At 68.9% G+C, this 56,303-nt stretch carries 52 protein-coding genes, 3 tRNA genes and 1 other RNA gene (2 of these 56 running past the window's edge); 21 read left to right on the plus strand and 35 right to left on the minus strand.

The features are described from left to right. The 5 genes from ACIQLK_RS09955 to dut form a co-directional block, all read right to left on the minus strand. Positions 1-1,883, minus strand: the 5' portion of a protein-coding gene (locus ACIQLK_RS09955) for an aconitate hydratase (RefSeq protein WP_400364589.1). 982 nt of this gene lie to the left of the window's left edge; only the first 1,883 of its 2,865 coding nucleotides appear in the window; the start codon lies at positions 1,881-1,883; its stop codon lies beyond the left edge, outside the window. Between the two features lie 149 nt (positions 1,884-2,032). Next, positions 2,033-2,674 (minus strand): LON peptidase substrate-binding domain-containing protein, encoded by a 642-nt coding sequence (locus ACIQLK_RS09960; protein ID WP_400364591.1) that lies wholly within the window; start codon positions 2,672-2,674, stop codon positions 2,033-2,035. A gap of 42 nt (positions 2,675-2,716) precedes the next feature. After that, the gene (locus ACIQLK_RS09965; protein WP_400364592.1) at positions 2,717-3,493 is read right to left on the minus strand and encodes a DUF3159 domain-containing protein; all 777 of its coding nucleotides are present in this window, start codon (positions 3,491-3,493) and stop codon (positions 2,717-2,719) included. Beyond that, positions 3,490-4,074: a DUF3710 domain-containing protein gene (locus tag ACIQLK_RS09970; protein ID WP_400364593.1), complete on the minus strand. Its 585-nt coding sequence runs from the start codon at positions 4,072-4,074 to the stop codon at positions 3,490-3,492. The genes ACIQLK_RS09965 and ACIQLK_RS09970 overlap by 4 nt, the downstream gene beginning before the upstream one ends. Continuing rightward, on the minus strand, positions 4,071-4,520 hold the full coding sequence (dut, locus tag ACIQLK_RS09975) for a dUTP diphosphatase (protein WP_400364594.1): 450 nt from the start codon (positions 4,518-4,520) through the stop codon (positions 4,071-4,073). The genes ACIQLK_RS09970 and dut overlap by 4 nt, the downstream gene beginning before the upstream one ends. Positions 4,521-4,532: 12 nt before the next feature. On the opposite strand from dut, the gene ACIQLK_RS09980 reads away from it, so the two are divergent. After that, the gene (locus tag ACIQLK_RS09980; RefSeq protein WP_400364595.1) at positions 4,533-5,003 is read left to right on the plus strand and encodes a DUF3093 domain-containing protein; all 471 of its coding nucleotides are present in this window, start codon (positions 4,533-4,535) and stop codon (positions 5,001-5,003) included. 12 nt (positions 5,004-5,015) lie between these two features. Here the strand turns inward: ACIQLK_RS09980 and ACIQLK_RS09985 are convergent, their stop codons facing one another. Further along, entirely contained in the window at positions 5,016-5,309 is a 294-nt protein-coding gene (locus ACIQLK_RS09985; protein WP_018186686.1) for a DUF4193 domain-containing protein, read from the minus strand. A gap of 218 nt (positions 5,310-5,527) precedes the next feature. On the opposite strand from ACIQLK_RS09985, the gene sepH reads away from it, so the two are divergent. Further along, positions 5,528-6,556 (plus strand): septation protein SepH, encoded by a 1,029-nt coding sequence (gene sepH / locus ACIQLK_RS09990; protein ID WP_400364597.1) that lies wholly within the window; start codon positions 5,528-5,530, stop codon positions 6,554-6,556. Between the two features lie 2 nt (positions 6,557-6,558). On the opposite strand, the gene ACIQLK_RS09995 is transcribed toward sepH, so the two are convergent. Further along, entirely contained in the window at positions 6,559-7,671 is a 1,113-nt protein-coding gene (locus ACIQLK_RS09995) for an alkaline phosphatase family protein (RefSeq protein WP_400364921.1), read from the minus strand. Positions 7,672-7,765: 94 nt separating this feature from the next. On the opposite strand from ACIQLK_RS09995, the gene ACIQLK_RS10000 reads away from it, so the two are divergent. After that, positions 7,766-10,219, plus strand: coding sequence for a DNA topoisomerase (ATP-hydrolyzing) subunit A (locus tag ACIQLK_RS10000; RefSeq protein WP_400364599.1), 2,454 nt, complete (start codon positions 7,766-7,768; stop codon positions 10,217-10,219). A gap of 6 nt (positions 10,220-10,225) precedes the next feature. Here the strand turns inward: ACIQLK_RS10000 and ACIQLK_RS10005 are convergent, their stop codons facing one another. Further along, complete coding sequence (locus ACIQLK_RS10005; RefSeq protein ID WP_400364601.1) at positions 10,226-10,474, minus strand: DUF4287 domain-containing protein; 249 nt, start codon at positions 10,472-10,474, stop codon at positions 10,226-10,228. A 25-nt stretch (positions 10,475-10,499) separates the two neighbouring features. Then, the gene (locus ACIQLK_RS10010; protein ID WP_400364603.1) at positions 10,500-12,572 is read right to left on the minus strand and encodes a type IIA DNA topoisomerase subunit B; all 2,073 of its coding nucleotides are present in this window, start codon (positions 12,570-12,572) and stop codon (positions 10,500-10,502) included. A 193-nt stretch (positions 12,573-12,765) separates the two neighbouring features. Here ACIQLK_RS10010 and ACIQLK_RS10015 point away from each other — a divergent pair, with 193 nt between their 5' ends. Then, entirely contained in the window at positions 12,766-12,987 is a 222-nt protein-coding gene (locus tag ACIQLK_RS10015) for a hypothetical protein (RefSeq protein ID WP_091353368.1), read from the plus strand. 65 nt (positions 12,988-13,052) lie between these two features. Here the strand turns inward: ACIQLK_RS10015 and ACIQLK_RS10020 are convergent, their stop codons facing one another. The 5 genes from ACIQLK_RS10020 to ACIQLK_RS10040 all read right to left on the minus strand — a co-directional run bounded on the left by ACIQLK_RS10020 (position 13,053) and on the right by ACIQLK_RS10040 (position 18,306). Further along, entirely contained in the window at positions 13,053-14,066 is a 1,014-nt protein-coding gene (locus ACIQLK_RS10020; RefSeq protein ID WP_400364605.1) for a sugar-transfer associated ATP-grasp domain-containing protein, read from the minus strand. A gap of 24 nt (positions 14,067-14,090) precedes the next feature. After that, positions 14,091-15,113 (minus strand): sugar-transfer associated ATP-grasp domain-containing protein, encoded by a 1,023-nt coding sequence (locus ACIQLK_RS10025; protein WP_400364606.1) that lies wholly within the window; start codon positions 15,111-15,113, stop codon positions 14,091-14,093. A gap of 2 nt (positions 15,114-15,115) precedes the next feature. Continuing rightward, positions 15,116-15,820: a coenzyme F420-0:L-glutamate ligase gene (locus ACIQLK_RS10030; protein ID WP_400364608.1), complete on the minus strand. Its 705-nt coding sequence runs from the start codon at positions 15,818-15,820 to the stop codon at positions 15,116-15,118. After that, complete coding sequence (locus ACIQLK_RS10035) at positions 15,817-17,151, minus strand: RNA polymerase sigma factor (RefSeq protein ID WP_400364610.1); 1,335 nt, start codon at positions 17,149-17,151, stop codon at positions 15,817-15,819. The genes ACIQLK_RS10030 and ACIQLK_RS10035 overlap by 4 nt, the downstream gene beginning before the upstream one ends. A gap of 225 nt (positions 17,152-17,376) precedes the next feature. Then, the gene (locus ACIQLK_RS10040) at positions 17,377-18,306 is read right to left on the minus strand and encodes a proteasome assembly chaperone family protein (RefSeq protein ID WP_400364612.1); all 930 of its coding nucleotides are present in this window, start codon (positions 18,304-18,306) and stop codon (positions 17,377-17,379) included. Between the two features lie 86 nt (positions 18,307-18,392). Here ACIQLK_RS10040 and ACIQLK_RS10045 point away from each other — a divergent pair, with 86 nt between their 5' ends. From ACIQLK_RS10045 to sucB, 3 genes are all read left to right on the plus strand, one after another. Continuing rightward, positions 18,393-19,865, plus strand: coding sequence for a leucyl aminopeptidase (locus ACIQLK_RS10045; protein ID WP_400364614.1), 1,473 nt, complete (start codon positions 18,393-18,395; stop codon positions 19,863-19,865). Beyond that, a complete protein-coding gene (lpdA, locus tag ACIQLK_RS10050) occupies positions 19,862-21,232 on the plus strand; it encodes a dihydrolipoyl dehydrogenase (protein WP_400364615.1) in 1,371 nt (456 codons plus the stop codon). Before ACIQLK_RS10045 ends, lpdA begins: the two co-directional genes overlap by 4 nt. A 63-nt stretch (positions 21,233-21,295) precedes the next feature. Then, positions 21,296-23,056, plus strand: a complete 1,761-nt coding sequence (gene sucB / locus ACIQLK_RS10055) for a 2-oxoglutarate dehydrogenase, E2 component, dihydrolipoamide succinyltransferase (RefSeq protein WP_400364616.1) — start codon at positions 21,296-21,298, stop codon at positions 23,054-23,056. Between the two features lie 18 nt (positions 23,057-23,074). Here sucB and ACIQLK_RS10060 read toward each other — a convergent pair whose 3' ends face one another. After that, entirely contained in the window at positions 23,075-24,382 is a 1,308-nt protein-coding gene (locus ACIQLK_RS10060) for a hypothetical protein (protein ID WP_400364618.1), read from the minus strand. Between the two features lie 116 nt (positions 24,383-24,498). Here ACIQLK_RS10060 and ACIQLK_RS10065 point away from each other — a divergent pair, with 116 nt between their 5' ends. Further along, positions 24,499-25,209: a DUF4191 domain-containing protein gene (locus tag ACIQLK_RS10065; protein ID WP_400364619.1), complete on the plus strand. Its 711-nt coding sequence runs from the start codon at positions 24,499-24,501 to the stop codon at positions 25,207-25,209. 6 nt (positions 25,210-25,215) lie between these two features. Here the strand turns inward: ACIQLK_RS10065 and ACIQLK_RS10070 are convergent, their stop codons facing one another. Further along, a complete protein-coding gene (locus ACIQLK_RS10070) occupies positions 25,216-25,644 on the minus strand; it encodes an RDD family protein (protein ID WP_400364620.1) in 429 nt (142 codons plus the stop codon). Positions 25,645-25,775: 131 nt separating this feature from the next. Here ACIQLK_RS10070 and glnA (ACIQLK_RS10075) point away from each other — a divergent pair, with 131 nt between their 5' ends. Beyond that, positions 25,776-27,200, plus strand: a complete 1,425-nt coding sequence (gene glnA, locus ACIQLK_RS10075) for a type I glutamate--ammonia ligase (RefSeq protein ID WP_400364621.1) — start codon at positions 25,776-25,778, stop codon at positions 27,198-27,200. A gap of 57 nt (positions 27,201-27,257) precedes the next feature. On the opposite strand, the gene ACIQLK_RS10080 is transcribed toward glnA (ACIQLK_RS10075), so the two are convergent. The 7 genes from ACIQLK_RS10080 to ACIQLK_RS10110 all read right to left on the minus strand — a co-directional run bounded on the left by ACIQLK_RS10080 (position 27,258) and on the right by ACIQLK_RS10110 (position 34,438). Next, on the minus strand, positions 27,258-27,644 hold the full coding sequence (locus ACIQLK_RS10080) for a GntR family transcriptional regulator (protein ID WP_400364623.1): 387 nt from the start codon (positions 27,642-27,644) through the stop codon (positions 27,258-27,260). Positions 27,645-27,686: 42 nt separating this feature from the next. Next, positions 27,687-28,613: a glutaminase A gene (glsA, locus tag ACIQLK_RS10085; protein ID WP_400364624.1), complete on the minus strand. Its 927-nt coding sequence runs from the start codon at positions 28,611-28,613 to the stop codon at positions 27,687-27,689. Continuing rightward, a complete protein-coding gene (locus ACIQLK_RS10090; RefSeq protein ID WP_400364625.1) occupies positions 28,610-28,864 on the minus strand; it encodes a hypothetical protein in 255 nt (84 codons plus the stop codon). The genes glsA and ACIQLK_RS10090 overlap by 4 nt, the downstream gene beginning before the upstream one ends. Before the next feature lie 49 nt (positions 28,865-28,913). Beyond that, positions 28,914-29,822 (minus strand): DUF808 domain-containing protein, encoded by a 909-nt coding sequence (locus ACIQLK_RS10095; protein ID WP_400364626.1) that lies wholly within the window; start codon positions 29,820-29,822, stop codon positions 28,914-28,916. A gap of 31 nt (positions 29,823-29,853) precedes the next feature. Next, entirely contained in the window at positions 29,854-32,835 is a 2,982-nt protein-coding gene (locus ACIQLK_RS10100; protein WP_400364627.1) for a bifunctional [glutamine synthetase] adenylyltransferase/[glutamine synthetase]-adenylyl-L-tyrosine phosphorylase, read from the minus strand. A 4-nt stretch (positions 32,836-32,839) separates the two neighbouring features. Then, positions 32,840-34,177, minus strand: coding sequence for a type I glutamate--ammonia ligase (gene glnA / locus ACIQLK_RS10105; RefSeq protein ID WP_064002148.1), 1,338 nt, complete (start codon positions 34,175-34,177; stop codon positions 32,840-32,842). Between the two features lie 78 nt (positions 34,178-34,255). Next, positions 34,256-34,438 carry an SPOR domain-containing protein gene (locus ACIQLK_RS10110; protein ID WP_400364629.1) on the minus strand — a complete coding sequence of 61 codons (183 nt, stop codon included), beginning with the start codon at positions 34,436-34,438 and terminating at the stop codon, positions 34,256-34,258. Between the two features lie 91 nt (positions 34,439-34,529). Between ACIQLK_RS10110 and ppgK the strand changes: the two genes are divergently transcribed. After that, on the plus strand, positions 34,530-35,351 hold the full coding sequence (gene ppgK / locus ACIQLK_RS10115; protein ID WP_400364631.1) for a polyphosphate--glucose phosphotransferase: 822 nt from the start codon (positions 34,530-34,532) through the stop codon (positions 35,349-35,351). A gap of 21 nt (positions 35,352-35,372) precedes the next feature. Here the strand turns inward: ppgK and rnpB are convergent. From rnpB to ACIQLK_RS10130, 3 genes are all read right to left on the minus strand, one after another. Further along, positions 35,373-35,733: RNase P RNA component class A (gene rnpB, locus ACIQLK_RS10120), an RNA gene on the minus strand. A 31-nt stretch (positions 35,734-35,764) separates the two neighbouring features. After that, the gene (locus ACIQLK_RS10125) at positions 35,765-37,528 is read right to left on the minus strand and encodes a bifunctional 3'-5' exonuclease/DNA polymerase (RefSeq protein ID WP_400364632.1); all 1,764 of its coding nucleotides are present in this window, start codon (positions 37,526-37,528) and stop codon (positions 35,765-35,767) included. Next, entirely contained in the window at positions 37,486-38,217 is a 732-nt protein-coding gene (locus ACIQLK_RS10130) for a zinc ribbon domain-containing protein (protein WP_400364634.1), read from the minus strand. The genes ACIQLK_RS10125 and ACIQLK_RS10130 overlap by 43 nt, the downstream gene beginning before the upstream one ends. Positions 38,218-38,324: 107 nt before the next feature. On the opposite strand from ACIQLK_RS10130, the gene ACIQLK_RS10135 reads away from it, so the two are divergent. Further along, positions 38,325-39,824, plus strand: a complete 1,500-nt coding sequence (locus ACIQLK_RS10135; RefSeq protein WP_400364636.1) for an amino acid permease — start codon at positions 38,325-38,327, stop codon at positions 39,822-39,824. A 20-nt stretch (positions 39,825-39,844) separates the two neighbouring features. On the opposite strand, the gene ACIQLK_RS10140 is transcribed toward ACIQLK_RS10135, so the two are convergent. After that, positions 39,845-39,920, minus strand: a tRNA-Val gene (locus tag ACIQLK_RS10140). A 150-nt stretch (positions 39,921-40,070) separates the two neighbouring features. On the opposite strand from ACIQLK_RS10140, the gene aceE reads away from it, so the two are divergent. The 6 genes from aceE to ACIQLK_RS10170 all read left to right on the plus strand — a co-directional run bounded on the left by aceE (position 40,071) and on the right by ACIQLK_RS10170 (position 47,618). Further along, positions 40,071-42,797: a pyruvate dehydrogenase (acetyl-transferring), homodimeric type gene (gene aceE / locus ACIQLK_RS10145; protein ID WP_400364638.1), complete on the plus strand. Its 2,727-nt coding sequence runs from the start codon at positions 40,071-40,073 to the stop codon at positions 42,795-42,797. Between the two features lie 8 nt (positions 42,798-42,805). After that, entirely contained in the window at positions 42,806-44,008 is a 1,203-nt protein-coding gene (locus ACIQLK_RS10150) for a PucR family transcriptional regulator (RefSeq protein ID WP_400364639.1), read from the plus strand. Between the two features lie 87 nt (positions 44,009-44,095). Beyond that, on the plus strand, positions 44,096-45,013 hold the full coding sequence (locus ACIQLK_RS10155) for an ACP S-malonyltransferase (RefSeq protein WP_400364641.1): 918 nt from the start codon (positions 44,096-44,098) through the stop codon (positions 45,011-45,013). Next, complete coding sequence (locus ACIQLK_RS10160; RefSeq protein ID WP_400364642.1) at positions 45,010-46,011, plus strand: beta-ketoacyl-ACP synthase III; 1,002 nt, start codon at positions 45,010-45,012, stop codon at positions 46,009-46,011. The genes ACIQLK_RS10155 and ACIQLK_RS10160 overlap by 4 nt, the downstream gene beginning before the upstream one ends. A 69-nt stretch (positions 46,012-46,080) precedes the next feature. Then, positions 46,081-46,329: an acyl carrier protein gene (locus tag ACIQLK_RS10165; protein ID WP_124293295.1), complete on the plus strand. Its 249-nt coding sequence runs from the start codon at positions 46,081-46,083 to the stop codon at positions 46,327-46,329. A gap of 50 nt (positions 46,330-46,379) precedes the next feature. After that, positions 46,380-47,618, plus strand: a complete 1,239-nt coding sequence (locus tag ACIQLK_RS10170) for a beta-ketoacyl-[acyl-carrier-protein] synthase family protein (RefSeq protein ID WP_400364644.1) — start codon at positions 46,380-46,382, stop codon at positions 47,616-47,618. Between the two features lie 185 nt (positions 47,619-47,803). Here ACIQLK_RS10170 and ACIQLK_RS10175 read toward each other — a convergent pair whose 3' ends face one another. Then, a complete protein-coding gene (locus ACIQLK_RS10175) occupies positions 47,804-48,307 on the minus strand; it encodes a DUF3145 domain-containing protein (RefSeq protein ID WP_065570645.1) in 504 nt (167 codons plus the stop codon). A gap of 200 nt (positions 48,308-48,507) precedes the next feature. Between ACIQLK_RS10175 and ACIQLK_RS10180 the strand changes: the two genes are divergently transcribed. After that, on the plus strand, positions 48,508-48,642 hold the full coding sequence (locus ACIQLK_RS10180; RefSeq protein ID WP_400364647.1) for a hypothetical protein: 135 nt from the start codon (positions 48,508-48,510) through the stop codon (positions 48,640-48,642). A gap of 16 nt (positions 48,643-48,658) precedes the next feature. Here the strand turns inward: ACIQLK_RS10180 and ACIQLK_RS10185 are convergent. Next, positions 48,659-48,732: transfer RNA gene (locus ACIQLK_RS10185), tRNA-Ile, on the minus strand. 14 nt (positions 48,733-48,746) lie between these two features. Beyond that, positions 48,747-49,823, minus strand: coding sequence for a DMT family transporter (locus ACIQLK_RS10190; RefSeq protein WP_400364649.1), 1,077 nt, complete (start codon positions 49,821-49,823; stop codon positions 48,747-48,749). 41 nt (positions 49,824-49,864) lie between these two features. Between ACIQLK_RS10190 and def the strand changes: the two genes are divergently transcribed. Continuing rightward, positions 49,865-50,431 (plus strand): peptide deformylase, encoded by a 567-nt coding sequence (def, locus tag ACIQLK_RS10195; RefSeq protein WP_400364651.1) that lies wholly within the window; start codon positions 49,865-49,867, stop codon positions 50,429-50,431. Between the two features lie 10 nt (positions 50,432-50,441). Beyond that, positions 50,442-50,831, plus strand: coding sequence for an ester cyclase (locus tag ACIQLK_RS10200; RefSeq protein WP_400364652.1), 390 nt, complete (start codon positions 50,442-50,444; stop codon positions 50,829-50,831). A 3-nt stretch (positions 50,832-50,834) separates the two neighbouring features. Here ACIQLK_RS10200 and ACIQLK_RS10205 read toward each other — a convergent pair whose 3' ends face one another. Beyond that, positions 50,835-51,614, minus strand: a complete 780-nt coding sequence (locus ACIQLK_RS10205; RefSeq protein WP_400364654.1) for a DUF4328 domain-containing protein — start codon at positions 51,612-51,614, stop codon at positions 50,835-50,837. 72 nt (positions 51,615-51,686) lie between these two features. Here ACIQLK_RS10205 and ACIQLK_RS10210 point away from each other — a divergent pair, with 72 nt between their 5' ends. Beyond that, positions 51,687-52,097, plus strand: a complete 411-nt coding sequence (locus tag ACIQLK_RS10210; RefSeq protein ID WP_400364656.1) for a hypothetical protein — start codon at positions 51,687-51,689, stop codon at positions 52,095-52,097. A 41-nt stretch (positions 52,098-52,138) separates the two neighbouring features. Here ACIQLK_RS10210 and ACIQLK_RS10215 read toward each other — a convergent pair. The 4 genes from ACIQLK_RS10215 to ACIQLK_RS10230 all read right to left on the minus strand — a co-directional run. Continuing rightward, positions 52,139-52,214, minus strand: a tRNA-Asn gene (locus tag ACIQLK_RS10215). A gap of 61 nt (positions 52,215-52,275) precedes the next feature. Further along, the gene (locus tag ACIQLK_RS10220; protein ID WP_400364657.1) at positions 52,276-53,043 is read right to left on the minus strand and encodes an ATP-binding cassette domain-containing protein; all 768 of its coding nucleotides are present in this window, start codon (positions 53,041-53,043) and stop codon (positions 52,276-52,278) included. Between the two features lie 161 nt (positions 53,044-53,204). Then, positions 53,205-55,055, minus strand: coding sequence for a DNA primase (gene dnaG, locus ACIQLK_RS10225; protein WP_400364659.1), 1,851 nt, complete (start codon positions 55,053-55,055; stop codon positions 53,205-53,207). Then, positions 55,055-56,303, minus strand: the 3' portion of a protein-coding gene (locus tag ACIQLK_RS10230) for a deoxyguanosinetriphosphate triphosphohydrolase (protein ID WP_400364661.1). Its footprint extends 131 nt past the window's final position; the window shows 1,249 of its 1,380 coding nt (coding positions 132-1,380); its start codon lies beyond the right edge, outside the window; it ends in the stop codon at positions 55,055-55,057. Before ACIQLK_RS10230 ends, dnaG begins: the two co-directional genes overlap by 1 nt.

Raw genomic sequence — 56,303 nt, forward strand, 5'->3', positions numbered from 1 at the left:
TCGTTGCCGTCCGCGTCCTTGCCGAGAGCGTCGGTCTCGAAGTCGAAGTTCATGGAACCCGCGAGGGCGTACGCGACGACCAGTGGCGGCGAGGCCAGGTAGTTCATCTTCACGTCGGGGCTGATGCGGCCCTCGAAGTTGCGGTTGCCCGAGAGGACGGCGGTGACGGCGAGGTCGTTCTCGTTGATCGCCGCCGACACCTCCTCGATGAGCGGTCCGGAGTTGCCGATGCAGATCGTGCAGCCGTAGCCGACGGTGTAGAAGTCGAGGCCCTCGAGCGCCTTGTCGAGACCGGACTTCTCGTAGTAGTCGGTGACGACCTTCGAGCCGGGTCCGAGCGTCGTCTTGACCCACGGCTTGCGCTTCAGGCCCTTGTCGACGGCCTTCTTGGCGAGCAGGCCCGCCGCGATCATGACCGACGGGTTCGAGGTGTTCGTGCACGAGGTGATCGCCGCGAGGGTGACCGCACCGTTGTCCAGGAGGTACGACTGCCCCTCGGGCGTCGTGACTTTGACGGGCTTGGATGCCGCGTGGCGCGCACCGCTCGAGATCATCGAGGGGGCGTGCTCGTGCTCGTGCTGGTGCGAGACGCCCTCGGCCGAGACCGTCTCGTGCTCGACGCCGGGAGCCGAACCCGGGTCGGACGCGGGGAAGGTGCCCTCGACCTCGACGGAGTCCTCGGCCGCGGCATCCGCGTAGTTGAGGATGTCCTTCTCGAACTGGTTCTTCGCCTCGGAGAGGAGGATGCGGTCCTGCGGGCGCTTCGGGCCGGCGATGGAGGGGACGACCGTCGAGAGGTCGAGCTCCATGAACTCGCTGAAGCTGAGCTCGCGCGACGGGTCGTGCCACAGCGACTGGGCCTTGGCGTACTGCTCGACGAGAGCGACGGTCTGCTCGTCGCGACCCGTCAGACGCAGATAGTCGAGGGTCACGTCGTCGACGGGGAACATCGCGGCGGTCGACCCGAATTCGGGGCTCATGTTGCCGATGGTGGCGCGGTTGGCCAGCGGCACCTGGGCGACGCCCTCACCGTAGAATTCCACGAACTTGCCGACGACGCCGTGCTTGCGCAACATGTCGGTGATCGTGAGGACGACGTCGGTCGCGGTCACGCCCGCGGGGATCTCACCCGTGAGCTTGAAGCCCACGACGCGCGGGATGAGCATCGAGACGGGCTGGCCGAGCATGGCCGCCTCGGCCTCGATGCCGCCGACGCCCCACCCGAGCACGCCCAGGCCGTTGACCATCGTGGTGTGCGAGTCGGTGCCGACGCAGGTGTCGGGGTAGGCACGAAGGACGCCGCCGACCTCCCGGTCGTAGATGACCTTGGCGAGGTGCTCGATGTTGACCTGGTGGACGATGCCCGTCCCCGGAGGCACGACCTTGAAGTCGTCGAAGGCGGTCTGACCCCAGCGCAGGAACTGGTAGCGCTCCCCGTTGCGCTCGTACTCGATCTCGACGTTGCGCTCGAGGGCGTTGTCAGAACCGAAGAGGTCGGCGATGACGGAGTGGTCGATGACCATCTCGGCCGGCGACAGCGGGTTGATCTTGCTCGGGTCGCCGCCGAGTGCGGTGACGGCCTCGCGCATGGTGGCGAGGTCGACGATGCAGGGGACACCGGTGAAGTCCTGCATGACCACGCGGGCGGGCGTGAACTGGATCTCGGTGTTCGGCTCGGCGTCGGGGTTCCAGTTCCCGAGGGCCTCGATCTGCTCCTTGGTGACGTTCGCACCGTCCTCGGTGCGAAGCAGGTTCTCGAGGAGGATCTTGAGGCTGTACGGAAGCTTCTCGAAACCGGGAACGGTCTCGATGCGGAAGATCTCGTAGTCGGTGTCGCCGACTGTGAGTGTGCTCTTGGCACCGAAGCTGTCAACAGTGGACACGTGTGCTCTCCTTCGTCGGCGGGCGCGGCGTCAGCCGGCCCTCCCATCTTCGCCCTGCCCGGTCGCGGTGACTAGTGAGGTCCGCCTTACTCCGGGCGGCGAAATTTATCTTGATATCAAGATACCTCACTTCGCCCCTCGGCGAGGACTCAGACGTCGTCGATGTCGGTGTCCCAGGCGTCCGCCGCACGGGCGACGAGCACCGGCTCCTCTTCGAGGCACAGCTCGATGAGCCTCGTCAGAAGCTCCGTCAGCGTCGTCGCACCGAGGAGACGGAACCGGTCGTACTCGCCGAGCGGCGCCATCGCGGCGAGCTGCCAGGAGGACTCCACGGGGTCGTCCGAGATCTCGGTGTCGGGGTCCCACCGCGCCTCGTCGAGGACGGCCGCGAGGTTCGCGACCCGGCGCACGACGCGCTCGGCCTCCCGTCGCAACGGCAGGAGGTCGTCGTCCCACGTCAGCGGCTCCACAGGTGCCGTGTCCGCGACCGGATGCGGATCGTCGGCGCCCCATCGGTCGACCGCGAACCGTTCCCCGCCGACGGCGATGACGAAAAGGTCGGCGGACCCGGCCTCGATCCGGACGATCCGAGCCATCGTGCCGAGCGCGCTCCGCTCATCGCCTCCCCCGGCCTCGAGTCCCCTCTCGATGAGGACGACGCCGAAGGACGGGTCCTCCGCATCCAGGAGACGGCCCATCATCGTCAGGTACCGCGGTTCGAAGACGCGCAGCGCGAGCGGCGTGTAGGGGAACAGCACGCTGCCGAGCGGGAACATGGGGACGGCGTCCATGACGCCCAGTCAAGCACTCGGGGGACCCGGCCGGGCGGTGCGTCAGTCCTGGTCGGGTCGCTCGGAGCGCGGCGGGTACAAGGCACGGACCGCGAGCCACGTGACGGCCACCATCGGCGCGAACAGCGGCAGCCCCATGATCAGCTTCAAGGTGCCGAGCGCCGCAGTCTGGTCGGTGAGGTACAGCGGAAGCTGAACGGCCAGCCGAGCGTAGAAGAGTGCAGCCCACGCGATCGCGAGCCAGAAGAAGACCCGACGCTTGCGACGATCGGCTCGCCACGCGGTCCCCTCGTTCATGAGGAATCCGACCGCCAGGCCGATCAGCGACCAGCCGATCAGTGCCGAGATCAGGAAGCCGGTCCCGTAGGCGGCGTTGGTGATGAGGCCCGGAACGAAGTTGTCGACCCCGCGACCCGTGAACAGGGCGAGCGCCGCGGCCGCACCGGTCGCGACGAGACCGCCGAACGCTGCGGCGACCGGCGATCTCTGGATCAATCGGATCACCGTGAAGACGGCCGCCAATCCGACCGAGGCCGCCAGCGACAGCACGAGGTCCTGTCCGGTGACCGTGAAGAGAACGACGAAGACGAGCCCCGGAAGCACCGACTCGGCGATGCCGCGCCATCCGCCCATCGCACGCCACACGACGTGGCCTGTCGTCGCGTCCTCTGCGGGGTCGAGGCCTGCGCGCTTGGCTGCGCCGCCGAGGGCCTGACCGAGAAGATCGGATGCCGTCGACTCCCCGGCCGGCGGCGGCACGAGATCGTTCCGGCCGGTCTGCGGCTCTCCGGGCTCGGGGAGGTGCTGCGGGGTGGTCATGCGCCGCCGGGGGATGCCGGCATCTTCAGCGGGATGAGATCTCGCGGGGGCATGGGCGTGTTGCCGCGGACGACCACGATCGAGCGGAACAGGTCCTCGACCTGCTCGGCCGCGGCGATGTCGCTCGCCGCCGCGCCGCCGATGACGCCACGCAGGAACCACCGCGGACCGTCGACACCGACGAAGCGCGCGAGTCGCTTGCCTGCGGCGCCGTCGGCGCCGGCGACGGGAACCTCGGCGAGCAGCTCAGGCCCGAGTGGACCCTCGCGCTCCTCCACTCGCCCTCCCTGCTGGCGCACCTGCTGGCGGATCTGCTCCCGCGTCTCCTCCCACAGACCGCTCGATCGCGGCGCCGCGAACGGCTGGACCTGCAGGGTCGATCCGGCGTAGTCGAGTCCGACCGCGACGATGCGCTTGGTCTGCTCCTCGACCTCGAGCCGGAGGTTCAGACCCTCCCGCGGGAGCACCTTGACCCCGCCCAGGTCGATGTAGGGGCGGACGGGGTTCGCCTCCGCCTCATCGAAGGGACCGTTCTCGGCCCGATCACTCGGTGCCGACTTGAGTGCGAGCTCGTCGCTCATGCCGTTGTTCCTGTCGTGTAGCCGGTGGATCCGAACCCCCCGTCACCGCGCACGCTGTCGGGAAGCGTGTCGACGGGGAGGAAAGTCGCCCGTGAGACGGGCATCACGATGAGCTGGGCGATCCGGTCTCCGGGGGCGATGTCGAAGGACTGCGCCGCATCCGTGTTCAGCAGGGTCACCTTGATCTCGCCCCGGTAGCCCGCGTCGACCGTCCCCGGGGAATTGACCACGGTGATGCCGTGCTTCGCAGCGAGACCGCTGCGGGGGACGACGAAGGCGGCGTAGCCGTCGGGAAGCGCGATGCGGACTCCCGTCCCGATGAGGGCGCGCTGCCCGGGGGCCAAGCGCACCTCTTCGGTGGAGACGAGGTCGGCGCCGGCGTCGCCCGGGTGCGCGTAGACGGGCACATGAGCCGAGATAATGGGAACGTCCACGGTATCCATCACCCCCCGAGGCTAATGCACAACCCCGACCGCACCGTCCCTCCCTCGTACCGCGAGCGACTGAGTCCCTCGCTGTGGCTCCTGGTGAGCGCGGCGGTGTGCGCCCCAATGGCCGCCGTGGTCTTCTCACCGATCGACACGACCCTCGCTCTCGCGATCGGATTGGGCGTCGGCATCGTCCTCGTGGCGACCCTGATCCTCGCCGCCCCCGTCGTGACGCTGTCGGACGGGGTCCTCCACGTGGGGCGAGCCCGCATCCCCGTCGCAGAGCTCGGAACTCCCGAAGTCCTCGTCGGGGAGGACGCCCGGGCTGCTCGCGGCGTCGGTCTCCGTCGCGACGACTGGCATCTGATCCGCGGCGGGATCGACGGCCTCGTCCGCGTCCCCGTCTCGGACGACGACGACCCCACGGCACGGTGGGTGTTCTCGTCCCGCACCCCCGATCGGGTGGCGGCGATGATCACCCGCGCGCAGCGGGGTCGCTGAGATCGGCGCTGCTTACGCGGCGCACTCGGTGCAGATCGCACCGATCGAGGTCTGGTGGTCGATCTGGGTCCGGTGCTTCACCAGGAAGCACTCGACGCAGGTGAACTCATCCTCCTGCGGGGGCAGGACGACGACGTCGAGGTCGACATCCGAGAGGTCTGCGCCGGGGAGCTCGAAACCGCTGGGGTTGTCGGAGTCCTCGACGTCGACCGAGCCGGACATCTTGTCCGGGACGCGTTCCTTGAGAGCCTCGATCGACTCGCTGTCGTCTTCGGTCTTGCGGGGGGCGTCGTAATCCGTGGCCATTCGAGAACGTCTCAACTTTCGGGGTGGTGCTGTGGGTGCGGCCCGTTCGGGCGGCCATAGTTTGCATCACCAGTCGATGAATCGCAAATGAGGCTCCGGGTCGACGCCGCCTTTCGGAGGCGCCCCACCGCAAACTCGCGGCACGCCCCGGATATTCCCGCCCGCGCGCGTCCGCCGTGACACGATGAACCGACCCGCTGGATCTGGAGGACGTCCGCATGGAACAGCTCAAAGTGATCGGCACCGAAGACGGTCGTCTGATGCTCGCGACCGACGCCGGCGACCGCTTCTCACTTGCCGTCGACGAGGCGCTGCGCGCCCAGCTGCGCCGCCTGCAGCGCGACGCGGAGCCCCGCACCACACGCCCGAACCCGCGCGACATCCAGTCCCACATCCGTGCGGGGATGACGGCGGAAGACGTCGCCGAGCTCCTCGGAGTGCGCGTGGAGGATGTGCAGCGTTTCGAGGGCCCCGTCCTCGCCGAGCGCGAGCACATCGTCGGCCAGGCTCTCGCTGTGACCGTGCTGATCGGCGGCGAGCTCGACCCGGGTGCTCAGCCGACGTTCGGCAACGCCGTCCGCGCCAAGCTCGCCGAGGCGGGCGCGACCGGCGAGCGGTGGACGAGCTGGAAGGACCAGAACGGCTGGACCGTCAAGCTCGAGTTCACGGTCGGCGAGGTCGAGCACGACGCGCGCTGGTCGTTCGATCCGCGGCGTTCGTCTCTGTCCCCGCAGAACTCCGACGCGACCCAGCTGTCCCGGCAGGGTTCGCTGCCCGAAGGCCTCATCCCGCGGCTGCGCGCGCTCGACTCCGCCCCCCAGAAAGACGCGACGCGATTCGACACGGGTGCGTTCGGTCCCCGCGCGGTGGCCGAGCCGGACGCCGACGTCGACGCGCCTGACGCTCGCCCCTCGTCCTCCCCCGCCGTTCAGCAGGCCGCGATCAAGCGGGCGCCGGACGCTCCGGTGACGTCGGCGGAGACGGCGGACCTCCTCGAGGCGCTCCGTCGTCGCCGCGGGCAGCGCGAGCCGATGCCCGGCGATCGCAGCGACGAGCGGGCCTCGAGCCCCGTCGCGCTGTTCGACGCCCCCGAGGCGACGAACGAACCGACGACGCCCGCAGCCCCGGAGACCCCCGAGACCGAGGCCCCGGCCGAGCCCGCCGCCGAGCAGAGCCGCCGTCGCGGTCGCACGTCGATGCCCTCGTGGGACGAGATCGTCTTCGGCGCGCGCAGCGAGGACGGCTGAGCTCAGCCGAACGCCCCGAGCCGGACGACCGGGACGATGCGCTCCTGCTCGGTGAGCGATCCGTGCTGACCGATCATGTTCTGCGGCTTCTTATCGGGCTCGCGGTCGTCGTAGTACGCCACCGCTGAGCGGGCGGCCACGAGGACATCGCCGATCCGCGCGCGGACGTCCGAGTCGGGAGCAGCGCCGAACAGCCCTGCATCGATCGCCTCATCCCGGGACATCACCCACGAACGGTGCGACTCGGCATCCCGCCACCGATCGAACACCTCGGCCGCGCGCCCTTCCTCTGCGTAGAGGTGGAGCATGCGGGGTTCCCCCGCGACGATCGCCACGCCCTCCACGAGCGGGTCTCCGTCTCGCAGCAGGACCTGGCGACGGCGCGGGACATCGACGATCCCGTGGTCCGCGGTGAGGACTGCCCCCGCGTGCGAGCCGATGGCCGCGTCCAGAGCCCGGGCCGCGCCGTCCACCCGCTCGAGCCCCGCAGCCCACTGATCGCTCTCCCATCCGTGCGCGTGGGCGATCGTGTCGAGCTCCGGCACATAGGCGTAGACGAGTGCACCCGGATGCCGGAGCGCCAGGTCGGCGGCGCGTTCCACCCGCTCGGTGATCGACGCAGCGCCGACGAACTCCGCGCCTCGCTGGAGAGCGGCGGTGAACCCGGTTCCGGCGTACCGCGGCTGTGAGACGACGAAGCAGGGCCGCCCGGCAGCCGACTCACGTTCGAGGAGCGGGACGGAGCGCTGCCAGGTCAGCGGGTCCAACCCGTCCGTCTCCCACCCCTTGAGCTGGTTCGGCGCCAGATCCGTCCCAGGGATGCGGACCCGATACCCGACGAGGCCGTGCTGAGCGGGCATCTCGCCGGTGAGCAGACTCGCCAGGGCGACCGCGGTGGTCGAGGGGAAGACCGTGCGCGCGGCATCCTTCTTCGTCATCCGCGCGGTGAGGAAGCGGGCGTACCCGGCGCGAGCTGTCAGATTCGCTCGACCCAGACCGTCGACCAGGAGGACGACCGCCGAGCGGGTCTGCGGGAACCAGTCTCCGCGCCCTTCGAGAGAGGAGAGGATCTGCGGCACGACACCGGTGAGGCTCCGAGCTGACGGCGGGTCCACGGGTAGGCTGAGAGACACCCGGGTCAGTCTTCCACATGGTGCTCCGCCGCCTTATCTGGCCCCTCGCAGCATCTCCCGAAGACCGATCGAGGCCATGGCATCGCGCACTCCCCCTCCCCCGCCCGCTGTTGAACGCATCGAGGACGTCGACCTCGCTGACGAGATGCAGGGCTCGTTCCTGGAGTACGCCTACTCGGTCATCTACTCGCGCGCACTCCCCGATGCCCGTGACGGGCTGAAGCCGGTCCAGCGCCGAATCCTCTTCCAGATGTCCGAGATGGGTCTGCGCCCCGACCGCGGCCACGTGAAGAGTGCGCGCGTCGTCGGCGACGTCATGGGCAAGCTCCACCCGCACGGCGACTCTGCGATCTACGACGCGCTCGTCCGCCTCGCGCAGGACTTCGCCCTCCGCGTGCCCCTCGTCGACGGGCACGGCAACTTCGGTTCGCTCGACGACGGCCCGGCGGCCGCGCGCTACACCGAAGCCCGACTCGCGGCATCCGCTCTGGCTCTTACGGAGAACCTCGACGAGGACGTCGTCGACTTCATCCCGAACTACGACGGCCAGTTCCAGCAGCCGGAGGTGCTCTCCGCCGCCTTCCCGAATCTGCTCGTCAACGGTGCGACCGGCATCGCGGTCGGTATGGCGACGAACATGGCGCCGCACAACCTCATCGAGGTCGTCTCGGCCGCGATCCACCTGCTCGAGAACCCCGGGGCGACCCTCGAGGAGCTCATGGAGTTCGTGCCCGGGCCCGATCTTCCCGGCGGGGGCGTCATCGTCGGCCTCGACGGCATCAAAGAGGCCTACCAGACCGGCCGCGGCACGTTCCGCACCCGCGCCAAGACCTCCATCGAATCGCTCGGCCCGCGTCGCACCGGCATCGTCGTCACGGAGCTGCCCTACATGGTGGGGCCGGAGCGCGTCATGGAGAAGATCCGCGACGCCGTCTCGACGAAGAAGCTCACCGGCATCTCGGACCTCACCGACCTCACCGACCGCAACAACGGCCTGCGCCTTGTGATCGGGATCAAGACCGGCTTCGACTCGAATGCCGTCCTGGAGCAGCTCTACCGGCTCACGCCGCTCGAGGACTCCTTCGGCATCAACAACGTCGCTCTTGTCGGCGGCCAGCCGCAGACCCTCGGGCTCAAGGAACTGCTGCGCGTCTACCTGGACCACCGCATCCAGGTCGTCACCCGGCGCAGCCGTTACCGCCTCGCACGCAAGCAGGAACGCCTGCACCTCGTCGAAGGCCTCCTCATCGCGATCCTCGACATCGACGAGGTCATCCAGGTCATCCGCACCTCCGACGACAGCGAGCAGGCGCGCACACGCCTCATGGACGTGTTCGACCTGTCGCAGCTGCAGGCCGAGTACATCCTCGAATTGCGGCTGCGCCGCCTCACGAAGTTCTCGCGCGTCGAGCTCGAGGCCGAGCAGAACACACTGAAGGCCGACATCGCCGCGCTCGAGGAACTCCTCGGCAGCGACGTCCTCCTGCGCCGCCAGGTCGCGACCGAATTGGATGCCGCGGCGGAGGCGTTCGGCACGCCGCGGCGTACGCTCCTCATGAACGGCGGGCCCGTCGCCCCGCGTGGCCGCGCGGCCGCGCCGGCGGACCTCCAGATCGCTGATGCACCATGCCGCGTCTACCTCTCGGCGACCGGCCGCATGGTGCGCGCGGAGCTCATCGCCGACGCGCCCGGTGGCGGCGTCGTCCCGCCGGCGCGTCGCTCGAAGCACGACGCCATCCGCGCCGCGGTCGACGGGACGACGAGAGGCGATCTCGCAGCGGTGACGACCCTCGGCCGTCTGGTCCGGTTCACCCCCGTCGATCTGCCGTCGGTCCCGGCGAACTCCGTGCAACTGGCAGCGGGTACGCGCGCTGACCAGTATCTGGGCCTCGCCCCGACCGAGCATGTCGTGACCATCGTTCCGCTGACCTCCGAGGCACCGATCGCGCTCGGGACCACGCAAGGTGTCGTCAAGCGCGTCGCTGCGACCGAGCTCCCGCCGGGGAAGCCCGATGTCGAGATCATCTCCCTCAAGCCGGGCGACACCGTCGTCGGGGCCGCTCTCGCCGCCGACGACGTCGAGCTCGTGTTCATCTCGAGCGACGCCCAGCTGCTGCGCTTCGGCGCCTCCTCCGTCCGCCCCCAGGGCCGCGCCGCCGGCGGAATGGCGGGGATCCGGCTCTCCGACGGCGCACGCGTCATCGCCTTCGCCGCGGTCACTGCAACGGAGGGGACCGTCGTGGCAACGGTCGCCGGCGCGAGCGCCGCGTTGCCGGGCACGGACCCCGGATCCGCGAAGGTCTCGCTGTTCTCCGAGTTCCCCGCGAAGGGCCGCGCTACGGGTGGTGTCCGCGCACAGCGCTTCCTGCGCTGGGAGGATGCCCTCCTGGTCGCCTGGGTCGGCGACGGTCCGCGCGCCGTCGGTCTGGACGGCGCGGTCCGCCCGCTGCCGGATGCCGGAGCGAAGCGGGATGCCTCGGGGCAGGCCCTCGATGCCGCCGTCGGCGCCATCGGCACTGTCGTGGCCTGAGACGGGTCAGCCGGCGAGCTTCGCCTTGGTGTACGCCACGATCGCGTTGGCGTGTCCGTGCCCGAGTCCGTGTTCGTCCTTGAGGATGGCGACCGACTCCATGTGAGTACGGGTCTCGAGCGCCTCGGCGGCGATGTCCAGCCAGTGCTGCACGGGCTGTCCGTAGGTCTTCTCGATGCTCGGGAAGTACGAGGCGGGGCCTTTCGGCTTCTCGCCCGGGGCGATGACGGGCGCGACGACGCGGTGGGCTTCCATACCCGTCACGCTAGCGTCGCCGGCGTCAGGCGTCGATGCGCTCGCGATCGAGCCGCTCGCTCGAGGTCACGATGAAGTCGCGACGCGGCGCGACCTCCGAGCCCATGAGGAGTTCGAACACCGTCGAGGCGACCTCGGCGTCCTGCACGCGGACGCGTCGGAGCGTGCGTCCCGCACGGTCCATCGTCGTCGTGGCGAGCTGGTCGGCATCCATCTCGCCGAGACCCTTGTACCGCTGGACAGGTTCCTGCCACCGACGCCCGGACTTGGTGAGTTTCGCTAGCAGCGTGTGCAATTCCTGCTCGCTGTAGGTGTAGATCGTCTCGTTCGGCTTGGTCCCGGGGTTCATGACCACGACCCGATGCAGTGGTGGCACCGCCGCGTAGACGCGGCCTTCTTCGATTAACGGGCGCATGTAGCGGAAGAACAGCGTCAGCAGCAGCGTGCGGATGTGGGCACCGTCGACGTCGGCGTCGCTCATCAGGATGATCTTGCCGTAGCGGGCCGCGTCGAGGTCGAACGACCGACCCGAGCCCGCGCCGATGACCTGGATGATCGCGGCGCACTCGGCGTTCGAGAGCATGTCGCTGATCGACGCCTTCTGCACGTTGAGGATCTTGCCCCGGATAGGCAGCAGCGCCTGGTACTCGCTGTTGCGGGCGAGCTTGGCCGTGCCGAGCGCCGAATCCCCCTCGACGATGAACAGCTCGGACTGGTCGACGTCGTTGGTCCGGCAATCGGCGAGCTTCGTCGGGAGGGACGACGACTCCAACGCGTTCTTGCGCCGTTGCGTCTCCTTGTGCGTGCGCGCCGAGATGCGCGCCTTCATCTCCGAGACCACCTTCTCGAGCAGGAGCGCCGTCTGCGCCTTGTCGTCGCGCTTCGCTGATGCGAACTTCGCGGCGAGTTCCTTCGAGACGACGGACGCCACGATGTTTCGGACCGCCGGCGTTCCGAGGATCTCCTTCGTCTGCCCCTCGAACTGCGGCTCGGGCAGGCGGACGGTGAGAACGGTCGACAGACCGGCGAGGATGTCGTCCTTCTCGATCTTCTCGTTCGCGCCGACCTTGAGCTTGCGTGCGTTCGCCTCGATCTGGCCCCGCAGGGTCTTCATCAGCCCCTGCTCGAACCCTTGCTGGTGCGTGCCGCCCTTGGGCGTCGCGATGATGTTGACGAAAGAGCGAGCGACCGTCTCGTACCCGGTCCCCCACCGCAGCGCGATGTCGACCTCGCACTCGCGCTCCACCTCGGTGGGGACCATGGCTCCGGACGCCTGCAGGACGGGGACCGTCTCTGTGAAGGTGCCCTTCCCGGACAGACGCCAGGTGTCCGTGATCGGCGCGTCCGGCGCCAGATAATCCGCGAACTCCGAGATGCCGCCGTCGTACCGGAAGCTCGTCGCGATCTCCTCCTCGGCACGCCGGTCGACGATGACGATCTCGAGCCCCGGGACGAGGAAGGCGGTCTGACGGGCACGCTGCTCGAGCTCGCTCAGATCGAAGGCGGCATCCTTGGTGAAGATCTGCCGGTCGGCCCAGTACCGGATGCGGCTGCCCGTGACGCCGCGGGGCGCCTTGCCGACGACCCGGAGCTCACTGGATCTCTCGAAGGGGCGGAAGGGCGACGACGGACCATCCCCGTCGAACAGCCCGGGCTCGCCCCGGTGGAAGGACATCGCGTGGGTCTTGCCGCCGCGGTCGACCTCGACGTCGAGCCGCTCGGAGAGGGCGTTCACGACGGATGCGCCGACGCCATGGAGGCCGCCGGACGCCGCGTAGGATCCGCCGCCGAACTTGCCACCCGCGTGGAGCTTGGTGAAGACGACCTCCACACCCGACAGCCCGGTGCGGGGCTCGATGTCGACCGGGATGCCGCGGGCCCGGTCGCGGACCTCGACACTGCCGTCGGCGTACAGCAGGATCTCGATGCGGTCGCCGAACCCGCCGAGAGCCTCGTCGACCGAGTTGTCGATGATCTCCCACAGGCAGTGCATGAGACCGCGGGAATCCGTCGAGCCGATGTACATGCCGGGCCGTTTGCGAACGGCTTCGAGCCCTTCCAGGACCTGGAGATGGTGGGCGGAATACTCGGCTGTCACGATCTCCCATCGTATTCGGCGCCACCGACAGTCGCCTGACCGACACGGGGCATCGGCGCGGGCACCGCCCGCGGCCGGCGCACACCGTACGCGCTGAGCGAAATGCGACGCAATGGCGGCATACCCACAACATCCGCGTGGTTGTATGTCATGACAGTTCACCCGTCATGAGCAGTACGAGGAGGCACCTGACATGAGCACGTCGACCACCACCGAGCCCGGAGCCGTCCTCGAACACCGCCTCACGGCGATGGATCGCTGCGACTCCTGCGGAGCCCAGGCGTACATCGCCGCCGAGGTCAATGGGAGCGAACTCCTGTTCTGCGCCCACCACGGTCGCAAGTACGAAGAGAAGCTCCGCGCCGTCGCCACGTCGTGGCACGACGAGACCGCCCGCCTGACCGAAGCGGTCTGATTCGCGGCATCCCGATCACGACGAAAGCCCCCTGCCTCCGGCGGGGGGCTTTCGCGTCGTCGCCGTCAGAACCCGACGGCTGCCTGGTACACCGGCAGCAGGCCGGTACGGACGCCCGACGCCGACGGCTTCGGCTGGAAGACGCTCGAGTTGTGGTTGCCCTCGATCACGACCGGCCCGTTCGGGGTGATCGCGATGTCCCATCCCACGTACGGCGCCTCGGGCGTGCGGCGGGCGAGGGCGGCGACGAGATCGAGGACCCGGCTGTACTCGGGCACCTGGAACCCCACGATCGGGGTGTGCGTGACGGGGTGCTCGCGGTAGACGTTGCTGTTCTTGTCGACGCCCGGGTACATGGCGACACCGTCGTCGTCGAGCATCGTGAACATACCGCCCGACGCGAAGTTGTCGATGACGTCGCCGTTGCCGATCCGAAGCACCGCGGCGAGCAGGTGCACGCGGTCCTCGGTGTCGAGGAAGGTGATGAGACGAACTGTGTTGACAGCGTCGGGATACAGCGCCGACATCTGAGGGTGCTGGACGATGAACTCGTCCACGACGGTCTGGCCCTTGCCGGTCACCTCGGCGCGGAAGGCGGCTGCGTCCACGTCCGGGCCGACCTCGTGCAGGTCGATTCCGCCGCCGCCATGACCCTCGTTCGGCTTCGCGAGCACGCGCGGATGACGGGCCAGGAAGGCGGCCAGCTCACTGTCGTCGACGTCGCGGAGGTCGATCGTCTCGCGGCCCAGGAGGTCGGCGTACTCGCGAGCGAACCGCCGCTTGTCCTCGAGCTTCGAACGCCCTTCGGCGGTGTTGTACATCTTCGTGATGCGGAAGGACTTGGGATGCGTCATCCACGTCTTCCGCTCCTGACCGCTCAGCAGACGGATGTCCCAGACGGCGTAGTCGCGGAACGCCATGTCGTAGCGCACCGAGCACCACAGCATGTCGAGGATGATCACGGGCAGCGGCGCCTTCGAGACGCGCTGCACGGTACGCGCGAACTCGACGAGATTGCCGGGCCGGATCTTCCGCGCACGTCGGATCAGGTACTGCAGGCGGACGCGGATGCGGCGCATGGCGGTCCCTTCGGTTCGGATCGGTCAGAAGCGCATCGCAGCGCGGTAGCGGGGCAGCAGGCCGCGCCGGATCCCGGAGACCGACGGCTTCGACTGGAAGACACCCGAATTGTGGTTCCCCTCGATGACGACGGGACCCTCCGGCGTGATCGCGATGTCCCAGCCGATGTACGGGAAGGCGGGAACGCGCCGGGCGAGCCGGTCGACCAGCGCGAGCACCTCGTCGTACAACGGCACCTGGAAGCCCGTGATGGGGGTGCCTGTGGCGGGGTGCTCCGCGAAGGGACGCCCCTCTTCGTCGCTGGCGGCATGGAGGGCGCGACCGTGCTCATCGAGCATCGTGTACATGCCACCGTTGCTGAAGTTGTCGATGACGCCGCCGTTGCCGATCTTCAGGACGCCCGCAAGGACATGCACCTCGCCATCGGGGTCGAGGTAGGACACCATCCGCAGGGAGTTCACGCTGCGCGGGTACAGCGCGGCCATGTCGGGGTGCTGCACCAGGACCTCTTCGACGAGGGTCTGCCGGTCGGCGAGGAGCCGTTCGCGGAACGCCGCGGGATCCTCGATCTCCGAGGAGTCGACCAGCGTGATGCCGTTGCCCCCGACGCCGCCGGGGTTCTTGGCGATAATGCGCGGATGCCGACCCACGAAGGCGGCGAAGGCCGCGGCATCCGTCTCGTCGAGATCGATCCACTCGCGGCCGAGCTCAGGACCGAATCGGGTCGCGAACCGGAGCTTGTCGTCGAAGATCGCGCGCTGCGCGTTGTCGTTCAGGCGGCGCGACAGGTGGAAGGACTTCGGGTCCGTCATGTATGTCTTGCGCTCGCGCGCCGTCAAGATGCGGAAGTCCCACTCCGAGTAGTTCTCGAAGGTCGTCTCGTAGCGCACCGAGCACCAGGCCATGTCCGCGACGACCCACCACAGCGGCGCCTTCGACAGTCGGGCGGACTGGCGGGCGAACTGGAGGACCCGGTCGGTGTCGAAGTTCGCGACGCGCTTCACGAAGAAGCGGCCGCGACGGTAGAGCCTGTTCACGGCGCCCATGGTCAGCCCTTCGACGAACGGATGATGCCGAGCGGCGTGGACTGGTGTCCCTGGCCGAGCGGATTGTCCGAGAGGATGCGGACGAGTCGCTGCTCCCCCGCCTTGTCTAGCGTCGACCCGAGGATGTTGCCACCGATGTCGTTGATGTCGACGACGGCGACGTCGTAGCTACCGCCGAGTCGCGTCTTCAGGCGCTGGGCGACCTTGCCGGGCTCTTTCGGCCCGAGGACGACGGCCTTGTTGTAGGGCGGGATGGTGTGCGGCGTGGGTCCGTCGATCGATCGGGCCTTGTCGCCGGCGATCCGATAGAAGTCGCCGCGGCGGCCGAACAGCTTCGTGACCGCCGCGACACCGGCCGCGAACACGATTCGAGGCGTGCCGCACTCGCGGAGTGCCATCTCCATCGTCTCGGGCATGCCGAGACCGATTCCGTACTTCGTCTTGACGACGTAGCGCGAGAGGAAGCGCGCGAGCGGGCGCGGCGTGATGTCCTCGACCAGGAACGAGCGTCCCTGCGTGATCGCGACGATCTTCTCCGTCACGAAGAGGAGGTCCCCGGGCTGAAGCTCAGGAGCGGCATAGGTGGCAACGATCTCGTCGATGTCCTCGCCCGGCATGACGACGTGCGTCCGGATCGGGATCCGGGCGTAGGTCGCGCCGTCCACCGCTCGCGTGAGCTCCTTGCCCTCGTTCGCGGCGTCGCTCATTCGAGGTAGTCCCGGAGCGACTGCGAACGCGACGGATGCCGCAGCTTCGCCATCGTCTTGGACTCGATCTGGCGGATCCGCTCGCGCGTCACCCCGAACGTGTCGCCGATCTGGTCGAGCGTCTTGGGCTGACCGTCGCCGAGGCCGAAGCGCATCCGGATGACGCCCGCCTCACGCTCGCTGAGCGAGTCGAGGAGGGACTCCAGCTGACGCTGCAGCATCGTGAACCCAACGGCGTCGGCGGGGACGACCGCCTCGGTGTCCTCGATGAGGTCGCCGAACTCGCTGTCGCCGTCCTCACCCAGCGGGGTGTGGAGGGAGATCGGCTCGCGGCCGTACTTCTGGACCTCGATGACCTTCTCGGGGGTCATGTCGAGCTCACGGCTGAGCTCCTCGGGCGTGGGCTCGCGGCCCAGGTCCTGCAGCATCTGCCGCTGCACGCGGGCCAGCTTGTTGATGACCTCGACCATGTGCACGGGGATACGGATCGTGCGGGCCTGATCGGCCATGGCGCGCGTGATGGCCTGACGGATCCACCATGTGGCGTAGGTGGAGAACTTGAAGCCCTTCGTGTAGTCGAACTTCTCGACGGCACGGATGAGACCGAGGTTGCCCTCCTGGATCAGGTCCAGGAACTGCATGCCGCGGCCGGTGTAGCGCTTGGCGAGCGAGACGACGAGGCGGAGGTTGGCACCGAGCAGGTGGCTCTTCGCCCGTTGTCCGTCTCGGGCCACCCACTGCAGGTCGAGCCCCAGCTGCGACGACTTCTCGGCCGCCGTCATGTGGGAGAGCTTCTCCTCTGCGAACAGACCCGCCTCGATGCGCATCGCCAGCTCGACCTCTTCGGCCGCATTGAGGAGCGGCACCTTGCCGATCTGTTTCAGATAGTCCTTGACCGGGTCGGCCGTCGCGCCGGTGATCTGGGTCGAGTAGACCGGCACCTCGTCGTCGTCGGCGGACGAGATGACGATCGCGCCCGTGGGGAGGGGCTCCGTGAACGCCGGCTTCGCGGGCTCATCCTCGTCGTCGCCCTCGGCCTTGTCGGAATCCTTCTTGGCGTCGTCGTCGGCGGCGTCGTCCGTCGCGTCGGCGTCCAGGTCTACGTCGTCCGCCTCGGCGTCCTCGTCGTCCTCGTCGTCGGACTTCTTGGCGCGGGACTTCGCCGGGGACGCCTTCGTCGCTGCCGGCTTCTTCGCGGGGGCTTTCTTCGCTGCGGCCTTCTTCGCCGGAGCCTTCTTGGCGGGTGCCTCGGTCTCGGCAGGCTCGACGACGTCAGCTTCGTCGACCTCTTCTGCCGCTCGTGTACGGGTGGTCCTCGTGCTCGAAGTCACGTCTCGCCTTTCACCGACGGCACTCCGCCGGGTTTCGGACACTAGTAAGACCCTTGTCAAGTCCTTCGGGCACGCGCGAGGGCGTTCTTCGGGACCGGGCAACGGGTCATTTCGTCCATTCTCTCATACGTGTCGGATGCATGAAGGACGTACCGGTGTCAACACCGAAAACCGTATGGGCATTCCCCCGCGACGGGGACCGACGGGCGACGACGAGAAGCTGAGTCAGCCGAGACCTGGACGACGATCATCGTCTCCAGAGGGCCTGTTGGCGAGGAAGCGCTCGAGCTCCGCCGCCAGTTCGTCGGCCGACGGTAGGTCCCCGGTGTGGATGATGGGCTGCGCCTGGGTCGCTCCGGCCATGTACGCGTCATAACGCGTCTCGAGGTTGTGCAGCATCGTGGTCAGCTCGTCGCTCGCGGACACCTGGTCGTCGACCTTCTCCAGGTACTCACGGTTCTCGTCGCGCAGCGTGTCGCTGTCGAAGACGAGCCCCGTGGCGATCGAGACGCTGTCCAAGGCGGCGATGGCCGCCGCGGGGAAGTCGGTCTCCGCCAGGTAGTGCGGGATGAGCAGAGCGAAGCCGGAGACCGACACACCGGCATCCGACAACCGGTACTCGAGCAGGTGGCCGGCGGTCGAGGGCACCTGCGTGCGCGGCTTCCACACCGAATGCGCCTCGGTCAGCTCGCTGCGGTTGCCGCTCACCGTCGTCCCCAGCGGACGGGTGTGGGGCACGGGCATCGGAATGGCGTGGAACCACGTCGCCGAACGGACCTGGAGTCCCTCTGCCAGACCGACGACGGTGTCCACGAACGCCTCCCACGCGAAATCCGGCTCGTAGCCCGAGAGGAGGACGAAGGGCTGACCGAGCGCGTCGTGGACGAGGGCGAGGTCGAGGCGAGGAGCCTGGTAGTCCGTGAGGTGGTCGCCGTCGAAGGTGATGGTGGGACGGCGGGCGCGGTAGTCGAAGAGGACATCGGGGTTGAACGTGACCACCGGCTGCGGGTCGTGCTCGGCGTGCAGGTGATCGACGACGCGCGTGACTGCGGAGCCGGCATCGGTGAAGCCGGTCAACGCCACCACCAGCGGCAGGCCCGCCGGAACCGGCGGCGCGGTCGTGGTGCGCTCGTACAGGGGACCAGACAGGGGCATCCCTCCACTGTAGAAGCAGCCCCGAAGGGGTCGGCGCGCCCGGCGTCCCGCTCTGAGCGAACGCCGCCCTCCATAGGATGGGGAGCATGCCGTACCCCGAGCTGACCGTGTCCACTTCTCCTGCACGCGACGGCGGCGCCGACGCGATCGTCCTGGCCCTCCCGCCGCTCGATGAGGCGACGACGGTGCTCTCCGACTGGCCCGGCGTCGAGGACGTCCTGCGCGGCGTGGGGTACACCGGCGCCGCCGGCACCACGGTGCGGGTCTTCGCCCCGGCATCCACTGAGCTCCCGCTGTTCGTCGTGGGCACCGGAGCCGCTCCGTCGGCCGATGCGATCCGGGATGCCGTCGGTGCCGCCGTCCGAACGACGACGGGATTCGCCCGGCTCGCCGTCGCTGTCCCCCATGCCGAGGAGCACTGGCGGTCAGCCGCCGAGGGCGCGATCCTCGGCGGATACCGCTTCGAGGGGTACAAGTCGGGCGAACCCGGCAAGACCCGCGCTGCTCAAGTGAGCCTGCACCTGGCGGCCGACGTCGATGCGGCCGACGTCGACGCCGTCCAGATCACCGGCTCGGCGGTGGCCCTGGTGAAGGACCTCGTCAACATCCCCGCCGAGTGGCTCGGCCCGGCCGATCTCGCGGAGCGCGCGATCGAGGCCGTCGCAGGTCTCCCCATCGACGTCGAGGTCCTCGATGAGTCCGAGCTCGAGTCCCAGGGCTTCGGCGGCATCCTCGGTGTCGGCCAGGGCTCGGACCGCCCGCCCCGCCTCGTGCGCCTCACCTACTCTCCCACCGAGGCCACGCGCCACGTCGCGATCGTCGGCAAGGGGATCACCTTCGACACCGGCGGGCTCTCGCTGAAGCCGCCGGCATCCATGGTCGGTATGAAGTTCGACATGGCGGGGGCGGCGACCGCCCTCGCGGTCGTGCGCGCCGCCGCTCAGCGAGAACTGCCCATCGCGGTCTCCGCCTGGCTCTGCATCGCCGACAACATGCCCTCAGGCCGCGCGACCCGCCCTGGCGACGTGCTCCGGATGCTCGACGGCACGACCGTCGAAGTCCTCAACACGGATGCCGAGGGTCGCCTCGTCATGGCCGACGGGCTGGTTGCGGCGAGCCGCACCCGGCCCGACGTCATCGTCGATGTCGCCACCCTGACCGGTGCCGTCATCGTCGCCCTCGGCAACCGCCACACCGGCGTGATGGGCGACGACGACACCGTCGCGCGGTACCTCGAGGCCGCCGCATCCGTCGGCGAAGCCGCCTGGCAGCTGCCGCTTCCCGAGCACATGGAGGACGAGCTCGACTCCCCCATCGCCGACATTCGCAACGCCAAGGTCGGCGATCCTGCGGGCGGCACGATGTTCGCGGGCCTGTTCCTCCGCCGGTTCGTCGGACGGAGGTCGGAGGATGCCGAGGCCCCCCGCATCCCGTGGATCCACCTCGACATCGCCGGCAGCGGCGAGAACAAGGCGTCGCCGTTCGGCCCGACCGACAAGGGCCCGACGGCGGCGACGGTCCGATCGCTTCTCGCCTTCCTCGAGGCGGAATCGCGATGACGCGTCACGAGTTCGACCTGGTGGTCCTGGGCGGCGGCAGTGGCGGGTACGCCGCAGCGATCCGAGCCAGTGAGCTCGGCAAGACCGTCGCCCTCATCGAGAAGGACAAGGTCGGCGGGACCTGCCTGCACCGCGGCTGCGTCCCGACCAAGGCACTGCTCCACACGGCCGAGATCGCGGACCACGTGCGCGAGGCTGCGTCCGTGGGTGTCGACGCGAGTCTGTCGGGTTTCGACACCGGGCGCATGACCGCGTACCGGGAAGGCATCGTGGCGAAGAAGTATCGCGGCCTGCAGAGCCTCCTATCCACCCGCGGCATCACCGTCGTGACCGGCGCGGGCCGTCTCGCCTCCGAGCGGACGGTCCGGGTGGGCGACGATGAGTACGCCGGGGCCGACGTCATCCTGGCGACGGGCTCGCGGACGCGCTCCGTCCCGGGGATCGAGCCCGGCGGCCGTATCCTCACGAGCGAAACCGCGCTCGCCCTCGATGAGGTGCCGTCATCCGTCGTCATCCTCGGCGGCGGCGTCATCGGCGTCGAATTCGCCAGCGCATGGCGCTCGCTCGGCACCGAGGTCCTGATCGTCGAGGCCCTGGACCGCCTCCTCCCCGCGGAGGAAGCGGTCTCGAGCAAAGCCCTCGAGCGCGCGTACCGCAAGCGCGGCATCCAGACCGCCCTGTCGACCCGGTGCGACGGTGTCACGCCGCGAGAAGACGGCGTCTCGGTGTCGCTCTCGGACGGCCGGGTCGTGGACGCCGATTACGTCCTCGTCGCCGTCGGGCGCGGCCCCGTCACCGAGGGACTGGGACTGGACGAGGCCGGCGTGTCGCTCGATCGCGGTTTCGTGACCGTCGACGCCGACCTGAAGACCACGGTCCCGCACGTCTGGGCCGTCGGCGACATCGTCGCCGGTCTGCAGCTCGCCCACCGCAGCTTCCAGCAGGGGATCTTCGTCGCGGAGCGCATCGCCGGGCTCTCCCCCGTTCCGATTCCGGAGACGACCATTCCGCGCGTCTCGTATTCGCACCCCGAGGTCGCCTCAGTGGGCTTGACCGAGGAGCAGGCTCGAGCCGCACACGGCGACCGTGTCACCGCGTTCGAGTTCAACCTCGCCGGCAATGCGAAGAGCGAGATCCTCGGGACGTCAGGGTTCGCCAAGGTCGTCCGGATCACAGACGGCCCCGTCGTCGGCGTCCACCTCGTCGGCGATCGCGTGGGCGAGCTCATCACCGAGGGACAGCTCGCGATCGGGTGGGAAGCCCACCCGGAGGACATCGCTCCGTTCGTTCACGCGCACCCCACTCAGAGCGAAGCCCTCGGCGAGGCTTTCCTCGCTCTCGCGGGCAAGCCCCTCCATACCATCTGACCCCGTCGCACTCGCGACACTAAGCTAGACAGCACATCGCTTTTTCTTGAAGGAGACACAGTCATGAGCACATCCGTGGTCCTCCCCGCGCTCGGTGAGAGCGTCACTGAGGGAACGGTCACCCGCTGGCTCAAGAAGGTCGGTGATTCGGTCCAGGCCGACGAAGGTCTCCTCGAGATCTCGACCGACAAGGTCGACACCGAAATCCCCTCGCCCGTCAGCGGCGTCATCGAGGAGATCCTCGTCGACGAGGACGAGACCGTCGAGATCGGCGCCGTCCTGGCCAAGATCGGGGACGGATCCTCTGCCCCCGCCGAATCGGCAGCAGACGAATCCGCACCCGAGGAGTCGGCACCCGCCGAGCAGCCCGCGGCCGAGGCGCCCACGCAGGACGAGACTCCGGCTGAGTCCGCGCCGGCATCCGCACCCGCCGCCTCCGGCGACGCGAAGGACGTCGTCCTGCCCGAGCTGGGCGAGAGCGTCACCGAGGGCACCGTCACCCGCTGGCTGAAGCAGGTCGGCGATGACGTAGCCGTCGACGAGCCTCTGCTCGAGATCTCGACCGACAAGGTCGACACCGAGATCCCCTCTCCCATCGCCGGCACCCTGACCGAGATCCTCGTCCAGGAGGACGAGACCGTCGAGGTAGGCGCTGTACTCGCTCGTGTCGGCTCCGGTGCTGCGGCTGCGCCCGCCGAGTCGGCCCCCGCGGCACCCGCCGAGGAGAAGGCCGGCGAGCCCGCAGCCCCCAAGGCCGAGGAGCCCAAGGCAGAGGCCCCGAAGGCCGAGGAGCCCAAGGCAGAAGCCCCGAAGGCCGAGGAGCCCAAGGCAGAAGCCCCGAAGGCCGAGGAGCCCAGGGCAGAAGCCCCGAAGGCCGAGGAGCCCAAGGCAGACGCTCCTCAGCCCGCGCCCGCCGAGGACGGCGTCACCTACGTCACCCCACTCGTCCGCAAGCTCGCTCAGCAGCACGGTGTGGACCTCTCGACGATCACCGGCAGTGGCGTCGGCGGACGCATCCGCAAGGAGGACGTCCTGAAGGCGGCTGAGGCCCCGAAGACCGACGCCGCGCCCGCCGCAGCACAGGCGCCTGCCGCCGTCGAGGTCTCGCCGCTCCGCGGCACGACGCAGCCGATGTCGCGCCTGCGCAAGGTGCTCGCCAGCCGCGCCGTGGAGTCGATGCAGCAGACCGCCCAGCTGACCACGGTGGTCGAGGTCGATGTCACCAAGCTCGCGAACTACCGCGATTCCGTGAAGGCGTCGTTCCTCGAGAAGACGGGCGACAAGCTCTCGTTCCTGCCGTTCTTCGCCCTGGCCGCCGCCGAGGCTCTGAAGACGTTCCCGATCATCAACTCGACCGTCGACGGCGACCAGATCGTCTACCCGGCGAGCGAGAACCTGTCGATCGCGGTCGACACGGAGCGGGGCCTCCTCACGCCCGTCCTCCGCGATGCGGGAGACAAGAACATCGCTCAGATCGCCCACGAGATCGCCGATCTCGCCGACCGCACCCGCAACAACAAGCTGAAGCCCGATGAGCTCGCCGGCGGCACCTTCACGCTGACGAACACCGGTTCGCGCGGCGCGCTGTTCGACACTCCCGTCGTGTTCCTGCCGCAGTCTGCGATTCTCGGAACCGGCGTCGTCGTCAAGCGCCCCGGCGTCGTCTCGGTCGACGGGAAGGATGCGATCAGCGTCCGCTCCTACGTCTACCTCGCCCTGTCGTACGACCACCGCGTCGTCGACGGTGCGGACGCAGCGCGCTTCCTCAGCGCGATGAAGGCCCGCCTCGAGGCTGCGCAGTTCGAGGGCCAGCTCGGCGCCTGACGCCACCAGGTCGACCGGTCATGGCTGGTCCGCGAGGTCGTACACCTCGCGGACCAGCCATTTCTCGTCCACCCGGACCATGACCAGCACCTGTGTCAGATCCGTGCTCACGACTTTGACCGCCGCCGCGCCCCCGTACTCGTCGACGACCTGGACGGAATAGTCACCCTCGGCCGACGGCAGCTCACCGGGCGTCGAGCCGTCCTCCCAGAGAGCGGCACGGCAGACCTCGTCGGCACACGATGCCACGGCGGCGATCAGACCCCGCGCGGCCGAGACGACGGCTTCCGGACCGGAGTCCTGGCCCGTCGGGAGCTGTTCCGCGACCGGGGCCGCCTCCCCCGTCGGCGGCGATGCCGACATCGATGACGCCGGAGACGGCGTGGCAGGCGACTCGGATGCCGGAGCTCCCAACGCCGCCGTGGTCTCGGCGTCCTCGCTCGGCCAGAGCGCTCCGCAGACGATCACGGCGGTAGCCGCCGCTCCGGCGACGAGCAGGACGCGACGACGCCGCGGGGCCGGCCGAGACGACTCCCGGACCGAACGCCGACGGGCGCGCGGCACTGCGGACGCCACCGCGCCGACGGCGCCGCTGGCACGGTGCGCCACACCGGCATCCACGAGTCGCGTCAGAAGATCGCGAAGCGTCGCCGCGAATCCGCGCGACTGCGCTTGCACCGGCATGGCTCGCGTTCGGCTGGGGACACCTGCGACGACATCCTCGCGATGGGTGGGAAGCGGCTCCGGCTCCGCGGCCGCGAACAGCGCGCCTTCGAGCTCCTCCAGCTCACGCGTCAGCCGCCGCGCGTCACCGATGACGGCGGCCGCCCGCTCGACAGCCGCGTCCACGATGACGGATGATGAGCCCTCGGCTCGTCGGGCTGCGATGGCCTGCCCCAGCAGCTCGACAGTGTCGCGTCGCCAGTCCAGCGTTCCCGTCAGAGCGAGGACGGGTCTTCCGTCGGCACTCACCCACCACCGCCCCGAGTCCGCTCCCAACCGGTCGGCTTCGGCTGCACCGCGCAGCGCGCTGACGGCGATCGTGACGAGGACCCCGTCAGGCGTCGCGACGTCTCGGACGACGTCGTCGAGTGTGAGGGGGCAATGCGGGAGGATGACCCTCGCGCCGTCGGGTGCGCCGGCGGAATCGAGTGGCGCGAGGATGTGATCGACGTCGACAGCCGACCACGCGGGCGACGCTCCGAACTCGGCAGCGTCGACCCAGACGACAGGGTCCTCCCCGCCGCGCAGGACACCGGCGAACGGCGCTTCCGCGTCGGTCAGTTCACGAAGGGCGGGCGGTGTCTCGAGTGACAGCGGGTCCATGCCCCCAGCGTGCGGCGTTACGACGCGACCAGGCTGCGGTTCGACGCCGCCGTGGACAGCCGGCATCCGACGAACGGTGTGAAGAAGTCGACGGGCCGCGAAGGTAGGCTGATCCCATGGCATCCCGCAGTACCGCACCTGAGAAGCGCCCTGGATTCTTCTCGCAGATCCGCTCGCTCTACACGTTCACCAAGAACGAGTTCCGTTGGCTGCCGTGGGCTCTGGCCGGGACGGTGCTCGTCGGCATCGCGATCGGTGTCGGTCTCGGGTTCATCGTTCAGCCCGTGCAGCTCTGGAGCATCATCCTGTGGGGTGTCAGCGGGGTGCTCCTGGGCGTCCTGCTCGCGATGATCCTGCTGACGCGGCTGTCGACGCGGGTCATGTACCGGAAGCTCGACGGGATGCCGGGCGCCGTCGGGCACGTCCTCTCGACCGGCCTCGGCCGGAGCTGGGTGACCTCGGAGATGCCCGTCGGCGTCAACCCGCGCACGCAGGACGCCGTCTACCGCGCCGTCGGGCGCGGCGGCGTCGTCATCATCGGCGAGGGTGCTCGCGGGCGTCTGACGCGGCTCATCAACGACGAGCGCAAGAAGGTGTCGCGTGTGGCCTCGGGCATCAACGTCGAGGTCCTCTACGTCGGCGACGACGAGGGCGACATCCACATCTCGAAGCTCGCCAAGACGATCAAGTCGCTCCCCAAGACAGTCGATCGTGCCACGCTCGCCGCTGTCGTCAAGCGCATCGACTCGGTGTCGCAGTCTGTGACGTCCCTGCCGATCCCCAAGGGCATCGACCCGGCACGCGCTCGCGCCCAGCGCCCCCGGTGACCCTTCTCAGCCTCTGACGAGGACGGTTCCCACGGCCTTGTCGTGGAGACCTCGCTGGTCGGCATCCCAGATGACAGCCGGCAGAACGATCACGAGCAACGCCGTGCGGATGATCGGACGCCACAGCCCCGGCCAGCCGCCGCGCGCGAGTTCGACCCGCATGCCGAGGATGCGGTGCCCGGGGCTGCCGCCGATCGTCGGGATGAAGACGATCTGCAGAGCGGCGAACACGATCATCGGCGCGAAGAGAGTCCATCCTGCTTTCTCGGGCAACGCGAACTGGTCGTAGCCGAAGAAGGCCGTGGCCAGGATCGTGGCAGCCGCGTAGTCGATGAAGAGGGCGCCGATGCGGCGGCCGGGGCGACCGATGCTGCCACGGCCGGTGGCGGGGCGGCCGAGCCGCTCGCCGGGATAGTCGGGCACAGTCGAAGACACCACATCAGCGTAATCGCGCCCGCGTAACATCCTCGAAACATCGGAGACACTGCCGGGCAACTGCTGCCCGATAGGTTCGAGGGGCGCCTGATCCGACGGGCGTCGACATCGCACCCGATCTTGGAGACTCCATGTTCAAAGATTCTTCCGAGGTGCTCGCGTTCATCAAGGACGAGGACGTCAAGTTCCTCGACATCCGTTTCACGGACCTCCCTGGTGTCCAGCAGCACTTCAACATCCCGGCCTCGACCGTCGACGAGGAGTTCTTCACGGTCGGCCAGCTCTTCGACGGCTCCTCGATCCGCGGCTTCGCGAACATCCACGAGTCCGACATGCAGCTGATCCCGGATGTCACGACGGCCTACGTGGACCAGTTCCGCGAGGCGAAGACGCTGGTCATGATCTTCGACATCTACAACCCGCGCACCGGCGAGATCTACCACAAGGACCCGCGCCAGGTCGCCAAGAAGGCGGAGAAGTACCTCGCCTCGACCGGCATCGCCGACACGGCGTTCTTCGCTCCCGAGGCGGAGTTCTACATCTTCGACGACGTGCGCTACGAGGTCAAGCAGAACTCGAGCTTCTACTCCGTCGACTCCGAGGAAGGCGCCTGGAACACCGGTCGCGCCGAAGAGGGCGGGAACCTCGCCAACAAGACTCCGTACAAGGGCGGGTACTTCCCGGTCAGCCCGGTCGACAAGACGGCCGACCTGCGCGACAACATCACCCTCAACCTGATCGAGGCCGGCTTCGTGCTCGAGCGCTCGCACCACGAGGTGGGTACCGGCGGCCAGCAGGAGATCAACTACCGCTTCGACACGATGGTGCACTCGGCGGACGACATCCTGAAGTTCAAGTACATCGTCAAGAACACCTGCGAGGAGTGGGGCAAGGTCGCGACCTTCATGCCCAAGCCGCTCTTCGGCGACAACGGCTCCGGCATGCACACGCACCAGTCGCTGTGGCTCGACGGCAAGCCCCTCTTCTACGACGAGAAGGGCTACGGCGGGCTCTCGGACACGGCTCGCTGGTACATCGGCGGTCTGCTGGCGCACGCTCCCGCGGTCCTCGCGTTCACCAACCCCACGATCAACTCGTACAAGCGACTGGTCAAGGGCTACGAGGCTCCCGTCAACCTGGTCTACTCGGCCGGCAACCGTTCGGCTGCCATCCGCATCCCGATCACCGGCTCGAACCCGAAGGCCAAGCGCATCGAGTTCCGCGCTCCCGATGCCTCCGGCAACCCGTACCTCGCCTTCGCGGCGCAGATGATGGCCGGTCTCGACGGCATCATCAACCGCATCGAGCCGCACGAGCCGGTCGACAAGGACCTGTACGAGCTTCCCCCCGAGGAAGCGAAGAACATCCCGCAGGTCCCGAACTCGCTCCTCGACTCGCTCGAGGCTCTGCGTGCCGACCACGAGTTCCTCACCCGCGGCAACGTCTTCACGCCCGAGCTCATCGAGACGTGGATCGAGTACAAGATCGAGAACGAGATCACGCCGATCGCGGCTCGCCCTCACCCGTTCGAGTACGAGCTGTACTTCGGAGTCTGATCTCCGGATCTCGGGAAAGGCCCGTCGGCGTCAGCCGGCGGGCCTTTCCGCGTGATCTCAGCCCGCAGCGGTCGGGCGGGTGAGCGCAGCGTCGACGATCGATCGCACGCGGTCCGCGGAGACGTCGTTCTCCAGAGAGACCCGGACGAGCTGAGCGGCGAGCTCCTCCACTCGGCGCTCACCGGCATCCGTCGACCAGGCCACGACGGTGCCGTTGCGGCCGCGGGTTTCGATCGCGCCGATCGCCTCGAGTTCCTTGTAGGCGCGCGCCACCGTCCCGGGGGCTACGCCGAGGTCGGAAGCGAGCTGCCGCACCGTCGGCAGGCGCGCGCCGGCGGGGAGCTCCCCCGCCCGCATCTGATCCAGGAGTTGCGCGCGCATCTGTTCGAACGGCGCCACCGGCGCCCCGGGGTCGATGCTGATCCGACTCACTCCTGCTGCCATTCCGGAGGTCCCTTCGTTGCTCGCCGACCTACCGTAAATGTATCAACACAGATTACCGAATGCGTGGAGGTCCAAGTCCGCGCTGAGGATGCCTGCCGCCGCGTGCCCGCGCACGCTGGTCCCGCGCTCGTCGAGCCGCGGGCTGATGATCGCGGCCCCCAGGACGCCGGGCACCGCGAGGACCAGGGCGCCGGACACGCTGGATTTCGCGGGGATGCCGACGCCCCGCATCCATCTGCCGGAACCGTCGTAGACGCCGCACGTGGCCATGACGGACACGACGTCGCGTGCGACGGCCGCGGGGATCACGCGCTCCCCCGTCAGCGGGTTCCGGCCTCCGTTGGCGAGCGTCGCGCCCATGACCGCCAACGCCTGCGCGTCGACGAGTACCGCACATGCACGCGCGTAGACGGCTACGGCGTCATCGGCGGTGACCTTCAGCGTCCCCTCGGAGCGCATCAGATGCGCGAGCGCGTGATTGCGGTCGCCGAGCAGGTGCTCATCCCGGGCGATCCCCTCGTCGACCTCGAGCGACCTGCCCGCGAATGCCGACAGTCCCCGGAGGATCCGACCGTCGCGCCCGGCGACGTCGCCCCCGTCGACGAGGGATGCCGTGAGAAGAGCCCCGGCATTGACCATGGGGTTGGGCGGGCGTCCCGTGCCGCTCTCGAGCTTGATCGCGTCGAAGGCCTCGCCCGTCGGCTCGATCCCGACACGATCGAGCGCAGCACCGTTCGAGTCGGCCAGAGCCAGCGCGAAGAGGAACGGCTTCACGGCCGACTGAAGGCTGAAGGCGATGCCGGCGTCGTCCGATGCCGAGGCCTCGCCGTCCACGCCGACGAGCGCGATCGCGACCAGGTCGGGATCGGCGGACGCGAGAGCGGGGATGCTGCGATCCTGCTCACCGCCGGTGTGCTCGCGGACCCTCTCCACGAGGGCAGCGAGGTCGTAGGACGAGAGGCCGGTCAAAAGCCGGGCAGGTTGATGTCCTTGGGGTCGACCTCGACCTCGCCCACGTCGTCCGGTCCGCCCGTGCCCGGCGCCACCTGCACCTGTGATTCGTCGACGTCGCCGGCGACCTCGTCGGACACCTGCTCGTCCTGCTTCTGCTGGGTCTCGGTCTCACTTCCCGGACTGTAGGCCGTGTCCTGGTCGACCTGATCTCGCTGGGACTGAGGCGTGTCCGTGGCGGGCGTGGGGCGTTCATCATGACTGCTCATGGGTGGACGCTACGCGCTCCGCGCGCCGGGCTGGGCCCCCTTGACAGGCTCAGCGGGCCCGCGAGGACTCCGGCCCTGCGGTCGAGTGGTCCGTGCCACGCAGCCGGCCGATCAGAAGGATGACCCCGACGATGACCAGACCGATCAACAGACCGACGACCGCCGAGACGAGGGTCTCGCCGGTCCAGACGACCACCGGGCCGAGTGCCTCAAGCAGATGCTCGATGCCGTGCAGGACGTCCGCCGTCCAGTGCCAGCCCGCCTCTGCCACGTTCTGGAGCACGAGGTGACCACCCACCCAGAGCATCGCCACTGTCCCCAGGATGCTGATCCCGCGGAACACGGCGGGCATCGAGCGAACGATGCGGGCGCCGTTGTGCCGGACCCGCTTGACGGGACTCTTGGCCATCTTGAGCCCGATGTCGTCGATCTTCACGAGCAGCGCGACGGCTCCGTAGACGATGCCCGTCATGAGGAGGGCGATGACGGCGAGGACCGCGAGCGTCGTCCAGATGTCGAGCCCCTCATCGATGTTGGACAGGGAGATCAGCATGATCTCGCTCGAGAGGATCAAGTCCGTCCGCACGGCGCCGAGGACCAGCTTCTTCTCGTCCCGCTCCGCCTCCTCCTCTGCGTGCAGATGGAACCCGAACCACTCGAGGACCTTCTCCGCGCCTTCGAAGCACAGGAACGCTCCGCCGATGATGAGGAGGAACGGCAGGACCCACGGCGCGAAGGCCGTCAGGACCAGCGCGATCGGGATGATGATGAGGAACTTGTTGACGAGCGACCCGAGGGCGATCTTCGCGACGATGGGGAGCTCACGCGCGGGCGTCACGCCCTGCACGTACTGCGGCGTCACCGCAGCGTCGTCGATCACGACGCCCGCTGTTTTGGAGGACGCCTTGAGGGCGGCGCTCAGGATGTCGTCGACGACGGCCAGCAGTCCAACGGACATAGATGGTGACCCTTTCGGTCTGTTGCGGCGATCAGCCGTAGAAGAGATTCTCGAAGGCGCGGCGTGCCCGACGCGCCGCCCGGAGCCAATCCTCCTCCACCTGCGTGGCGGAGCGAGGCTCGTACTCCAGAAGTCTGCCGATGCCGTCGAGCTTTCCGCGATCGCTGGGGAGGACGTCGCTCGTCTGCCCGGAGAGCAGCGTGTTCGCAGAACGCAGCCGGCTCGCGAGCCACCACGCCTGCGAGAGCCGTTCCGCAGCGGCATCCGGGATCAATCCGGCCACCCGAGCCGCCTCCAGGGCAGCGGTCGTCGACGTCGTCCGAAGCCCCTCGACGCCGGCTGCGTGCTCCAACTGCACAAGCTGGACGAGCCATTCGACGTCGCTCAGACCGCCCGGACCGAGTTTGAGGTGTCGCGAGCGATCAACGCCCTGCGGAAGGCGCTCGTTCTCGACGCGCGCTTTGATCCGCTTGATCTCGCGGAGTCCCTGGGCATCGGGGTTCTGCGGGTATCGGAGGTCGTCCGCCAGGGTCATGAATCTCTCGATCAGGCGGATACTGCCCGCCACCCCGCGCGCACGCAGCAATGCCTGCGCCTCCCATGAGAGCGACCAGCGCCGGTAGTACTCCGCGTACGAGTCGATCGACCGCGCCATCGGGCCGTTGCGCCCCTCGGGACGCAGACCCGCGTCCAGGTCGAACGGCGCGCGCTGGTCCTCGGAGTGCGTCCGCAGGCCCTGCACGATTTTCAGCGCGAGCTCCTGTGCCCGCTGCGGCGGGACGCCGTTCGGGTCGTAGACGAACATGACGTCGGCATCCGAGCCGAACCCGAGCTCCGCCCCGCCGAATCGGCCCATCGCGATGACGGCGAAGTCCAGGGCATCGTCCTCGGGCGGGACGACCTCACGCCACACCGCCCGGAGCGTCGCCTGGATGGCCACCTCGCTGATCGACGTCAGTCCCTGCGCGAGTTCGGCGATCGTCAGCTCGCCGAGGAGTGCGCCCAGAGCGAGCCGGAGCAGCTCCCGGCGGCGGAGCGCACGGACCGACCTCATCGCGTCGCCGATCGACTCGTGGCGCGCCTGGATCGCGCGTGCCTCTTGCTGCAGCGAGAAGCCGGACCTCGGACGCAGCTGCTCCGACGAGTCGAGCCAGGCCGCCGCCTCCGGAATCCACTCCATGAGATCGGCGGCATAGCGGGACCCCGACAGGACGTGGGTCAGCCGCTCGGCCGCGCCCGACGAATCCCGGAGCATCCGCAGGAACCACGGGGTGTCGCCGAGCCGCTCGCTGATCCGGCGGAACGAGACCATGCCGTAGTCCGGGTCGACGCCGTCGGCGAACCACCGGATCATGACCGGCATGAGGTGCCGCTGGATGGTCGCCTTCCGGCTGAGACCGCTCGTCAGCGCACCGATGTGGCGCAGCGTCCCCGCGGGATCGCGGAACCCGATGGCCGCCAGACGATCGTGCGCCTGGGCCGATGACAGAGCGCCCTGCTCGTCGGGCGGGAGCGCGGCCACTGCCGACAGGAGCGGCCGGTAGAAGAGGCGGATGTGGATCTCGCGCACCTGGAGCTTGACCCGCTCCCAGACGGCGGCGATGCCTGCCGCATCCGACGCCAGTCCCGTCGCCCGCGCCAGCACGCGCAGCTCCTCGGACGAGGTCGGCATCAGGTGCGTCCGCTGCAGCCGTCGCAGCTGCAGACGGTGCTCCATGACGCGGAGGGTGCGGTAGTGCTGACCGAAGGTCGCAGCATCCGTCCGTCCGATGTACCCCTCACCGACCAGGGCGACGAGAGCGCGGAGCGTGCTCCGCTGACGGATGCCCTCATCGGCCAGGCCGTGGACCAGTTGCAGCAGCTGAACGGTGAACTCGATGTCCCGGATGCCGCCCGGTCCGAGCTTGAGCTGGCGGGCGACCTCGTCAGCCGGGATGTGTTCGGTCACCCGTTCCCGCATGCGCTGCACGCTGTCGACGAAGTTCTCCCGCGCGCTGCTGGTCCACACGAGCGGCTGCACGGCGGCCGAGTACGCCTCCCCCAGCTCCAGGTCCCCAGCGAGCGGACGTGCTTTGAGCAGCGCCTGGAACTCCCAGCTCTTGGCCCATCGTGCGTAGTACGACACATGGGAGTCGAGCGTGCGGACGAGGGCGCCCTGCTTGCCCTCGGGTCGCAGGTTGGGGTCCACCTCCCACAGGGGCGGTTCGATCTCGACGTCCGAGATGCCGCGCATCGTGAGGGTCGCGAGCCGGGTGGCGATGTCGACCGCTCGCCCCTCGGTGAGGTCACTGCCCTCGTGCGTCCCGGCGACGAAGATGACGTCGACATCACTGACGTAGTTCAGTTCGCGCGCGCCGGTCTTGCCCATACCGATGACCGACAGTCGCGTCGCCGCGACCTGCTCGCGCGGGTACATCCCCGAGACGGTCCGGGCACGCGCCGCGCAGAGCGACGCGTCGAGTGCGGCGCCCGCGGCGTCCGCGAGGGCCGCTGCGACGTCGGGAAGAACCTCGGTCGCATCGTCCGCCGACAGGTCGTAGGCGGCGATGAGGGCGACGATGCGGCGGTAGCGGACGCGGAGGGCGACCCAGGCGGACTCATCGGATGCGGCAGCGAACCCGTCGGCGTCCGCTCCGACGGCATCGAGGAGGGTCTCGCGCATCGACTGCGCCGACGGCAGCATCCGCCCGGCTCCGATGAGGTGCGACAATTCCTCCGGGTGGCGCAGGAAGAAGTCCGCGAGCCCGGCGGATGCGCCGAGGACGGACCAGGCGACGTCCGACGCGTCCGTGAGGGCGCGCGTCACCGCGGCGGCATCCCGTCGACCGATGCGGACGCACGACTGCACCGCGCCGTCGGGATCTGCCGCCCGCCCCGCAGCGACCACGAGGACATCGCGTTCGATGCCGGTGAGCGAGCTCAGCTCGTCCAGCGCGTCAGAGGACGCCGCGAGGTCGGAGAAGCCCGCGCGGGCCAGGTCGGTGAGCGCCGCCCGTCGCTCGATGGAGGCCATCGCCTCAGAGCATCTCGAGGTTCTTCTGCAGCTCGAAGGGCGTCACCTGAGACCGGTACTCCTGCCATTCGCGACGCTTGTTGAGGAGCACGTAGTTGAACACCTGCTCGCCGAGTGTCTCTGCGACGAGCTCGGATTCCTCCATGTACTCCAAGGCGTGGTCCAGGCTCGACGGCAGCGGACCGTAGCCGAGGGCCCGGCGCTCGGCATCCGTCAGCGACCACACATTGTCCTCGGCCTCGGGCGGGAGCTCGTACTCCTCCTCGATGCCCTTGAGACCGGCGGCCAGCATGAGCGCGTACGCGAGGTACGGGTTGGCCGCCGAGTCCAGTGCCCGGTATTCGACGCGGGTCGACTGCCCCTTGTTGGGCTTGTACATCGGCACACGGACCAGCGCGGATCGGTTGTTGTGGCCCCAGCAGATGAAGCTGGGCGCCTCGTCGCCGCCCCAGAGGCGCTTGTACGAGTTCACGAACTGGTTCGTGACGGCCGAGATCTCGTTCGCGTGACGCAGAAGCCCGGCGATGAACTGGCGGCCGGTCTTCGACAGCTGATACTGGGCGCCTTCTTCGTAGAAGGCGTTCATGTCGCCTTCGAAGAGCGACATGTGAGTATGCATGCCGCTTCCGGGCTTGCCGCTGAGCGGCTTCGGCATGAACGTCGCGTAGACGCCCTGCTCGATCGCGACCTCCTTGACGACCGTGCGGAACGTCATGATGTTGTCGGCCGTGGCCAGGGCGTCGGCGTAACGGAGGTCGATCTCGTTCTGACCGGGGCCGCCCTCGTGGTGGCTGAACTCCACCGAGATGCCGAGGTCCTCGAGCATGCGCACCGAGCGACGACGGAAGTCGTGCGCCGTCCCGCCGGGGACATTGTCGAAGTAGCCGGCGGAGTCGACCGGCTCGGGGCCTTCGGGTCCGAAGGACGACGACTTCAGCAGGTAGAACTCGATCTCCGGGTGCGTGTAGAACGTGAAGCCCGCGTCGCCCGCCTTCGCGAGCGCCCGCTTCAGCACATTGCGAGGATCGGCGACGGCCGGCTGCCCGTCGGGCGTCGTGATGTCGCAGAACATGCGCGCCGTCGGATCGATCTCGCCGCGCCACGGCAAGGTCTGGAACGTGGACGGGTCGGGGTGAGCCAGGAGGTCGGACTCGTACGACCGGGTCAGTCCTTCGATCGCGGAGCCGTCGAACCCGAGGCCCTCAGCGAACGCGCCCTCCACCTCGGCGGGGGCGATCGCGACCGACTTGAGGGTTCCGGTCACGTCCGTGAACCACAGCCGGATGAACTTGACCCCCCGCTCCTCGATCGTCCTCAGAACGAAGTCACGCTGCTTGTCCATCGCATCCTTCCCGGTGCCGAGCCGACTGCCAGACTAGCGGTCCGACGCCGCGACCGAGTGACGCGACGCGGGGCCGCGTCACTCGTCTTCGGCCGCGTCCTCGGCCGCCCACGCACGCGAGCGCTCCCGCATGATCTCGGGTGCGCGGGCGGCCTCCTCGGCCGTGTCGAAGGGGCCGGCTCGATCGGCTGACGGCACTTCGAAGCCCTTCTGGACCTCGCCGGTCTTGAGGTTGTACCAGTACTTGTCCGCGTCGCTCATGGGTCCTCCTCGGCCTCGTGGCGTTCATCCTACGGATCCCGCGGCCAGCGGCCTACGGTCCGCGTGCCGGGAGCGCAGTAGGCTCGGAGGCATGACTGGGACCGCCACCACCGCCGTCGGAATCGACATCGGAGGGACGGGCATCAAGGGTGCCCTCGTCGACCTCTCGCAAGGAACCCTCCTCACCGACCGCATCAAGGTCCCCACGCCGAAGGGCGCCGAGCCCGACGATGTGCTGAAGGCCGTGACCGAGGTGCTGGACAAGCTCGAGGTCACCGACGCCGACGTACCGCTCGGCGTGGCCTTTCCGGCGATCGTCAAGAACGGTCGCACCCTGTCGGCCGCCAACGTCGCCGACACCTGGATCGGTTTCGAAGCCGAAGCGTTCTTCGAGAAGGGCCTCGGGCGTCAGATCCACTTCGCCAACGACGCGGACGTCGCCGGCGTCGCCGAGATGCGGTACGGCGCGGCGAAGGACCGCGAGGGTCTCGTCCTCCTGACCACGCTCGGCACCGGCATCGGCACCGCGATGATCTACAAGGGTGTCCTCGTCCCGAACACGGAGCTCGGTCACCTGCACCGCCCCGGCCACAAGAAGGACTTCGAGCACTTCGCCGCGTATTCGGCCATGGAGCGCGAGGAGCTGGAGTGGGATGCCTGGGCTGACCGCCTGCAGCAGTACTACAGCCACCTCGAGTTCCTCTTCACGCCCGACCTGTTCGTCGTGGGCGGCGGGGTCTCCAAACACGCGGACAAGTTCCTGCCCCTGCTCGACCTGAAGACCGAGATCGTTCCCGCCGTGCACCGCAACAACGCGGGCATCATCGGAGCAGCCGCACTGGCATTGGCGGGTGACGACTCCAGCGTCTCGGTGGATGAGGGCGAGGACCTGGCGGGCACCACCGCGCGCTGACGCACCGACGGCCGGCGAGGGCGAATGGGCCGGCCTGTACGCCGGGTTCTGTCCGGGGGTCGGAACCCCGTGGACGGTCATCTCTCTCGGCGACACGTTGCCGCGCCGCTCCAGCGGTCTACCCGGGGACTCGGCGGGCCGCGTCGGCATCCCCTGTCTGACCTTGCTCCGGGCGAGGTTTACCGTGCGGGTCGTGTCACCACGACCCCGGTGGTCTCTTACACCACCCTTTCACCCTTACCCCGGTCGGAACCGGGGCGGTCTGCTCTCTGTGGCACTGTCTCGCGGATCGCTCCGGGTGGGTGTTACCCACCGCCCTGCCCTGTGGAGCCCGGACGTTCCTCGGTGCGCTCTCGCGCCACGCGACCGTCCAGCCGACCCATTCGCGGGGTCGAGTCTAGTCGCCCGGGCGCTCAGTCCTTCGCCGCGTCGATCCGCACCTGCAGGTCGAGCCGCAAGTCCAGCGGGATGTCGCCGAAGAGGAGCCTGGTGGCCGCGTCGGCGGCGAGGCGCACTGCGTCCGCAGCCTGCTCGGCGTGCGCAGCCGGCGTGTGGACGATGACCTCGTCGTGCAGGAAGAACGCCAGATGCGCCTGTCGGGAATGAAGCGGGCCCGACCGGCGTGCGGCGTCCTCCTCACCGACGGACGGCAGCAGCGCGAGCCTCGCCCGCAGATCGCCGAGCCACGCGAGCGCCCATTCCGCCGCCGTGCCCTGGACCACGAAGTTCCGCGTGAACCGGCCTCGGTCGCGTGCGGAGCGTCGAGCCTGGGCGCGGTCCGGCTCGGAGGCGTCCGGATCGCCCGCCCGGCTCTGGAGCGCGTGCCACCCGGGTGACGGCCGCGGGCTGGAGCGGCCGAGCCAGGTCGAGACGACACCGCCGTCCTCCCCCACGCGTGCCGCGTCGTCCACGAGACCCATCGCGCGCGGATACGCGCGCCGGAGGGCGGGGACGAGGCGCCCGCTGTCCCCCGTGGTCGCTCCGTACATCGCCCCCAGCAGGGCGAACTTCGCCTCGGACCGCGTGCTCACCACGCCTCGCGAGACGATGCCCTCGTACAGGTCGGTCCCGCGCGCACTGTCGGCGAGGGCGGCATCCCGCGACATCGCCGCGAGCACCCGCGGCTCGAGCTGGGCGACGTCGGCGACCACCAGCATCCACCCCGGGTCGGCGCGGACGGCGGGGCGCAATTGGCGCGGAAGCTGCAACGCTCCGCCACCCGATGACGCCCACCGCCCCGTCACGACGCCGCCGGGGACGTACACGGGACGGAACCGCCCCTCGGGGGCCCACTCCTCACGCCAGGCCCAGCCGTTCGCCGTGTACAGGCGCATGAGGCGCTTGTACTCGAGGAGCGGCACGACGACCGGATGGTCGTACTCCCTGAGCTCCCACTTGCTCGTGGACGCAGCGGCGACTCCGACGCGGTGCAGCGCGCGCAGGAGCTTCGGCTGGGAGTCGAGACTGACGCCGGGATCGCCGAGGAGACCGCGGATCTCGGCCGCGAGGGCGACGATCCGCCCCGGTGGCCGACCGCCGGCATCCCGCTCACCGAGCATCCCGGTGAGGATCCCGTCGTGGACGGCACCGTCCCAGGGAACGCCGGCCGCGTGCATCTCGGCTGCCACGAGCGCACCGACGGACTCCGCCGCGACCAGCAGCCGCAGGCTCGGCGCGCCGGAGGCGATCACCCGCCGCTGCCGCGCGAACTCCGCGAGCGCGGCGTCGATGTCGCGCGGCGCTTCACGGGAGCCGGGATCGAGATCGAAGAGCGCGCTCGGGCCGTTGTCGGCGACGGATGCCGCGGCATCCCACTCCGTCGCGCGTCGGACCTCCGCTGCGTCAGTCGCGAGCGCGCTGTCGCGGAGGATCGCGTGCGCGAGGCGCAGATCGTGGCACCGCGCGACGCGGACACCCGCAGCGATCAGCGCCGGGTACCAGTGCGACGTGTCGCTCCACACCCAGCGGACGGCGTCGCCGCTCCGTCGGACGCGGTCCGCGAGGCCGGTGTCATCGACGACCACGCGGTCGACGGGTCGGCCGTCGACGTCGAGCGAGACGAGGGCGATCCGCCCTCCGGAGGCGCCCACGACGATCCACGGGACGGGACCGTCCGCGGCGGCACCCGGATCGGTCAGAGCCCGGAGTCCTCGTCGCGCACGAGGATGCACCCGCATTCGGGGCAGGTCACGACGTCCTCTTCGGCTGCGGCGCGGACGACGTTGAGGTCGGTGCCCGAGAGCACCATGTGGCAGCCGCCGCAGGTGCGGCGGTGCAGGTGCCCGGCGCCGTTGCCTCGGGCGGCGAGACTGTCGTACAGGGCGACGAGGTCGGCGGGCAGCGTCGCGGCGATCGCCGTTCGATCGCGCGTCGCGGCGTCGAGGCGCGTGGTCGCCTCGGCGACTGTCGCCTTCGCCTCGGCGCTCAGCCGGGAACCCTCCTCGTTCACCGAGGCGATGAGCGCCTCCTGCTCCGCCACTGCGGCCTCGGCCGTCTCGAGGCGCTCCATGACCGCGAGCTCGGTGTCCTCGAGGTCGCTCTTGCGCCGGGCCAGCGAGGCGATCTCGTGCTCCAGCCCCTGGGCGTCCTTGGCGCTCGACGTCGATGCCAGCAGCTGATTGTCGCGTGCGGTCCGGGCGTCCACGACGGCGACGTCGGACTGGATGCGCGCGAGCTCGGCCTTGGCGTCGTCGCGCTCACCGAGGCGGCGGCTGAGTTCTGCCGAGTGTGTCGCGCGTTCCGCCAGCAGCTCCTTCACGCGCGCCGCTTGCGCGGGGTTCTGCCGCGCGTGATCCGCCCGCCGCACGGCGATGTCGGCGGCGGCGAGATCGAGGAGGCGGCGCTGGTCGGTAAAGCTGGCTTTCACGCCCTCAAACCTACCTCTCAGCCGCAGGTTCTTCGGGGCGCCGCCTTCAGACGGGATGCCGAGACGCACTAGCATTGCGTGCCGGAATCGCGCGGGAGGAGATCAGCATGAGCGTGCTGCGCACCAAGACGGTCGAACAGTCGATCGCCGACACCGAGGAGCCGGAGTTCCGACTCAAGAAGTCGCTGTCCGCTCTCGATCTCACCGTCTTCGGGGTGGGCGTCGTCATCGGCGCGGGGATCTTCACCCTCACGGGCCGCGCCGCGCACGAGGTCGCGGGCCCTGCGATCGTGATCAGTTTCGTCGTCGCGGCGATCGCGTGCGGCCTCGCCGCCATGTGCTACGCCGAGTTCGCCTCGACGGTCCCCGTGTCGGGATCCGCCTACACCTTCTCCTACGCGTCCCTCGGCGAACTGTTCGCGTGGATCATCGGGTGGGATCTGATCCTCGAGATGTTCCTCGGCGCGAGCGTCGTCGCGCAGGGGTGGAGCGCCTACCTCGGATCGCTCCTCGAGCAGCTCGGCGCCCCGATCCCCGCCGCGATCGGCTACGGCGGGACGATCGACCTCATGGCCGTGCTGCTCGTCGTCGTCCTGGGCGTGCTGATCACCGTCGGCATCCGTGAGTCGCTGCGGGTCAACCTGGTGCTCGTCGCGGTCAAGCTGTTCATCGTCCTGTTCGTGATCGTCGCGGGCCTCATGTTCGTGAACCCGGCGAACTACTCCCCGTTCATCCCCGATGCAGCTCCCCGCGAGACGGCATCCGGTCTGACGCAGCCCCTTCTGCAGTTCTTCTCCGGCATCGAGCCGACCGCGTTCGGCGTCGGCGGCATCTTCGCCGGTGCCGCCCTCGTGTTCTTCGCCTACATCGGCTTCGATGTCGTGGCGACGACCGCCGAGGAGACCAAGCGGCCGCAGCGCGACCTGCCCATCGGCATCATCGCGTCGCTGATCATCTGCACCGTCCTCTACGGCGCGGTCGCCCTCGTCGTGACGGGCATGGTCCCCTACGACAAGCTCGACCCGGCCGCAGCCCTCGCGAACGCATTCGCCTTCCACGGACAGACCTGGATGGCCACGGTCATCTCGGCGGGTGCCGTGGCCGGACTCACGACCGTGGTCCTCACCCTGATGATCGGTGCGACCCGCATCATCTTCGCGATGTCGCGCGACGCTCTGCTCCCGAGACGACTCGCCAAGGTCCACCCGCGGTTCCGCACGCCGTGGGTGATCTCCGTCATCGTCACGGTCGTCGTCGCCCTCGTCGCCGGCCTCACCCCGGTGGGCGTCCTGGAGGAGATGGTCAACATCGGCACGCTGTCGGCCTTCGTGCTGGTGTCGGTCGGCGTCATCGTCCTGCGCCGTCGCCGTCCCGACCTGCAGCGGGGCTTCCGCGTCCCGCTGAACCCGTGGCTGCCGGCGTTGTCGGTGATCGTCTGCGTCTACCTGATGCTGAACCTCACGGTCGAGACGTGGCTGCGCTTCCTCATCTGGCTGGCGCTGGGCTTCGTCATCTACTTCGCGTATTCGCGTCGCCACTCCCGCCTCGGTATGGGCGGCGACCTGTACGTCGACCCTGCGACGCCGAAGGTCGTCGGTCGGAACTGAGGAGAGCGGTGGGATGCCGGTGGTGGGCCCTGCCGGGATCGAACCGACGACATCCACGGTGTAAACGTGGCGCTCTACCAGCTGAGCTAAAGGCCCTGAGGTACCGAGTCTACGGGGATGCAGCGGCGTCCAGCACCGGGACCGTATGGGTAGGCTGAAGACAAGCGAGTTGTGCGCGGCGAACAAGCGCGCCCTCGCTCGATCCCTCCTTCCTGGCACGATCTGCCAGGCGACGAAAGGCCTCTTGTGACTGTCAACGATCAGGATCCGTACTCGCAGGGCCCGCAGGACAGCGACCCGGAAGAGACGTCGGAGTGGCAGGACTCCCTGCGTCAACTCGTCGACGCCCGCGGAGCGAGCCGCGGCCGCGAGATCATGCTGAGCCTGCTGCAGAGCTCGCGCGAGCTGCACCTCAATGTGCCGCAGGTGCCCACGACGGATTACATCAACACGATCCCCGTCGACAGCGAGCCCGAGTTCCCCGGCGACGAAGAGGTCGAGCGCCGCTACCGCAGCTGGATCCGCTGGAACGCCGCTCTCACCGTGCACCGCGCGCAGCGCCCCGGCATCGGCGTCGGCGGCCACATCTCCACCTACGCGTCGTCGGCCGCGCTGTACGAGGTCGGCTTCAACCACTTCTTCCGCGGCCCGGATCACGAGAGCGGTGGCGACCAGGTCTTCTTCCAAGGCCACGCCTCCCCCGGCATGTACGCCCGCTCGTTCCTGGAGGGTGGCCTCTCGAGCCAGCAGCTCGACGGGTTCCGCCAGGAAGCATCCGCCGCACCCCACGGCCTCCCCTCCTACCCGCACCCGCGCCTCATGCCGGACTACTGGCAGTTCCCCACCGTCTCGATGGGTCTCGGTCCGATCAACGCCATCTACCAGGCGATGACCAACAAGTACCTCACCAACCGCGGCATCAAGGATCTCTCCGACGCGCACGTCTGGGCCTTCCTCGGCGACGGCGAGATGGATGAGGTCGAGAGCCGCGGCCAGCTTCAGGTGGCCGCCAACGAGGGCCTCGACAACCTGACCTTCGTCGTCAACTGCAACCTGCAGCGACTCGACGGACCCGTGCGCGGCAACGGCAAGATCGTGCAGGAGCTCGAGAGCTTCTTCCGCGGCGCAGGCTGGAACGTCATCAAGGTCGTCTGGGGCCGCGAGTGGGACGACCTGCTCTCCCGCGACACCGAGGGTGCTCTGCTGAACCTCATGAACAGCACACCCGACGGTGACTTCCAGACCTACAAGGCCGAGAACGGCGCGTACGTCCGCGAGCACTTCTTCGGGCGTGACGAGCGGGCGGCCGCCCTCGTCAAGGACTACTCCGATGAGCAGATCTGGAACCTCAAGCGCGGCGGCCACGACTACCGCAAGGTCTTCGCGGCGTACAAGGCCGCCATGGAGCACAAGGGCCAGCCGACCGTCATCCTCGCGAAGACGGTGAAGGGTTACGGTCTCGGTCCGCACTTCGAGGGGCGCAACGCGACGCACCAGATGAAGAAGATGACGCTCGACGACCTGAAGCTCTTCCGCGACCAGATGCACATCCCGCTGACGGACGCCCAGCTCGAAGAGAACCCGTACGAGCCGCCGTACTACCACCCGGGCGCCGAGGACGAGACCATCAAGTACATGGTCGAGCGTCGTCGCGCGCTGGGCGGCACGCTCCCGCAGCGTCGCAGCACGTTCACCTCGCTGAGCCTCCCCGACGACAGCGTCTACGCGCTGCCGAAGAAGGGCTCGGGCACGCAGGAGGTCGCCACCACGATGGCGTTCGTCCGACTGCTGAAGGACCTTCTGCGCACGAAGGACTTCGGTCACCGCATCGTGCCGATCATCCCCGACGAGGCGCGCACGTTCGGTATGGACGCGTACTTCCCGACGGCGAAGATCTACAACCCGAACGGACAGAACTACACGTCCGTCGACCGCGAGCTACTCCTGGCCTACAAGGAGAGCCCGCAGGGTCAGATCATGCACGTCGGCATCAACGAAGCCGGCGCTCTCGCCGCCTTCACCGGTGTCGGCACGTCCTACGCGACCCACGGCGAGCCGCTCATCCCGGTCTACGTCTTCTACTCGATGTTCGGCTTCCAGCGCACCGGCGACGCCCAGTGGGCGGCCGGCGACCAGATGGCACGCGGGTTCATCATCGGCGCCACGGCCGGCCGCACCACCCTCACGGGTGAGGGCCTGCAGCACGCCGACGGCCACTCGCACCTGCTGGCGTCGACCAACCCGGCGACCGTCTCGTACGACCCGGCCTACGGATACGAGATCGCGCACATCGTGCAGTCCGGCCTCGAGCGCATGTACGGCGGGGAGCACGAGGACCCCAACGTCATGTACTACATCACGGTCTACAACGAGCCGATCGTCCAGCCGAAGGAGCCGGAGGACGTCGATGTCGACGGCATCGTCCGCGGCATCCACCGCGTGTCGAGCGGAGAGGGCGAAGGCCACCGCGCCCAGATCCTCGCATCGGGCGTCGGTCTCGCGTGGGCCCACGAGGCGCAGCAGCTCCTCAAGGACGACTGGGGCGTTGTGGCCGACGTCTGGTCGGTGACCAGCTGGACCGAGCTCCGCCGCGACGGTCTCGCCGCCGACGAGCACAACTTCCTCCACCCGACCGACGAGCCCAAGACGGCCTACATCACCGAGAAGCTCCGCGACTCGGAGGGCCCGATCGTCGCCGTCAGCGACTTCATGCACGCCGTGCAGGACCAGATCCGTCAGTGGATCCCCCACCGGTACGCGACGCTCGGCGCCGACGGCTTCGGCTTCTCGGACACTCGTGCGGCCGCCCGCCGTCAGTTCAAGATCGATGGGCCGTCCATCGTCGTCCGCACCCTGCAGGCGCTGGCCGAGGACGGCGTCGTCGACCGCGGTCTGTCGGCGCAGGCGATCGAGAAGTACCGTCTGCACGACGTGAACGCCGGCACCTCCGGCAACGCGGGCGGCGAAGCCTGACCCGCGAGATGACCGAACGGCCGACCGCTCAGGAGAAGGCGGAGACACTCGCGTGGCTCCGCCGGATCTCGGGTGATCTCGCGACGACGACGCTCCGGAGGCTCGAGGAGTACCTGCCCTGGTACGCCGAGATGCCTCCGGGGCGCCGGTCGGCCGTGGGCCTCGTCGCCCAGTCGGGCATCTCGTCCTTCGTCGAGTGGTACGACAACCCGAACTCGACGCCGTGGATCGCGGCCGACGTCTTCGCGTCCGCGCCGCGCGAGCTGTTGCGGAGCATCAGCCTCACGCAGACCCTCCAGCTGATCAAGGTGACCGTCGAGACGACCGAGGAGCGCGTCGCCGGACGGGGGAACGGACTGCGCGAGAGCATCCTGCTCTACTCGCGTGAGGTCGCCTTCGCCGCGGCGGACGTCTACGCCCGCGCCGCGGAGGCGCGCGGCTTGTGGGATGCCCGCCTCGAAGCCCTTGTCGTGGACTCGATCCTCACCGGTGAAGCGGACGAGGAGCTGCCCAGCCGGATCGCGGCGCTCGGTTGGCACGGTCACGGCGAGGTCGCCGTACTCGTGGGCACGACGCCCCCGCAGCTCGATGTGGACCAGGTGCGTCGCACCGCGCGCAAGCTCGGCGTCGACGTGCTGATCGGCGTGCAGGGGTCCCGATTGGTCCTCGTCATCGGTCGTGCGGAGCAGACAGGACGAGAGGATGCCGAGGAACTCCCGTTCACCGAGATCGCCACGCGCCTCGAACCGGGGTTCGGAAACGGTCATCTCGTGCTCGGTCCGACGGCGCCCGCTCTGCTGGACGCCGGAACGAGCGCGCGTGCGGCGCTCGCGGGTTTCGCCGTGGCCAAATCCTGGCGGCACGCACCGCGTCCGGTGGATGCGGACGACCTGCTCCCCGAGCGGGCCCTCGCCGGCGACCCGCTGGCCAAGGCGACCCTCATCGAGCGGATCTACCGGCCGCTGCAGGCGCACTCCACCGATCTGGTGACGACCCTGTGGAGCTACCTCGACAACGGCCGGTCCCTCGAAGCGACTGCTCGAGAGCTCTTCGTGCACCCCAACACCGTCCGCTACCGGCTCAAGCGGGTCTCGGACGTCATCGGCTGGGACGCGACCGGTCCGCGGGAGGCGCTGATCCTCCAGACGGCGCTCATCCTCGGCTCGATCGGAGGCGACGTCACGCGCCGCCGGGCCCTCCGCCGCAGCTGACCACCTGTACGACTCGAACAAACGATTCGCGCTTTCTTGTGCGCTGACCAACAGCATCGCCACCACGAACTTGCAAGGATGGACATCGTGATCATCGCCGTCTTCCCGGGCCAGGGCTCTCAGACCCCCGGGTTCCTCACACCGTGGCTCGAGACCGACGGGACGCGTGAGCTGCTCCAGCAGTACTCCGCGTACGCCGACGTCGATCTGGTCGCCGCCGGCACCGAGTGGGATGCCGACCGCATCCGCGACACCAAGGTCGCTCAGCCTCTCATCGTCGCCGCGAGCCTCCTCTCCTGGCGCGCGCTCGTCGACGCGGGTCACCGCCCCGACGGTGTCGCCGGTCACTCCGTCGGAGAGATCGCGGCACTGGTAGCCGCGGGCGTGCTGACCGAGGAGGACGGCATGCGCCTCGTCGGCATCCGCGGACGCGCCATGGCCGAGGCCGCTGGGCTCGAGGAGACCGGGATGAGCGCCGTCGTCGGCGGCGACGAGGCCACGGTCCTCGCCCGCCTCGAAGAGCTCGACCTCACCCCCGCCAACTACAACGGCGGTGGACAGATCGTGGCCGCCGGCGCGCTCCCCGCCCTCGCAGAGCTCGGCGCGGAAGCGCCGCGCGGCAGCCGCGTGATCCCGCTGCAGGTCGCCGGCGCGTTCCACACGCGGTACATGGCGCCGGCCGTCGATACGCTCCGCTCAGCCGCTGCCGAGGTCGCGGCATCCGATCCTTCTCTGACGCTCTGGAGCAACCGCGACGGCGGCACCGTCTCGGACGGGCGCTCCGCGCTCGATCTCCTGGTCGCGCAGGTGGCGAACCCAGTCCGATGGGACCTCTGCATGGCGTCGTTCGCCGAGAACGGAGTCGCGGGCATCATCGAACTCGCGCCGGCGGGCACCCTGGTCGGACTCGCCAAGCGCGGACTGCGCGGCGTACCGTCTGTTGCGGTGAAGACACCCGACGACCTCACCGCCGCGAACGCCCTTCTGACCGGAGAGAACGCATGACCCCCCAGCTGGTCCAGCCGACGGGCGCTGCCCACACCCGCATCTACTCGTACGGCGCCGCACGCGGAGAGAACGCGGTCCCCAACGAAGACCTGATCGAGCCGATCAACTCGAGCGACGAGTGGATCCGTCAGCGCACCGGCATCATCACCCGCGTTCGAGCGGATGCCGGGACAACCGCGATCGACCTCGCCGCCGACGCCGCCGCAGAGGCCATCGAGCGCTCGGGCATCGCGGCTGACAAGATCGACGCGGTCATCGTTGCAACGATCTCGAACCCGAAGCAGACGCCGTCGGTGTCGGCGATCGTGGCTGACCGCGTCGGCGCGAACCCGGCGGCCGCCTACGACCTGAACGCCGCGTGCGCCGGATTCGCGTACGGCGTCGCGCAGGCGGACGCCCTCATCCGCGCCGGGGCGGCTCACTACGCCGTCGTCATCGGAACCGAGAAGCTCAGCGACGTCGTCGATCCCGCAGACCGGTCCATCTCGTTCCTTCTGGGCGACGGCGCGGGCGCTGTCGTCGTCGGGCCCAGCGAGACCCCGGGCATCGGACCGACCATCTGGGGGTCTGACGGGTCGAAAGCCGACGCCGTGGGCATGAACCACACGCTGACGGAGTTCCGCGACGGCGTCGCGCCGTGGCCGACGCTTCGACAGGAAGGACCGACCGTCTTCCGCTGGGCGGTCTGGGAGATGGTGAAGGTCGCGCGTCAGGCCATCGAGGCTGCGGGCATCACGCCCGACGACCTGGCCGCGTTCGTCCCGCATCAGGCCAACATGCGCATCATCGACGAGTTCGCGAAGCAGTTGAAGCTGCCGGACACCGTCGTGATCGGTCGCGACATCGAGACGACGGGCAATACGTCTGCGGCATCCATTCCGCTGGCGACGCACCGGCTCCTGGAAGAGCACCCCGAGCTCAGCGGCGGTCTCGCCCTGCAGATCGGATTCGGCGCAGGACTCGTGTTCGGCGCACAGGTCGTCGTCCTCCCGTGACGACGGCCGTCCCCCACCTAAACTGACTACCGGCCCGGCTGGGCCGACCCCCACAGAAGGAGAAATCCCATGGCATTCACCAACGACGAGGTCCTCGCCGGCCTGGCCGAGCTCATCACCGACGAGACCGGCATCTCGGCCGACGAGGTCGCCCTCGAGAAGTCGTTCACGGACGACCTCGACATCGACTCGATCTCGATGATGACGATCGTCGTCAACGCCGAGGAGAAGTTCGGCGTCACCATCCCCGACGACGAGGTCAAGAACCTCAAGACCGTCGGCGACGCCGTCACCTACATCACGTCCAACCAGGCCTGATCCGCGCGTCCGGTGGGGGCGTGCCCCCACCGGAGCAGCACGAGGAAATCATGAGCAACACGCGAATCTTCGTCACCGGCATCGGTGCGACCTCCCCCATCGGCGGCACGGCCGGCGAAAGCTGGGAGGCACTCCTTGCCGGAGCGTCCGGCACCCGCACGCTCGAGCACGACTGGGTCGAGCAGTACCAGCTGCCCGTCACCTTCGCCGCGGAGGCCAAGGTGCGGCCCGAGACCGTCCTCGAACGTCCCGTCGCGAAGCGCCTCGACCCGTCGTCGCAGCTCGCGATGGTGGCGGCGAAAGAGGCCTGGGAGGACGCCGGAGCGCCGGACGTGGACCCCGAACGCCTCGGAGTCGAGTTCGCCACCGGCATCGGCGGTGTATGGACGCTTCTCGACGCATGGGACACCCTGCGCGAGAAGGGTCCGCGTCGCGTCATGCCCATGACGGTCCCGATGCTCATGCCGAACGCTGCCGCAGGGAACCTCTCGCTGCACTTCGGCGCGCGCGCGTACGCCCGCACGTTCGCGAGCGCGTGTGCCTCGAGCACGGAGTCGCTCGTCAACGCCCTCGAGCACATGCGCGCCGGTCTCGCCGACGTCGTCATAGCCGGTGGCACCGAATCGGCGATCCACCCGATCACGATCGCGTCGTTCGCTTCGATGCAGGCGCTCTCGCGGCGCAACGACTCTCCCGAGACCGCATCGCGTCCCGGCAGCATCGACCGCGACGGCTTCGTCATGGGTGAGGGCGCCGCGGTGCTCATCCTCGAGACGGAGGCGCACGCGAAGGCGCGCGGCGCGAAGATCTACGCCGAGCTCGTCGGCGGTGGTGTCACCGCCGATTCGTACCACATCACCGCCAACGACCCCGAGGGGGCCGGTGCCGCGCGCGCGGTCCGGCTCGCACTGGAGATGGCGGATGCCGCGCCGGACGAGGTCACCCATGTCAACGCGCACGCCACGTCGACTCCCGTCGGGGACCCGAACGAGTACGTCGCCCTGAAGTCGGTCTTCGGCGACCGGGTCGATGAGATGCCGGTGTCGGCCACGAAGGCGTCGACGGGTCACCTCCTGGGTGGCACGGGCGCGCTCGAGGCGATGTTCACGGTGCTGGCGCTCCGCGACCGCGTCGCTCCCCCGACCATCAACATCACCGAGCCGGACCCGGCTGTGCCGTTCCGGCTCTCGGGCGACGCCGTCGCCCTGGGAGACGGCGATCAGCTGGCGATCAGCAACTCGTTCGGATTCGGCGGGCACAACGCCGTGGTGGCGTTCCGCTCGGTCTGACCTGCGCAACGATGAACGCCCCCGGGAAGCCACCGGGGGCGTTCATCGTTCAGATCAGGCGGGGCGGTAGCCGCCCCGGTCTCCGGGAAGCCGTCCGAAGCCGGTCGAGGCCCCGCGCCCCGCCTGAAAACCCGTTCGTTCGTGCAGTGTCGTGCGGTGCGATTACGTCTCAACCCACCTGTCACTCAACCCACTTTGTGAAGCCAGACGACGGGAGCGTCGTCGCTCGCGTGGCGGAACGGCTCGAGTTCCTCGTCCCACGACGCACCGAGCGCGACGTCGAGTTCTCGCTGCAACTCGCTCATGTCGCCGGCGGCGATCTCCATGGCGTAGCGGATGCGGTCCTCCCCCACGACGACGTTTCCCGAGGCATCCGTCTGCGCGTAGTGGATGCCGAGGCTCGGCGTGTGGAGCCAGCGACCGCCGTCGCTGCGTGGCGTCGGATCCTCGGTCACCTCGTACCGGAGGTGCTCCCACCCGCGCATGGCGGTGGCGAGGGCCGCACCGCTGCCCACCGGGCCCTCCCAGTAGAACTCCGCGCGGCGGCTGCCCGGCTGGACGGGCTGATCAGCCCAGTCGAAGCTCACGGCATGCCCGAGGGCACGACCAGCAGCCCACTCGAGGTGGGGGCACAGCGCGCGTGGCGCGGAGTGGATGAAGATCACTCCGCGCGCGTGAGGTGTGGCCATCGATCTCTCCGTTTCGTTCAGGTACGTCTTCCCCTACGACCTGATGGAGAGTGCTGGCCGGATATCCGGTTGTGCGGCCATTATCGCCCATCGGGGGCGCGAATCACAACCGTGTAACACCAGGTCGTCGCGTGTTCGTCAACCCCGTGGCACGCGGGAGCTCACGAGCGCACGCTGGAGATCCACGCGAAAGGAACACCATGAGCGACAACACGCCCCACACCCGCGATGCCGACGACGCCCACGCCGACGATGCCCCTCCCACCGACGCCGTCAGCGACGAAGTGAAGGATGACGCCGCGCGCGCAGGCGACGAGGTCGGCGAGGCCGACTGATTGACGAGCGATTCGGTAGGGCGGGTGGGACTTGAACCCACGATCGTCGGGTTATGAGCCCGCTGCCTTGACCAGCTTGGCCACCGCCCCCTGTGGAGACGAGCCTAGCGTTTGCGTCGGTCGTCGTCCTTCACGGGCGGGTCGGGCCAGACCTTGGACACCGCCTCCGTGATGCGGACGGAGCCCGTCGATGGCTGTTTGCCGTCGGCCTCGCCGCTGCCCCGCGTGATGGGGATCTCCTGGCTCTCGCTCACCACCTGCGGGTGGTATCGCGCAAGCTGGAAGACACCCGTCACCGCCAGCGCACCGGCGATGACGAAGCCGATGTAGGCACCGATCGGCGCCCCCTGTGCTTCGTTGAGGACCGCGAGCCCGATCACGATGGCCACGATCGGGTCGATCACCGTGAGACCCGCGATCACGAGATCCGGCGGGCCCGAGGAGTAGGCCGTCTGAACGAAGTAGGCCCCCATCGCCGTGCCCGCGATCAGAGCGACGACGCAGAGAACGGTGAGCCACTCGAAATCCCCGTTGGCGATGCGGTTGATGACGACCTTCGCGAGCGTGGCGACGAAACCGTACACCACGCCTGCCGCGACGATGTAGAACAGCGCCCGCATCCGCGTGCGGAGCGTGCCCCAGAGGACGCCGAGGACGATCACGACCCCGAGCAGGATGCCGAGCACCGTCAGGAGCTGACCATCGCTGATCGGGCGTTCGGTCGCGTAGAGGGCCGCGACGGTCACGAAGATGAAGATCCCGCCGACGCACAGCGCGATCGAGGTGATCGACCGCCGCGTCGGCTTGTGCCCGCTGATACGGGCATTCAGGAGGGTCGTGATCACCAGCGAGATCGCCCCGATGGGCTGCACCAGGATCAGCGGCGCGAACGACAGTGCCGCCAACTGGCACACGATCGCGAGCCCGAGCATGACGGTCCCCAGGACCCAGGATGGCCGCGTCAGCAACCGGACGAGCTGGCCGCCGGTCAGACCTGCGACACCGGCTTGAGCGGTCAGTCTCTCGACCTTCTGCACGCCGCGATGCTGGTACTGCGCACCGAACGACATGAAGACGGCTCCGATGACCGCGAGCGGGATGCCGATGAGGATCGCCGGGTTGCCGAACACGCCCACCAGTTCGTCGGTGAGATCGTTGATCGGGGTTCCGGCGTAGATCACGCCTCGACGATACCCGGCGCGGGCCTGGATAGGCTTCTGACGTGGCCGTACTTCCGATTCGCATCATGGGCGACCCCGTCCTTCATTCCGTCGCAGCTGCTGTCCCGGAGGTGACGGACGAGATCCGCACCCTCGTCGCCGACATGTTCGAGACGATGGACACCGCCCCGGGCGTCGGTCTCGCGGCGCCTCAGGTGGGCGTGGGGCTCCGCATCTACACCTACTCGTACCAGGACGATGATGGCGCCCCGTGGCGCGGCGTGATCATCAATCCCGAGCTCTGGATGTCTCCCCCGGAACCCGGCTCCCCCGACCCGGACGACGAATCCGAGGGATGCCTGTCGTTCCCCGGGGAGCGCTTCCCGCTGCGCCGCGCAGACGAGGTGCTCGTCACGGGCACCGATCTCGAGGGCGCCGACGTCCGCATCCGCGTCGACGGCTGGCGCGCCCGGATCATGCAGCACGAGTTCGATCACCTCAACGGCATCCTCTACGTCGATCGCCTGTCGGACTCGGATTGGAAGACGACGCAGAAGATCGCGCGCAAGCGCGGCTGGGGCAAGCCGGGCCAGAGTTGGATGCCGGGCGTCGACGACCTCGACGCCTGAGGCGCACCGCGTGGAGCCGTGGGAGCTGCACGGGTGGTTCGACGAGTATCTCGACGCCTGCAACCGACATGATCTGACGGTCGTCCGCGATCTGCTCGATCCGACCGTCCGCCGCGCCCACCTCCCGGCGGGGGCGGACGCATGGCTGGACGACCTCGCGGACCTCTTCCATGGCTTCCCGGACTGGCGCTGGAAGACGATTCAGCTCGTCGCCGAAGACGATCGGATCGCCGCCCACCTGCGCGGCAGCGGTACGCACACCGGGTCGTGGCGCGGCATGCCCGCGACGCGCCGACACGTGAACGTCGCCGAGTTCCAGTTCCTCCGACTCCACGGCGACCGGATCGTGGCAGCGAGCGGCTCAGGCGACGCTGAGATCCGGGCTCAGCTCACGGGGTGAGCATCAGCGGGCGGCGGGCTCCATGGCCTCGGTCGTGCGGGCGAGCACCATGAGGGCCAGCGGGACCGCGGCCACGGAGAGCACCTCCCCGAGGAGCGACGTCGACATCGCCGCCGTGTAGTCCGAGAGGCTGTCAGCGTTCCACGAGAGCCGGCCCGAAAGCGACACGAGGGTGGTCGACGCGATCCAGAGTCCCCACCAGGTGCCCAGGATGCCGGATGTCAGGTTGGCGCGCGACGCGACGACCAGATCCTTCACGTTCTGGAACGGGAACCACCAGGAGATCACCGGGATCATCCAGGAAATGACGTGCCAGACCGGCGAGCGGCGAGTAGCAGTGGGATTCATCGCGAGAATCCGGACGGCCGCGCGGTACTGCCACACCAGCCAGCAGACCCCCGTCGCCAAGAGGACGGCGCCCGATACCAGGCTGATCGGCGCCGACAGAGTGTCATAGAGCTCGAGAGCGGAGATCGCCGCGAGCCCCTGGTTGAACCCCTCGATCGCGACGAGGCCCCACGCCTCGACCACGACGGTGAGCAGCGAGAAGACGGCACCGACGATGAGAAGGATCCGAGTGGCGCCGGCGATGCCCCGGAGGGGGCGGACGACTCCGCGCGCCGGAGCGACCGGGTACGGGGTCGCACCACTCTGGTTCGGCCACGAGGACGGTGCTGCCGGCGGCGCGGACGCCGTCCACTCGGTGCCGTTCCAGTAGCGCAGCTCGTTACCCGCGTGCGGGGCCGGGTACCATCCGGCCGGCGCGCTCGTGTGATCCGTCATCGTGATTCCCCCCACGTGTTCGTCACGTCCGTTCTGCACACTATCGGGTCCGAGTCGCGGTAGCGTCACCTCATGGACCGGGCGCGTACGAAGATCCTTTCCGAGATCGAGCTGTCCCTCGACCCAGGCGAAACGGTCGTCGCCGCCGTTCACACCTCCAACGGCCGTACGGAGCATGTGCAGCCCCACGAAGGTGTCCTCGTCGCCACCGACCGGCGTCTGCGCTTCCGCGGGAAGAGCGGATGGACCGGCCGGCAGGTCCATGACGAATCCTTCCCGTACGCGCAGATCCGCGACGTCGCGTTCTCCCGGGTCGAAGTCACATCCTCGGCTGGGACCTACGGGCCGATTGTCGCCAAGGGGCGCCTCGCATTGACCTGCAGCGGAGTTCCCTGGGTGTTCGAGCGCCAGGGCCTGGTGGCCGTGGCGGACGACGCGGAAGTGAAGGCACTCGCCGACGAGATCGAAGCGCGGATCGGGTGAATGACGAGAAGCCCGGACCTCGCGAGGTCCGGGCTTCTCCGTGGCTCCCCGGCTTGGACTCGAACCAAGAACCTATCGGTTAACAGCCGATTGCTCTGCCAATTGAGCTACCGAGGATCAGTCACCCCTCACCGGGCAACCACACAATCGTAGCAAAGCCCGAGGGGTGCTCGTGACATCAGCCACCGATGCGTGTCGCCTCATCGGGGGTCCAGAGGACGTCATCCAGAGCCCGCCCGACACCGACGGGGTGTCCGGCGCGCAGGATGAGGACCTGAGCGCCCAGATCGGTCACGAGCTCTCGCTCATTCGTCACGACCAGCAGGGCCATCCCCTCTTCGGTGCGACGCAGCAGCGCGTCGCGGACGGCGGGACGGACGTCCACATCGAGGTTCGCATAGGGCTCGTCGGCGATGAGGACCGTCGGGTCGAGGACGAGGCTCCGCGCGATCGCAACGCGCTGGCGCATACCGGAACTGAGCTCGTAGGGATATTTCTCCGAAGCGCCGATGGGCAACTGGAGCTCGTCCAGCAGAGCGGCGACACGGAGCGCGAGTGCGCGCTCGTTGACGCGGCGGTCGCGCGCGGTGATGGGCTCGGCAACGATCTCGGAGATCGTCATCCTCGACGGCAGCGCGGAGTTGACTCCCTGCGCGAGGTGGCCGGTCCGGTAGCTGCGGATGCGGCGCGCGCGACCACGGGCACGCAGGGAGACCCCCGCGACCTCCCCTGTGCCGCCGACGATGCGGAGGTCCCGGTGATCAGCACCCGCGAGTCCGGAGGCGAGGCTGGACTTCCCCGACCCCGTCGCCCCCATCACTGCGACCGCCTCGCCGGGCATGACGCGTAGCGAAACACCGTCGACGACCCGCGTGTCGGCGGAGATTCGGGCGATCGACAGGTCCGAACAGGAGATCGCGGCATCCGGATCAGTCACTCGAGGCATGCGATCCATCCTCATCCTTCCGAGCACGGGATGCCAGTCGGTCGCCGACGCTCCGACCGCAGACGGAGGGAGGTCGGATGATTGTTCCAGACCGACGGGCCTTCGCCAGATCAGGTCCGCGGACGTGTTCCCCGATCTGCTGCTGCCGGGCCGTCCGCCGCTCAGATCGAGTCGGCCAATGTGCGACGTCGCTGATCCAGGTCGCGGAGCGCGACGCGGACTGCGCGCCCCTGCTCCGACTCCGGAGACACCCGCTGGACCTCGCCGAGAAGCTCGGCCTTTTCACGGTCCAGCGCCCGAAGCCGCAGGCGCTGGCACATCGCGCGAGCGGACGTCTTCGCTTCGAGCTCCGTCAGCGCAGGGAAGGACGATGTCAGCAGCTCGGCGGCGAGCCCTCGGTACGGCTCCCGCGTTGCATCGACCGCCGCCGTCGACCATCCCACGCGGGATCGATCCGGTTGCGCGACGACGGATTGGCGGACCGCCTCCAGCGCCGGGTGCTCCATGGGGATCTGGAGAGCGGCATCCACCTCGGCGGCATCCAGCACATGACCGTACTGGAGGACGCCCATCAACGCGTCCCGTTCGAGGGTCGTGCTGGCGGTGCGCGGCAGACTCGCCATCGTCACCCGAACCGTCGCGGACGCGTCATCCTGCGTCTGGGCGGGGGCGCGATCCCGGTCACGGGGCGCGTGAGGTCCGCGCGCGGCGCGTTCCACGGACGGCGTCACCTCACCGAGGTCCATGCCGAGCTTGCGCGCCAGAACGCGCGTGTAGCCCGGCCTCAGCGACGGGTCCCGGATCTCGGCGACGATCGGCGCGGCAGCGCGCAGGGCGCCCACGCGACCCTCGACGCTGCGCAGATCGAACCCGGCGAGCTTCTGGTCGATGACGAACTCGAACATGGGCGCCTTGGCGTCCATCAGCGCCCGCACGGCGCCGTCGCCGCGATTCAGCCGCAGGTCGCACGGATCGAGCCCGTCCGGCGCGACTGCGACGTACGTCTGCGCGGCGAAACGCTTCTCGTCCGCGAACGCACGCAAGGCCGCCTTCTGACCGGCGGCATCCGGATCGAAGGTGAAGATCACTTCGCCCGCCGCGCTGTCGTCACCCATCACGCGGCGAAGAACGGTGATGTGGTCCGAACCGAACGCCGTCCCGCACGTGGCGATCGCGGTCGTGATTCCGGCGAGATGGCACGCCATGACGTCGGTGTAGCCCTCGACCACCACGACGCGGTGCGACCGCGAGACGTCTTTCTTCGCGAGGTCGAGGCCGTACAGGACCTGCGCCTTCTTGTAGATCGGCGTCTCGGGGGTGTTCAGGTACTTCGGCCCCTGATCGTCGTCGTAGAGCTTGCGCGCGCCGAAGCCGATCGTCTGACCGGTGAGGTCGCGGATCGGCCAGACCACGCGCCCGCGGAACCGGTCGTAGACGCCTCGCTGTCCCTGTGAGACGAGCCCCGCCGTCGCGAGCTCCTCGTCGCTGAACCCCTGCGCGCGGAGCGCATCGCGCATGTTGTTCCAGCCCTTGGGCGCGTATCCGACACCGAAATGCGCCGCGGCACCGGCGTCGAATCCCCGCTCGCCCAGGAATCGACGCCCGGCATCCGCCTCGGCCGTCGCGAGCTGCGCGCGGAAGTACTCGGCAGCGGCGGTGTTCGCCTGGTACAGGCGTGTGCGGCCGCTCGTCTCGGGGGCGGCACCGCCGTCCTCGTAGTGCAGCTGGTAGCCGATGCGGGCGGCGAGGCGCTCGACGGCCTCGGTGAAGGTCAGATGGTCCATAGCGCGCAGGAACGAGTAGACGTCGCCCGACTCGCCGCATCCGAAGCAGTGGTAGTACCCGGCCTGTGGTCGGACGTTGAAGCTGGGGCTCCGCTCGTCGTGGAACGGGCACAGCCCCTTCATCGACCCGACGCCGGCGGACTTCAGCGCCACCCGCTCACCGACGATGTCGACGATGTTGGTGCGCGCCTTCACCTCATCGACGTCGGCGTGACGGATGCGGGCCATCAGAGACCTTCGATCGGTTCGGGCAGCGCATACCCGGGGTTAGCGACGACCCGCGACCCCGCCGGCCACAGGCCGAGTTCCCGGAGGTCGACCGGCCCCACGAGCGCGGAGTGCCATTCGATCGCGAACCGGTCGGTCAGCGTCGCCACCTGGTCGACGACGACACGTTTGCGCTCGGCATCCGTCTGCGCCGCGGCGAAGTCCACGGCGTGCACGCGGTCGAGGTGCTCGGGACGCTCGAGGAGGGCCGACGCCAACCGCTTCAGCACCCGGCGTTGCTCCTTGTAGAGGCCCTTCCGGCCGTCGATGGACACGACGAAGGCGCCGATCGTCCCCTTCAGGACCGCCATCTCGGCCTCGATCACGCGCGGGACGATCATGCGTCCCCGATAGCGCGTCAGCGCCGGGGTGTCGTAGTGCTCGCGCGTCGCGGCCGTCGCCGCCCTGGCGAAGCGACCGATGAAGTCCGAGGTCAGGTTCTTCAGACGCGCGACGGACGCGCGCGTTCCGTCGAACTCCGTCATCCACTCGGGGAGCCGCACCAGCCGGTAGAGCGCGTCGGCGAGCTCGTCACGGCTGAAGCCGAGGCCCACCCACGACTGGATCGCCGTCAGCAGCGACTCGCGCTCACGGCTGTCGGCGAGGCGACGAGGGTCGAGGTAGCCGTTGAGCACCGCGTCCTCGAAATCATGCACCGAGTATGCGATGTCGTCGGAGAGGTCCATGACCTCGGCTTCTATGCACCGCACCCGGCCGGGCGCCCCCTGCCGCATCCAGCGGAAGATCGCCTCGTCCTCGGCGTAGACGCCGAACTTCTGCCGTCCGCCCGGGTCGGGGATCGCGTGATCGGCCGTCCACGGGTACTTGCACGTGGCATCCAGGCTCGCGCGGGTCAGGTTGAGGCCGAAGCTCTCACCGTCGTCGTCGACGACCTTCGGCTCGAGCCGCGCCAGGATGCGCAGCGACTGCGCGTTGCCTTCGAAGCCGCCGATGTCCTCGGCCCACTCGTTGAGCGCCCGCTCGCCGTTGTGCCCGAAGGGCGGATGTCCGAGGTCGTGGCTGAGGCAAGCGGTGTCCACGACGTCGGGAGACAGCTCAAGCGCGATCGCCAGCTCACGACCGACCTGCGCCACCTCGAGCGAGTGCGTCAGTCGGTTGCGCGCGAAATCGTCAGGACTCGCCGGGCTCAGCACCTGGGTCTTGGCCGCGAGCCGACGGAATCCCGCCGAGTGCAGCACCCGCGCGCGG

It is taken from the genome of Microbacterium sp. NPDC091382, assembly GCF_044757025.1.
In the GTDB taxonomy this organism is placed as follows: Bacteria; Actinomycetota; Actinomycetes; order Actinomycetales; family Microbacteriaceae; genus Microbacterium.

Coding starts and splice junctions, on each gene's coding strand:
- ACIQLK_RS09960 (WP_400364591.1), bottom strand. CDS start 2,674: ATGGACGCCGTCCCCATGTTCCCGCTCGGCAGCGTGCTGTTCCCCTAC.
- ACIQLK_RS09965 (WP_400364592.1), bottom strand. CDS start 3,493: ATGACCACCCCGCAGCACCTCCCCGAGCCCGGAGAGCCGCAGACCGGC.
- ACIQLK_RS09970 (WP_400364593.1), bottom strand. CDS start 4,074: ATGAGCGACGAGCTCGCACTCAAGTCGGCACCGAGTGATCGGGCCGAG.
- ACIQLK_RS09980 (WP_400364595.1), top strand. CDS start 4,533: ATGCACAACCCCGACCGCACCGTCCCTCCCTCGTACCGCGAGCGACTG.
- ACIQLK_RS09985 (WP_018186686.1), bottom strand. CDS start 5,309: ATGGCCACGGATTACGACGCCCCCCGCAAGACCGAAGACGACAGCGAG.
- sepH (WP_400364597.1), top strand. CDS start 5,528: ATGGAACAGCTCAAAGTGATCGGCACCGAAGACGGTCGTCTGATGCTC.
- ACIQLK_RS10000 (WP_400364599.1), top strand. CDS start 7,766: ATGGCATCGCGCACTCCCCCTCCCCCGCCCGCTGTTGAACGCATCGAG.
- ACIQLK_RS10005 (WP_400364601.1), bottom strand. CDS start 10,474: ATGGAAGCCCACCGCGTCGTCGCGCCCGTCATCGCCCCGGGCGAGAAG.
- ACIQLK_RS10015 (WP_091353368.1), top strand. CDS start 12,766: ATGAGCACGTCGACCACCACCGAGCCCGGAGCCGTCCTCGAACACCGC.
- ACIQLK_RS10020 (WP_400364605.1), bottom strand. CDS start 14,066: ATGCGCCGCATCCGCGTCCGCCTGCAGTACCTGATCCGACGTGCGCGG.
- ACIQLK_RS10025 (WP_400364606.1), bottom strand. CDS start 15,113: ATGGGCGCCGTGAACAGGCTCTACCGTCGCGGCCGCTTCTTCGTGAAG.
- ACIQLK_RS10030 (WP_400364608.1), bottom strand. CDS start 15,820: ATGAGCGACGCCGCGAACGAGGGCAAGGAGCTCACGCGAGCGGTGGAC.
- ACIQLK_RS10040 (WP_400364612.1), bottom strand. CDS start 18,306: ATGCCCCTGTCTGGTCCCCTGTACGAGCGCACCACGACCGCGCCGCCG.
- ACIQLK_RS10045 (WP_400364614.1), top strand. CDS start 18,393: ATGCCGTACCCCGAGCTGACCGTGTCCACTTCTCCTGCACGCGACGGC.
- lpdA (WP_400364615.1), top strand. CDS start 19,862: ATGACGCGTCACGAGTTCGACCTGGTGGTCCTGGGCGGCGGCAGTGGC.
- sucB (WP_400364616.1), top strand. CDS start 21,296: ATGAGCACATCCGTGGTCCTCCCCGCGCTCGGTGAGAGCGTCACTGAG.
- ACIQLK_RS10060 (WP_400364618.1), bottom strand. CDS start 24,382: ATGGACCCGCTGTCACTCGAGACACCGCCCGCCCTTCGTGAACTGACC.
- ACIQLK_RS10065 (WP_400364619.1), top strand. CDS start 24,499: ATGGCATCCCGCAGTACCGCACCTGAGAAGCGCCCTGGATTCTTCTCG.
- glnA (WP_400364621.1), top strand. CDS start 25,776: ATGTTCAAAGATTCTTCCGAGGTGCTCGCGTTCATCAAGGACGAGGAC.
- ACIQLK_RS10080 (WP_400364623.1), bottom strand. CDS start 27,644: ATGGCAGCAGGAGTGAGTCGGATCAGCATCGACCCCGGGGCGCCGGTG.
- ACIQLK_RS10090 (WP_400364625.1), bottom strand. CDS start 28,864: ATGAGCAGTCATGATGAACGCCCCACGCCCGCCACGGACACGCCTCAG.
- ACIQLK_RS10095 (WP_400364626.1), bottom strand. CDS start 29,822: ATGTCCGTTGGACTGCTGGCCGTCGTCGACGACATCCTGAGCGCCGCC.
- ACIQLK_RS10100 (WP_400364627.1), bottom strand. CDS start 32,835: ATGGCCTCCATCGAGCGACGGGCGGCGCTCACCGACCTGGCCCGCGCG.
- glnA (WP_064002148.1), bottom strand. CDS start 34,177: ATGGACAAGCAGCGTGACTTCGTTCTGAGGACGATCGAGGAGCGGGGG.
- ACIQLK_RS10110 (WP_400364629.1), bottom strand. CDS start 34,438: ATGAGCGACGCGGACAAGTACTGGTACAACCTCAAGACCGGCGAGGTC.
- ppgK (WP_400364631.1), top strand. CDS start 34,530: ATGACTGGGACCGCCACCACCGCCGTCGGAATCGACATCGGAGGGACG.
- ACIQLK_RS10125 (WP_400364632.1), bottom strand. CDS start 37,528: ATGCGGGTGCATCCTCGTGCGCGACGAGGACTCCGGGCTCTGACCGAT.
- ACIQLK_RS10135 (WP_400364636.1), top strand. CDS start 38,325: ATGAGCGTGCTGCGCACCAAGACGGTCGAACAGTCGATCGCCGACACC.
- ACIQLK_RS10150 (WP_400364639.1), top strand. CDS start 42,806: ATGACCGAACGGCCGACCGCTCAGGAGAAGGCGGAGACACTCGCGTGG.
- ACIQLK_RS10160 (WP_400364642.1), top strand. CDS start 45,010: ATGACCCCCCAGCTGGTCCAGCCGACGGGCGCTGCCCACACCCGCATC.
- ACIQLK_RS10165 (WP_124293295.1), top strand. CDS start 46,081: ATGGCATTCACCAACGACGAGGTCCTCGCCGGCCTGGCCGAGCTCATC.
- ACIQLK_RS10170 (WP_400364644.1), top strand. CDS start 46,380: ATGAGCAACACGCGAATCTTCGTCACCGGCATCGGTGCGACCTCCCCC.
- ACIQLK_RS10175 (WP_065570645.1), bottom strand. CDS start 48,307: ATGGCCACACCTCACGCGCGCGGAGTGATCTTCATCCACTCCGCGCCA.
- ACIQLK_RS10180 (WP_400364647.1), top strand. CDS start 48,508: ATGAGCGACAACACGCCCCACACCCGCGATGCCGACGACGCCCACGCC.
- ACIQLK_RS10205 (WP_400364654.1), bottom strand. CDS start 51,614: ATGACGGATCACACGAGCGCGCCGGCCGGATGGTACCCGGCCCCGCAC.
- ACIQLK_RS10210 (WP_400364656.1), top strand. CDS start 51,687: ATGGACCGGGCGCGTACGAAGATCCTTTCCGAGATCGAGCTGTCCCTC.
- ACIQLK_RS10220 (WP_400364657.1), bottom strand. CDS start 53,043: ATGCCTCGAGTGACTGATCCGGATGCCGCGATCTCCTGTTCGGACCTG.
- dnaG (WP_400364659.1), bottom strand. CDS start 55,055: ATGGCCCGCATCCGTCACGCCGACGTCGATGAGGTGAAGGCGCGCACC.